This window comes from Legionella sheltonii, from assembly GCF_026191355.1.
Lineage (GTDB): Bacteria > Pseudomonadota > Gammaproteobacteria > Legionellales > Legionellaceae > Legionella > Legionella sheltonii.
This window is the reverse complement of the sequence record NZ_JAPHOQ010000007.1, coordinates 115,344-173,014: the sequence shown is the minus strand read 5'-3', so window position 1 is coordinate 173,014 and position 57,671 is coordinate 115,344. Positions and strand designations below refer to the sequence as shown.

Sequence of the window (57,671 nt, the reverse complement as noted above, 5' to 3'; positions counted from 1 at the left end):
CTAAAAAATGCAATAAAGTGGCTGAATACTGTTGAGAGGGTTAGATCTAGATCTAATTCTACCCACTCTTTCCCTGTTCATCTCTACATCATAATTAATTGTTATACTGTAAATGGGGATAAATTTTATTGGGATAAGCAATGTTTTTTAAGACTGATATTGAAACATTTGAACAGCTAGAAGCGGATTCGGTAGGGCATTTAAGAAAAAAAGTAAGCTCGATGAAAGGCATTAAAGCGTCCAAAAAATCGATTGCTTTAGCGATATTACGAATGCTTCCCTTCGCGAGTAAATTTATTGATTCTCTAGGGGGAGCCGGGAGTACGATTAATCATTTGGCCGAGGTAAAAGGGATTGTAAATCATGCTACAAGTGCAGCGGCTGAAGCTTTTCAAATTATTAAAATGCTGACGAGTATCACTGATTTTGTGGTGGTTCCAATTATTTATTTTGGTGCTTATATCACCAATCAAAAAGTACCTTTTACATTGTCGCGTAATGCGCGTTTTGTGTATGCGACAGTAATTTTGGGACTTACAATAACTGCGTTGGCTTTTCCTCCAGCAGCTCCTGTTATTGCTTTGGTTACCTCAATCGCTGCATTGGGCTTGAGTCTCATTACGCTAACCAAACTTTATTACAAACGTTATGAACTGGAAGATAAGTTGGTCAATATAAAAGAACAAATCGAGGTCCAAAAAAATCAGCTCAAGATTTTAATCGATTATTTAGAACAATTAGAGGCAGATGCCAAAAAAGCGAAGGAAGATGGAAAAAAAGAGGAATATAAGACCCTCGAATCAAAAATTGAAAGTGAACGAAGTACCATTAAAGAGCAATTTAATTCATTACAAGAATTACTAAACAATCAAGTGAGCTGCGAGCAAAAATTAGAAAAGTTGCGCACAACTGCTGTTTGGGATAAATCAGCCGGCGTCGCGTTTGCTTCACTAGCACTAATTGGCGCAATAGTCAGTTTAATCGCTCCCCCCGCAGGACTTGGAATACTTGCGGTAACCGCTTCTTTGGCGATTGCCTATACGGTTGCACGACTGACCTTTCCCTTGTTCAAGTCTCTTGCAAATAAAACAGTAAATTATTTTACTAGAAAATCTGAACCCACTAAAGAAGAGAACGAGGACCTAGGAGTGAAAGAGGCTCTGACCGAATCAGAATGTGATAGCTCGGCTAAAAGAGTTAAAAAGGATAGGGCTGAAATAGAAAAAATTGCAGAGCGATTAGAGCACACCGTAGCGAGTGAGCCAATCAGTCATCTAGGAACACAACCCGATCACTCTGCACATGCCCTTATTTCCGAAACGCTATTTAAACCGGTGTCTCAAAAGAATGAAGATGATGAAGAAAGAGATGGTATAGAAGAGCAAAATGATGAGGAGCATAATAATTTAATCCAGTGAGAGTACCCAGGAGGGACAAGAATACACACTATCCACTCATTTGAAGGTTCAAAATGACTATGCCTCCAGTGATCTTGATCCGCATGAACGAGAGCCATCCAATAAAGAGCCAGCCTGTTCCAAAAAAACCAACCTTCATACTGCCCATTAGGTGCAGTATGTCGGAGTTTACGGGCAAAAAATCCTTCTAAAAATGAACTTTTCAAGACGGATTAATAGGTGGGAGGTCATTTTTGTTTTCTTGTTTACTTGCATTATTTTTTTTCATTTGTTGGATACTGCGCCACAATTCATCCCCACGCCACAAGATTTTTTCTTTGCTTTTGTACAAAACTTGCGACAGAATTTGCACTTGTTTTTTAAAAGGCGCATCAGCAGTAAGACGTGTTAAGTCAGTCAAATTCAATATGGGGGCATCAGGCCAATGCATTCTGGCCCATGTTAATAAGGCATCACGTGCCTGTTGAGGATTTCCTTGCGCGCAGGCTTTATGAAGTTCGTTTAATGCTGTTTTGTATCGACCCTTTCCCGCATTTTTATTCCGTCTTTGCCAAGCCCATAGCGCTATAGTAAGTAGCCAGGCGAAAGCAAAAAGTGCAGCCACTACCCACGCCCAATTGAATGGTGCTGATGACGTGGACCCCTCCGTGTTTTGGGTAGGTTGGGTCATCGGTTGATTTTTGCTTACTGCAGGTTGATTGGTATTTGCTGCAGGGACGGGGGCGGGATTCGAGGGAGTAACTTCAAGTGTTTTTGCAGGCAAGGTGGCTAGTTCTTCTTTTCCTGTTTCTGTATTGAACCAAGGGAGTTTTAATTCTGGGATTGTTATTTTTCCTGCTTTATTGAATAAATAGGTAATCTTAATCTCAGTACGGCCAATCAGTTCTCCTTGCGTTACCCGATTTTTATCTTTACCTTTCTCCGGGTAAACACTAACCCCATCTGTTTCTGCAAAATTGGGCGTAGGTAAAAGTTGCGCAGGAACACCTACGCCCTCAATAATGACGTTACGAATTAATGTGTTGCCTTGATTGATGGTTGGAGCGGAATTTTCATAGTGTTCGAATAATTTAACTCCTTTCGCGGGTAACCATATTTTACCTGAAAATTCTTTGGGTATCGGTTGTACATCAAGACTAATCGTTTTGTCCGTAGCCTTAACTCGTTCGGGATTAAAATCATAGATCAAAGCGGTAAAAACTGGGGATTTAATTTTTAGAGGGCCACTTTTTTGAGGAAAAATCGCATAATTTTGTTCTTCGACAATAAAGGTCACTCCATTTTTTTGGATTTGAGAGCGTCTGTTTTCACCTAAAGGAACAATCAAGGCATTTTCTACTTGAGGGCCTTGATAGTCTGCATCTAAAAGATGTTTGGAATTGTATAAAGTAACTTTATAAATAATTTGTTGGTTTACATAAGGATTTTTCTTATCAACTTGTGTCGTTAAATAAAGATCTTGATTTCGCTGCGGGCTAACCGAAGTAGGTTTGTTTTGAGCGGTTCCTGCAGTGACATCAATTGTTAATGGTTTTGTATATTCATTGCCTATTTTAATCCCTGGGATTGTTAATTTACCTTGTTTTTGTGGTTTTAAGGTGACGGTCCATTCGCTGGATGATTGAGATTGCCCGTTGATAATGGAATAATTCATGCGGCGTTCGGTGCCAAGGATCATAAATTCTTTTTGTAAGGGAGTTAGATCAGGAATACCCCCATTTTGCAAATTATCTTGAGTCAGAATTAATCTGAATGAATCATCGATACTTATTTGAGAGGGCTCAACCTGCACTTGTACTTCAGCATAAACTAATGTACTGAATAAATAAAAAAAACCAATAATTATTAATTTTCTCATTGATACCATCCGCGTTCCCTTCGTAAATGATCACGTAAGAATTTTTCTCGCATTAACCCACCAGGATCATCTGGAATCAAACGTAACCACTGTTCTTTTGCTTGTTGTTTTTCTCGCTCTGCTTCAGACTGAGCTTCGCTGTTGCTTGGGTTATTCTTTTCTTTGTTTTGCTGATCTTTATTTTGTTGATCCTTGTTTTGTTGATCCTTGTTTTGTTGATCCTTGTTTTGTTGATCCTTGTTTTGTTGATCCTTGTTTTGTTGATCCTTGTTTTGTTGATCCTTGTTTTGTTGATCCTTGTTTTGTTGATCCTTGTTTTGTTGATCCTTGTTTTGCTGATCCTTGTTTTGCTGATCTTTGTTTTGTTGATCTTTGTTTTGCTGATCTTTGTTTTGCTGATCTTTGTTTTGCTGATCTTTGTTTTGCTGATCCTTGTTTTGCTGATCCTTGTTTTGCTGATCCTTGTTTTGCTGATCCTTGTTTTGCTGATTTTTGTTTTGTTGATCTTTGTTTTGCTGATCTTTGTTTTGTTGATCCTTATTTTGCTGATCTTGGTTTTGTTTCTTTTCTTTATCTTGCTTCAAAAGATCTTCAACTAGCTTACGGTTATAAAGGGCGTCTTGATCTGCTGAATTGAGTGCTAATGCCTTATCATAAGCTTTAATTGCATCTTCATATTGTCCCATATGCGCTAAAGCGTTACCTTGGTTATAGTAGCCTTGTTCATTTTTTAATGCTTGATACAACTCAGCAGCCTTTTGGTAATCGCCTGCTCGATATGCCGCAGCAGCAGCCCAATCATTGCGTGTAAAGGTTTCTTTAGCTTGTTTAAATTGACTTTTTGCCATTAAGTCTCGTCCTTGCTGATCCGCGGTAGACCATAAGTCCTGCCAACTAAAGGCATGGGTCGTTAAAGACATAAATGAGCAGCATAAAAGAATAAAGTAACGCATCATACAACGATCCTCTGTATCCACCCACGTCGAAATACAGGCAAAAGCAACAACAAAGCAGGAATTAAAAACCAGCGTCCTTCATCGCGCCAAAGGGGTATGTCATCGTCTTGGCTTAAAACAAATTCGTTATTATTACTCGAATTGAGCCATTGTTCTAAGTCATGGGAGTCTGGGGTATATGGTACCAATTGTCCTCCACCTGCATCAGCAAAACGTCCAAAAAGGGGATTCAGATTTTTATCTGCTTTAACGGGCATAATAGAAGAATAAATTCCCGATTCGGCTAATTTTTTTGCGAGAGCAATTGCCTCATCGGAGGGACTATCTGCAGTTAATACTAAAATTTGTCCTTGGTTATAACCCGCTTGTTTGATTAGTTTACTGGCTTCATTCAAGGCACTATCAAGATTCTGTCCGGTTACGGGCATGATATCTGGGGTTAGCGAAGAAAGTAAGGATGAAATAGTTTGCCCATCATCAGTCAGTGGTGAAACAACAAAAGGTTCACCGGTAAAAGCCACAAGACCGAATTGCCCTACCTCTTTGTGAGCAAACAAATCATGCAACTTAAATTTTGCTCGGCTTAAGCGGTTGGGGGATAAATCGTTAGCCATCATATTTTCTGACATATCTAAAACTAGGACTCGAGGTTGTATGGGCCTATAGGTTGCTACAGGCAGTTTATACCAAACAGGCCCGGCGATGCTCAAAATCATAAATAGAATACTTAAAAACAGACACAGCATAGAAATCATCCGTCGACCTTGGCCTTTCTTCTGCAGCAGATGACTCAGTAAATGGGAATCACAGACTTCTGACCAAGCATGTAACTTCGGTTTTTGCCGCCATAAAACGAAAATCAATCCTAATAAAGGCAAAATCATTAAAAGCCACCAAGGCCTTAAAAAATGAAAATCTGCACTCATGATTTTAATGCCCCCCGACTTGATACCACAGAGTTTACGCTCAAGTTCAGGCCTGCTTTGCTAATTAGCCAAGAGAAACAAAGTAATAATGCCATACCAACACACCATGGATAATATTCTTTTTGTGGTCGCACAGTCGCTTGTTCCTGACTTACGGTTTCCAACTCGTTAATTGTTTTATAAATAGAATGTAATGTTTCTGTATCTGTAGCGCGGAAATAACGCCCCCCAGTCATGTCAGACATTTTTTGTAAGGTCTCTTCATCCAAATCTGCGGAAGCATTTTGCATTATAAAATCACCCACTAAGGCTCTTGAATCTGCTTCAGAACCTAAGCCTATGGTGTAGATTTTAATTCCTTCTTCTTTAGCGAGTTCTGCTGCTTTTAGTGGGGCAAGTATGCCGGAATTATTTGCTCCGTCAGTCAATAAAATCAGAATTCTTCCTTTTTTGGGGACATCATCCAACCGTTTTACAGCAAGACCAACGGCATCGCCAATGGAGGTGGTTTTCCCTGCAAGGCCAGCGGTGGCATCTTCAAGACGTAAAAGAATGGTATGTCGGTCATAAGTAAGTGGTGTCTGCAAGTAAGCGCGCGTTCCGAAGAGGATCAGGCCAATTTTGTCTCCTGACCGATCGCGTACAAATTGCTCCGCAGCACTTTTTACTACGCTTAAACGACTTACAGGTCGTCCATAGAGGAGCATATCAGGAATTTCCATACTGCCAGATAAATCTAAAGCCAGCATGATGTTAAAACCTTCACGCGCAATGGGTTTGGGAGCACCAATCCAACGGGGGCCTGCTAAAGCAATAACCAATAATAACCACACCATAGCTGGAATTATCAGTGAATATTGTGCTGAAACAGAGCGTTTCTCTTTATCGGCGATGAGAACCATATCAGCAAAAAAAGGGACTTTCAACGCAGCCGGCAACTGTACTCTGGCTCTTGGTATTAAAAACCAAAAGAGTAAGGGTAAAGGTAACAAGATTAAAACCCAAGGATTGGCTAATTCGAACATGGCACTCTCCTTTGTTTAATCCAGAGTTGTGCGGTGGTGAACAAGGGGTTGAGATCCATGGTTTCCCCTGTTTTAAATGGAGCATCTAACAACATGTCTTTCACCAAATAAAAATCAAGTCCTTTGCTGGTTTCATTTAAAAATTTAAGCCATTCTTCCCCATGCAAACTGGCAACACGTTCCCTTGGATAATAGACAAGAGCGACTCGGCGTAACAATTCCGAAATATGAGCGCTGGCCAACGAGCTATTCTGTTCTTTTTCATAGTTTTTTAGATATTCATGTAACAAAAGCAAAGCGTGTTTCTTAGCCAATGCATGACGATGTCTTTTATAAGCACTATAAGCGAGTAGGATTGCTGTAAATAAAATGAGTCCCATCAGAATATACCATCCAGGAGCCAATGGCCACCAACCAATCGGAGTAGGAAGATGGATGTCTTTTAACTGTGCCAAGGGATCAGTGTTAGCCACGAGACCTCCTGGGAAACGTTTGACGTACCATCTGTGCTAAATTTACATCTGCTGTAACCTGTACATACTGAATGCACAAGCGCCGTAATTGATTTTGCAAATGATCTAGGCGCTGTTGGCAATATTGCTCATAAGCGGTGTTCACTGAATGTAAGCTGGTATCAAGTATTATTTCTTGCTGTCCATTCGTCATCGCATATTGCTGTGGTTTGGGTGGAGAAAGCTCCACTCGATCACAAATATGATAGGCTAGGATGTCATTATGATAGCGTAATCGATTTAAATGCTTTTCACATTCACTGTCCATCGAGTAAAAATCACTGATCAGAACCAGGATACTCCCTGGTCTCACCACGCGCCGTAAGCGTGCTAATGCATCACTAAGCAACCTGGGTTTGGCTTCTCTTTGTTCTTCGCTCTGATCAGTATATCGACTCAAAGAGGCTAACAAAGGCAATACACCCATATCACGACTGCGAGGAGTAAATTCACTGTGATCAGTGGCTGAGAAGAATACACCACCTACTCTATCGCCTTCCTTGATTACTGTCCAAGCAAGAAGCGCCGCTAATCGGGCAGCAATCACTGATTTAAACGCAATGCGAGTACCGAAAATCATTGAAGGATTAAAATCTGTGAGAATGACCACTGGCCTTTCACGCTCTTCTTGATAAATTTTGACATGTGGTCTACCGGTACGTGCAGTAACGCGCCACTCCATATGGCGTATTTCATCACCTGCCTGATAATTCCTAACTTCAGCAAAATCCATGCCACGACCACGTAATTTGGATAAATGATTGCCGGAGCGTATTGCTTTACCCTCCGGGTGATAATGAACGGATTGCACGTAACGCCTTAAATCAATTAACTCATTTAATTCTGCAATAACGCCATTAGCCATAAAAACCTCATATACCTCAAATGCTGTGTAAATGGGGGTTGAACCCACCAAATTCAAGGCTATTAATTTGTTGGGCCAGCCCAAGCATGGGGAGGAAGGAACTTAATGGTAGTGTCCTAAACCCCAAGCTACGGAACAGCAACTAAACGTAATAAAGAGTCAATAAAATCATTGCTGTTGATTCCTTCCGCCTCAGCTTCAAAACTTAACAAAATTCGATGTCGTAATACATCATGCGCAATAACATGAATGTCATCTGGAGTGACATAATCTCTACCAGAAAGCCAGGCATGAGCTTTGGAACAGCGGTCCAAAGCAATGGTGGCGCGCGGGCTGGCACCAAAACGCAACCAACGGCCTAGTTCTTCACTGTATATACCCGGATTACGTGTTGCGACCACTAATTGCACTAGATAGTTTTCCAATGCTTCGCTTGTATGCACATTAAGTACTTGTTTCCGTGCTTCGAATAATGTTTTTTGTGATAATTTCTCTGATGAGAGTGGTTTGGTGGCCATTGTAGCGCCTAGGGCTTCTTTGCGTGATAATGCCAATATATCGTGCTCTACTTTGGCATCAGGATAACTAATTTTTACGTACATCAAAAATCGGTCCAATTGGGCTTCAGGCAAAGGATATGTTCCTTCCTGCTCAATGGGGTTTTGGGTTGCCATAACTAAAAATAATTCAGGCAGTGGATAGGTCTTGCCTCCTATAGTAACTTGTCTTTCAGCCATTGCTTCAAGTAAGGCCGATTGTACTTTTGCTGGGGCACGGTTAATTTCATCTGCTAAAAGCAAATGATGGAATATAGGCCCTGGTTGAAATACAAAAGAACCATTTTGTGGATGATATACATCCGTACCGGTTAAATCGCCAGGTAACAAATCAGGTGTAAATTGGATGCGATGAAAATTGCCTTCAACCCCATCAGATAACTCTTTAACCGCCCGGGTTTTTGCCAATCCGGGGGCGCCTTCTACTAGTAAATGGCCATCAGCAAGTAAGGCAATGAGCAAACGTGAGATTAATTCATTTTGGCCTAAAATTTGCGAATTTAAGCGATGACTTAACTGTAATATTTGGTGCTGTACAGCATTTCCAGTTTTATTGTCTTCTACCTGCGCCATAATTTCTACCTTAAATATGAAAAACATCGAAGAATAAAATTAAGAGAACTTATCCTAACTTGAATTGTACGCGCTGCCAAGTGGGGAAGAACAACTGAGTTCTCGTCAGCCCGAGCATCTCCAGGGATGAGGAGGCTTTTGTCGGGGGGATGGCCGCGGCACTTAGGATGATGTCAGAAACCTGAGGCTACGTCTCGCTTTACCCAGGTCACGGTATTGATTATTGCTGGTAATCAGGATGAAGCTCTAGTGGCATCATCGTTTGTAGCTTTTGATACAGCGAAAGAATTTCTTCACAAAAAACATGGAGCTGTTGTTGATTTTCCCATAAATCGTAATCCGTTCCCTTAAGAAAAACCTGTTGCTTTGCTAGTGTCTTTAATAAAACAAGTTCTTGGCGAGAAAAACCCAAATGGCTATTTAATTCAACCAGCTCCATAAGTTTCTTGTGTTCTTTAACAGGACGGTGTTCATGCAAACAATAAGCTTTTAATGTCAGTTGAAACGCTTGGTACATCAGCGAAGTAACAGGGGTTAATACGGCAAGTGGATCGGCTTGTCGAAAGGTCCAATCGGTAATTTGTTGTAACAGATAATCTGCTGCATAGGCATGTTGTGTTGCAATATTGAGCATTTCCAGAGGGGATAAGTAACGTTTGTCCATAAAAAGCTGTTCCTGTTTAATTCGGTACCTATAGCTTGCGCAGTGATTTTAACTGCTTTTTTTAGGTTCAAGTATGTTAAAATAGGCCCTCATTATATCCATGAAATAAATTGATGCACGCTTTTCTTAATAGTTCTTTTAAATTGGGTTCTTTGACTCTAGGCAATCGATTAATTCAAGGTCCTTTGGCTGGTTATAGCTGTGCACCATTCAGAATCTTATTTAATCAATATGCGTCACCTGCATATTGTGTTACTGAAATGAGTTCTGCAACAGATATTCTGTATAAACACTCTGCAAACTCACGTTACATTTACCGAGCGCCCGAGGAACAGATTCTTGCTTATCAAATTGCAGGGACCGAGCCGCACATTCTGGCACAAGCTGCGCAACGGTTGCAGCTCCATGGCGCCGACATCATTGATATAAATTGTGGATGCCCTAAACCCAAAATACGTAAAAAGGGGGCGGGAAGTGCCTTGCTGGACGTTCCAGAGCAATTGGTTCAAATTATAAAAGAAGTTCGCGCTGCAATTACTATTCCTTTAACGATTAAAATTCGCATACAAGGCAATAAACAGGATCTTGTACTGGCGAAGCAAATTGAAGAAGCGGGAGCGGATGCCCTGATTGTGCATGGACGGCGTTGGATTGATGACTACGATGTGGCCTCTGATTTACAGCAAATCGCGCAAATCAAACAAGGTATTACTATTCCTGTGATTGCAAATGGCGATATTCACGATGTGACCAGTTTACAAAGAGCAATCGAAGTAAGTGGTTGTGATGCGTATATGATATCGCGCGCTGGAACTGGCAAGCCTTGGCTTTATCAGCAGTTACTGCAACAATCCCATGGGGTTGTGAACCTCGATGAAAAAATTAATTTATTTATGCATCACTTACAGGGTCTGGCTGCATTAGAAAATGAATATAAAGCAATTTTGCAAAGTAAATCTCTAGTACGTTACTATTTTGGGTTAATGTTTGATGCGTCATTGTTGCAACGTTTTTATCAATTGGACTCTCTAGAAAAAATACATCAATTTTTTGCTGTATTTACCACAGATCCAGTAATTATTTGATGGTCTCCAGAAAAATGCTTTTTGTTCATTGAATTTTTAGATGGAACATTTGAAGAAAACTTAGATTAGATCACTATAATCTTGTTGATAAACATACAGATGTTGTAATCGTTCGGCTACTTTTTGGGCTCCTTGCTGATCACCGTTTTCAAAACGAAGTTTAGCCAGATAATTGAGATAAAGCTCAATATAATCCGGAGGAATGGGATAATGAAGACCAGCCTCCAAAACTTGCTGAGCGGGCTGCAGTTCTTTTTCCTCTACTAAGAAGCGGGCAAAAGTAAGTCGAGCCAAACAAAAATGTGGATTATTTTTTAGCGCCTTAAGAAAATATTCTTTTGCCTCTCGGGGCTCATTAAACACTAAGCTTTGTAACAAAGCCATTTGAAAATAAGAACGGGCAAAGTAGGGATTCATCGCGATTGCATGATTAATGGCAGTTACCGCTTTTTCTGTCCAATAATGACGTAGGTGCTCTGATGTTGCATTCTGGATCAATTGGAGGTACGCATCGATTTGCAGACTTTGAATTTCCACAAAATGAAATGACTTTAAAGCCTGGTTGCTGTGATGAACTGCCTGACGAAATTGTTTTTCCTGAAGTGCCGTCTCCGTTTTCCCTATATAGTGTTCTAGGATTAAAAAACGGATAAAGTAACTGCTTAAAAGTAAAAGAAATATCATTAGACTGCTTTGTAGAATCCAAATACTTTTTCCAGCTGACAATAAATAAATTTGGACACAGCCTTCTTTCTTAAAGAAATAATAGAGATATCCTAAACAACATCCCATGAGGAGATTCATGGGAAATACGTAGAAGTTGAAATCAATAATACTATGGCAAATTAAAGCACCTAATGCGGCAAAACAAGCCATAGCTTGGATACAGGTTATGGGATTTTTATTTTGCTTTTTTAAGTAGCGGCTTAAATAAACAATGAAAGTTACCATCACACCCATTAGAATAACAACACCAGGAACTCCTGTTTCAATTAATAATTGTAAAAAGTCATTGTGCGCGTATTCGAGATTTGAGCCATCGCCGGGTAAACTAAATGCCGGATAGTACTGTTTAAAATTGAAAATACCTAAACCGTACCAAGGGGTTATTTGCCATAAGTGCCATGCACCTTGCCAAATAACGAGACGTGATTTCTCATGAGCAAGTAAATCCAGTCGATGATGTATGGCAGGTTGCGCCAAGAGATACAGAGTAATTAAAGCCAGAACCAGGACTGCGGATAATTGATAAATCGTTTTTATTTTTATCGCCTGACGAGACAAAGCAATTTCTAGTACAGTGAAGAAAATAAAACAAAGGATCACGCCGCGGCTTAATGCCGCGAATAAAGCAAAGGTGATCATGTAAATACTGATTAAAAGAAAAGCCTTATGAAGTATCTTGGGTACTTTGGATGAGTTTATGTCAATAAATTCAGGATGATTTAAGCTAAAGAATTTTCCCATCAATAATAGGTTAACCATCATTAAAAAGGCTGCGGCAGTATTTTTACTTGCAAAAAATCCAGTAGGCATTGCATTTCTAACCAAGAGTTGCATAAGAGCATACACCGCACAGATTAAACCCAATACCCAGAGTATCCTCAGCAAATTTTGCCATAACCATTCAGTAAGAGGTTTTTGAGCCATTAAAAAAAATCCAAAGATCCAGGCCGTACACTGGAAAATGCCGAAAAAAGCGGTATTCGGAACCCAGCCCAGCAGCGGCGGGATAGTTGTCCAGGCAAGCCAGATAGCCAGCAAAAATGTTAGGGTGGACGTTTGAATCGATTTTGAAGGCCAATGAAAAGAAATAGAACGGACTAGAACTACGAGCATCAAGCTGTAGCTGATCAGTAAAATCGAATAATCGCTTGTACCTTTAAACAAAAACGATGCGATCAGCAGGAGGAAAAATAGCGCTCCTACTATTTTATGAAGACGCGCCGTAATAACTCCCCCCCTGCCTATGTGCTGAGGCTTTTCTGTGAAAGCCATTTTGGATCTACCTTAATTGATGCCGCGGATAACCCGCGGCACATGATTGGATAAGGGTAGTACCCAGTGCAAAGGACTTTAACATCAAGAAAGCCATTTTGCTTTGATAAAAGGACCATCCAGAGAGAAATCATTCTGGGTTACAACTGTTGCAGGATTAGAGTTTCCTCCGGGAGGAAGAAGAAACATATCAAAATAATGTTGCCACATCCAACCGCCCATTAAGGTAAGTTGTCCGCTCATGCAGCTGCCCCATTGATAGCTTAAGCCTAATTGTGCTTCCAATTCGGGAACGATATGGGTGCCTTTGGCTTGCGCGCTAAAAGGAAAAACATTGGGTCCGCTTATATTTGCCCCTGATAATTTTGCTTTTCTTTCGCCAAGGAGTATTGCTGTAGCACTTTGAGCAAATACAGCGAAACCATGGTTCAGTTTATGAGCCATGTCTATCCCCACACGAGGGCCTGCACCTTGGAATTTCGTATGAGCTACTGATTCTTGAACCACAGTATTAGGAGGGAAGAAAATGACATTTTCAAAATCATATTCCGCACGTTTAATCTTGGAGTTGACATATTGTCCTCCGCCATAAAAACGGATGTCTGTATTTTCACCAAAGGAGCTGCTTTGTGCCAATTCAAGATTGACCGCATCAAAATAAGTGTCGAATCTCAAATGAGTAGTAATATCTGCTATAAATGGGTTTACCGCTGGGTTTTCATTGATGTTGGTAAGGATACTACTGGAATGATTTCCTCTAAAGTGCAACCAATTTAAATTAAGGTCATTTCCAGTGTTAAAATGATAGCCTCCTTCCAGCAAAAAACCCCAATCCCAAGAGGATTTAATGGTATTGAACGTTTGGGTAGTTGTGCCATCCGTTTGGAAATGATTTACAGTCAATGTAGGGTTGAGCAGGTCTGAATTAGTGTTTGGTTGTAAATATAAAGCGCTAATACCTATTTCCCATGCATTGCATGGACAGGGAACAGTTACATCATCAGTCTCGCAAGAGGGTTTTATTACCCCCATAGCCCCAGCATGTAGCAAACTGGTATTTAAGGCAATAAATAGAAAAGCTCCTATTTTTTTCATAAAGTCACGATCTCCTTGTGTTTTTTACCTATTATTTAATAAGTTTCTTCATTAAGCAATTAGATAATAATTTATTTAGCCTAGCAAGCTTCTTCCGCCATCCACTTTAAGTATCTGCCCGGTGATATAGGGATTTTCAGCCAAAGCTACAATGGCCTGGGCAATATATTCTGGATCACCATGTTTTTTTAATGGAGTTTTCGCAATAATTTCTTCTTTTCTTTCTGGAGTGAGCGTGTTGAAATTCTCAGGCCAGGCGGTTGCGCCTGGAGCAATGGCATTGACCCTGATTTCGGGAGCAAATTCGCGGGCCAAGCTTTTCGTTTGCATTTCCAAGGCAGCTTTGCTTTGACAATACACCGAGTAGCCTTTCAGTGGTTTTTCTGCATGGGTATCCGTTATGTTGATAATGGCTCCAGAATGTTTGGCCAGTAATGGACGCGCTGCAAGGCTCAGTAAAAAGGGTGCCTTAACATGGACATTAAAAAGAGCATCCCAATCCGTTTCAACAAATGCAGTAAATTCAGTACGGATGAAAACGGAGGCATTATTGACTAACAAATCCAAACGACCGGTCCAATCTTGTATGGAGGTAATGATCTCTTCTGCTGCACCCGATTCGGTTATTTCTCTTTGTAAAACAAAGGCGCTATTTGGTCGTTGCTCATTTAAACCTGCTGCAAGAGAATGAGCCTCTTGCAATGAATGATGGCAATGAATGATTGTTTTATATCCTGCTGCATGCAGGGTTTTGACTGTTGCGGCACCAATTCGACGTGCTCCACCAGTGACTAAAGCAACTTTTGCTTCTTGTTTGTTTGTCGGATTCAATGTATTTTCCCTATTTTTTAGATTATCCTGGGTTTTGTCTATTAAAAAGAAGCCCCTCCTCCTACTTGCTGGAAAGGGTCCGGGACGAGGCCCTCATCCGTCCTCACGGACACCTTCTCCCCCCAAGGGGAGAAGGGAATAATTTGCTAATGGCGGGGTTGCCCAGGTTTTTAGCTACAATTTTTTAAATGACTGACTATGAGTATATTACAAACTTTACATACCCTACTGGCTCAACGCCAGTCGATCCCCTTTGTGGAATTCATGCAGTGTGCATTGTACGCTCCTGGTGAAGGATATTACAGTTCTGGGTTACAAAAATTAGGGAAACAGGGTGATTTTATTACCGCTCCTGAGTTAACTCCTTTATTTGGTAAAACATTAGCGAATCAATGCCAACAGGTACTCATGACGCTTGAGTCTCCTGTTTTATTCGAATTTGGTGCAGGTTCAGGGGCTCTTTGTGTCGCGGTTTTAGAACAGTTGGAAGAGCAAAATTCTTTACCAGCAGCATATTACATTTTGGAAGTCAGTGCCAATTTACAGCATCGCCAACGCGAACTTATAGCACAAAAAATTCCTCATTTAGCCCATTTGGTTATCTGGCTTGATCGTTGGCCTAAAGTTCCTTTTAATGGGGTGGTGTTGGCTAATGAAGTTCTGGACGCGATGCCAGTACATCGTTTTATGAAAACCGAAGAGGGTATTATGGAAAGTTATGTTGCTTTGAATGAGCAGCAGCAATTAACGGAACGATTCGAACCCTGCCATAATCAACGCTTGCTGGATTATATAAAGAACAGATTATCCTTGCCTGATGCGCCTTATCTCTCTGAAGTGAATCTTTTTATTGATGATTGGATTCTGAATATTTATCAGATGTTAAAGCAAGGGGTGGTGTTTTTAATTGATTACGGATTTTCCCGCCATGAGTATTATCATCCAGATCGTAATCAAGGAACATTAATGTGTCATTACCAACATCACAGCCATCCGAATCCTTTATTGCATCCAGGAGAGCAAGACATTACGGCGCATGTGGATTTTACGCATGTAGCAGAGGCTGGACAACAAGTGGGTTTTCATATTGCGGGTTTTACCAATCAAGCCTCTTTTTTGCTGGCTAACGGTTTGCTAAGCTTATTAAATACTTTGGATAATGAATTGGATCAAGTACGAGCAAAACAAGCGATAAAACAGCTTACTCTTCCGAGTGAAATGGGGGAGTTATTTAAAGTAATCGCCTTAAGTAAGAATGTAGAAGTTTCCTTAAATGGATTTCTATTAAATGATAAACGAGTGAGTTTATGAAGATAAAAAGATACCTAACCACAGTGGAATTACAAAAAGAATCCATGAAATTTTCTGCTGGCCATACAACCATTTTCTCGGCAACTGAAAGAGAACCATTGCACGGTCATATGTATGGAGTTTATTTGGCACTCACCACTTGGGTTGAAGAAAATGGGATGACTTTTGACTATCGTTATTACAAAGAACGTATTCATAAATTATGTCGTTATTTAAATCAGACGTTTCTGATGCCGCAATTTTCTCCTTTTCTGGAGTATGCTGAAGATGAAGAATATTATTATTTTACGTTTAACCACAAAAAAATTCCTTTCCTCAAAGAAGATGTGACTTTATTGCCAGTAACGAATATTACCGTTGAAGAGTTATCACGTTGGTTTGTTAATGAATTGATTAAAGATAAGGAAGAGCTGGATCGACATCGTATTGAACATGTAGTGGTCAAGGTGTTTTCGGCTCCGGGACAATCAGCCAGTCACCAATGGCAAAGAGTGCATGAATAACACCGATCACGAACATTCTATTGGAAAAAATTCTGTGTCAGCTCAAGATACTTCTTTAGAGTGTGTCGATGAAGAGGGTTCCGGGAGCAAATCGCAGGAAAGGGTTACTGTTTATCAAGTGTGCATCCCACACACGCATCGAGATTGTTTTGATTATGTCGCAGAAGGTTTAAACCCATCTATTGGTGTTCGAGTCTGGGTTCCTTTTCGCAAACAAACTCGGTTAGGGGTGGTAATCGGTAAAATCAACTCTGCGTATGATGTGACTTCCATAAAAAACATTCATACGGTTATTGATGAACAACCTTTAATCGATGAAACCATGTTGACTTTATGCTCATGGATTGCCAATTATTATCAATCGCCTTTATCTGAAGTATTACCCCTGGCTTTACCTAAAAAATATCGATTAGGAGAACCTTGCCAATTGCCGACAGGGGATTTTTATCAACTGGTATTACCTGTCGATGAGGCCAAAAAGCGTATCCCTGCTCGTGCACATAAGCAATTGGAGCTTATCGAGTTCTTGAGTGGACAAAAGGAACCGGTGGCCAAACATCGTTTGACAGAGAAGGGATTTAATTCCACGCAACTGTGTAATTTACTTGCAGCTCAGGTTATTTCTTTATCCCAGCAGATCATTCTCCCAGAAAACGCAGAGGCCTCATTATCATCCCCTTTAACACTTAATCTCGAACAAGCTGTGGCTGTGGCGGCGATCACGGAAGCTTTACACCAATATCAATGCTTTTTATTGCAAGGGGTTACCGGGAGTGGCAAAACAGAAGTCTATTTGCAGGTAATCGCGCAAGTATTAGCGCAACAAAAACAAGTTTTAGTGCTCGTTCCTGAAATCGGGTTAACCCCGCAATTAGTCTCACGCTTTACGGCACGTTTTAAGCAACCAATTGCTGTAATTCATTCCAGTTTGAATGAAACGGAGCGGCAAGTTGCATGGCAATTAGCAAGGGAAAGCAAGGTGCAAATGGTGATTGGAACGCGGGCTGCACTGTTTACACCTATGCCCAATTTAGGACTCATTGTCATTGACGAAGAGCATGATGCATCATTGAAACAAATGGAAGGAGTACGTTATTCTGCCCGAGATGCGGCGCTAATGCGGGCGCATTTGGCCAACATCCCTATTATTTTAGGTTCTGCAACCCCTAGCCTTGAAAGCATGCATAATGTGAAGCAAAAGAAATACACCTTATTACGTCTGAATCATAAAGCGCTTTCAATTACCCCTTTGCATTATCAACTCATTGATTTACGTTCACAAACATTACAGCATGGTTTGGCAGCAACAACGTTGCACGTCATTAAAGAGCATTTACGCAAACAAAATCAGGTAATGGTATTCATCAACCGTCGTGGGTTTTCCCCAGTTTTGTTATGCCATCAATGTGGCTGGATGGCTGACTGTCGTGCTTGTGATAGCCATTTAACGCTGCATAAACAGTTAGGGCAGATGATCTGTCATCATTGTGGATTGACCCAAAAAACTCCGAGTCATTGCCAAAGCTGTCAAAGCATGGAATTGATTCCAGTTGGGGCTGGAACCCAACGTATCCATGAGTTTCTAAGCGCTTATTTTCCGAATACGGAAGTAGTGCGCATCGATCGTGATGCCGTGCGTAAAAAAAACGCTTTAAATGAACATCTAAACAAAATTCATCAAGGCGAGGCACAGTTAATCGTTGGCACCCAAATGTTAGCAAAAGGCCATCATTTTCCTCGTCTCTCTTTAGTGGTTATTCTGGATGCAGATGCGGGACTTTATAATCAGGATTTCCGAGCTCTAGAGCATTTAGGGCAGCTATTAATGCAAGTTTCAGGGCGTGCAGGGCGTGCAGACCACGACGGTCAGGTTTTGATTCAAACGCATTTACCCAATCACCCGTTACTTAATTTATTGATTCAGCAAGGATATGATAGTTTTGCGGATGCGTTATTAACTACCCGGCAACAAGCTCAACTTCCTCCTTTTCACTATTTGGCCATAATCAGGGCACAAGGAAAGGTCGCTGGAAGTGTATTAAAATTTTTACATGCAGCGAAAGAGCAAATGCTAGAACACTCCATCACGGTGATGGGGCCAGCACCTGCTCCAATGCCACGTAAAGCCAATCAATATCGGATGCAACTGTTACTTAAGTCCTCATCGCGAAAAAAATTAAAAAATGTTTTAACGCAATTACGAGAATGGCTTATGGGAAATAAATTAAGTAATGGTGTACGGTGGAATGTGGATGTGGATCCTATGGATTTATCTTGAAGGAGGTCGATAAGTGGTTGAGTCGAAAATTGAAGTACATAAAAAAGTTTTTTCCATCGCTTGGGGGGATATGGATGCACTGGGGCATGTAAACAATGCACGCTATTTTGATTATTTTCAGGAAGCCCGTATTGAATGGTTACGACAACTCAATATCAGTATGACTGAAAATACCGGGCCCGTAGTAATTCATGTCGCATGCACTTTTTTAAAACCGGTCATTTATCCGGCGACAGTGACGTTGTGTTCCAAAATACACAGTCTGGGAAATTCCAGCATGATGATGGACCACGATTTATACCAGGATGAGCTACTGATGGCCCAAGGCAGTTGTAAAATTGTTTGGGTGGATTATGTTCAAAATAAATCGGTGTCTTTACCGGATGAGATCCGCAGATTTTTTAAGTAGAGTAATTAAATAAGATGTAGGTTGGGCTTTAGCCCATAGCCGTCAAGCTAAGCAATCGGAGCTAAAAGCAATCTCCTGGAAAAGGGTTGGCAAGAAACTTAGTTTTCGTTTCTTTGACGGCAAAGAGAGCAAGGTCCTCAAAGAAATCAGCAATAAATAATTTTAAGCGATAGAGAGAAGAGAACGCCTTGGTCAGTAAAGCGGATTTGAAGAGGAGCAAGGCACAAGATTTATAAAAAGAAATGTCTTTTGCAAGATGAATTCTGACAGGATTACATAATAAGAAAAACAGCATCATTGTAATAAATTTGCTATATATTTCAGTGAGTAATCGAGTAGATTTATGAGTGCGGAAGTGATTTATTTTCATTAAAGATTTGCTTAACTTAAAGAATAACTCTATTTGCCATCGCAAGGCATATGTTTGATGTATATCCTCATCCGTTATTTGTGTTTTTAAGGTATTGGTAATGTAAATAGACCAATCTTGCAGAGCGAGAGCTTCTTTACTAGGCTTCATGCCTCGACGTCGCAATCCTTCTTTGAGCTTATGTCGCCGTTGTTCGGCGATTTGAGAAGGGAGTCGTGTTGCAACAATTCGCACGGGGATTTTGTCTTTTGCTCCTAAAAGTACGGGTTGTGAAAAGAGAGCTCCTGCATTAGAAAGTGTTTTTAGTAAATCAATCGGCTGATGATCGGTTTGAAACAAAGTGGTTTTAGTGCGAAAGCGAGTGACAAAAAAAGCACCTCCATCTATAATTTTCTGAAAGGAACTCAGTTTAAAATATCCTAAATCCATTAAATAAAGTGCATCTTTTTCTACTTCCCTAAAATAATGATCAAAGCCTTGGTCATTATGACATCCGTCGGTTAAAGTCAATGCTTTGATTTGTCCTTCAAGATAGTCAAACATGACTTGAATTTTTAGTGCAGCATCAGAGGCAGCTCCTCCACTTCCCTTAAATAATGTATTGAAAATACTCGGTAAAGAAATCGTACTGCTGTCCACAATATTGATATGGCTAAATCCTTTTAATCCTTTAATGGCAGACATTTTTTCGGCCTTGAAATGGTTTAAGCAAGCATTTGAAAGTGCTGCTAACCACTTCACCGTTGCCTCGTTAAAACGCTCGTGAATACCCTGTTTCGTGATAGATATTTTTTCTTTCCTAAGTAAACTACTCAACTGCTCCAAACTAAAGTGTGGATTAAGGTTCCCTACAATCAACGCTTTTATAAATGATGAAGCGGTTACTTTTGATTGACGTTTGGTAAATCCATATTCCTTACCAAGTGTTCGCGCTTCTTTAGTTAAAAAATTAAAGATTTTTTGTGGCAAATTTGATATTTTGTTTAACAGCATAGAGTCCCTTTTTCTTTTTATTTCCCGGCTAGGAAAAAATTTAAAAGGGTACTCTATCTTTTTTTCTAATTAATTCAACCGCTTAACACCAAAAATCTACTTCTTAGCTTGACGGCTATGGCCTTCGCAGCCCAGCCTAAGCTCGCTCGCTAATTGATTTACCTGAATATCTTAAAGGTTTAACTTTGATTAATTCAATTGTTTTCATAATGTAGATAACTAAATCAAGCTCAGAATTATATAGCTCCTCTTGTAAAATAAAAAATCATAAAGAATTTAAGAAATAACAGCAGTACATTTAATAATCTATTAATGTGCTTGTTCTATAATCTAATTAAATCTATTTCTTAACTTGAGAAAAAGTGATGTTTACTGATGCTGAAAAACGAGATTTTTTAGTTAGGTTATCCCAAGTTTTTGCCGATCCTGAAAAGATAAGTCTATCTGTTTTTGATAGAGCACTTGCTTGGGTAGCCACACCAAGTGGAAAAAAGGTTTTATCCCTATATGAACTGGACGCATACGGAGTATTTAAACCCGATGGCTCAATAAATCAAACCGTAGCCGATAAATTCGGGATTGAATTTGATAAACAGCGAATTGCAACGAGGTTGGATGGTTATGGATCACTCAAGCATCTCACGATGAGAGAAAAAATTATTTTTGAATCAGCAATCTCTACTGTCATCATTGATCTCTCTTCTTTAAGTTATATGAAATTAATGTCAGTTCAAGATGGAATAGACTCTTTAGCCGGCAAAAATGATGAGCGTTCAAAAAAGAGAAAATTGCAGCTAGAGGCTGAACTAGAACTAATACGTTCGCATCAACCTGATAAAGGGTTAGATAAAGAAGTCTTTGCCGATTTTTGGCCGCCTAGGGACATTAAATTAAAAAACCCATTAAGTATGGAGCTTTCAGGTCCAGCGCAACAAATGATTGGAGGAGGGTATTACCGTTTTAAAGACACTAATGTGTCTATCTCTCCAGGACCTCACTCGAGTCGTGCTACTACGCCTGAATCTGCTCCAGAACACTACGATCCTAAAAGAGATATCGCTGTATTTTTAGACAACTTACGCTTAAATAAAGTAGCCCATGTATTTGCTATGGGTAGGACGTTCCCCTATTTTCCCCAAGATGGCTTTGAGGACAGAAAAATATTAGAAGATCGAGTTTTAGAAGAAGATTTTATTAATTATTTTATTCCTGATGAGAATGGCAAGGTCAAACTTCCTGATCTTCCTGAACTGATGGACCTCCAAGTCAATTCACATCCAATTAAAAAAGTTGGAAGATTTATAACTTATGAAATCAGCATTAATGGGAGTCAACCCATCCAAGTTCACCACTTTCCAATTCGTGATAAACAACCTTTAGAATTTACTTCAGAAGAATTAGCTTATGTTCAAGAAATAGGTAAAACCACTCCTCCGGAACAAAATATCCATACTCATTGTCGCGGAGGAAAAGGGCGTAGCGCTCAAGTTGCTTATCTTTTAGCATCTTTAAACCCGAAATACAGTCAGCTTACTCATCAAGAAAGACTGGCCCAAATGCGTTCTGAAAAAACCCCTCAATCTATAAGAGAATTTGTAGAAACCCCTATTCAAGAACAATATGTCGAAGACACTGGTTATCTCTTTCAAGATCAAATTGATTTTGAAGCAATAGATAATGGAGATATTGGCCCCTACGTTATTTATGGAACCCTATTAAAACAAGAAATTGATCAAACGATAAAGCTAATTGGCCTCCCTCAGGATAAAAATCTAATGAGAGGAGAATATAAGGCGCTTCATGAATTAATGGAGAGATACCAAGAATTAAGCGCCACTCCCAGGGAGCAATTGCCGCAGTGGATTGAAAAAGTAAGTCGTAATCCACTTTTATCTGAAAAAACAAAAGCTTCATTTGAAGAAATAAAAAATACTACCGATTATTTAGTTCGTGAATTTAAGGAAAATGCTGCCACCAATAAAAGTTGGGATGACTTGCAGTTATACATTCGCTTGCAAACTAATGATGACAATTATGTTGAACTCATAGCCAAAATATATGATGAGAAAGACAACCTATTAATGGAGGTGGCCTCAAGGGAAAAAGCGTTGCAAATCACTTCAGAAGACGCTCAAAAAGAACGGGAGAAGATAGAAAAATCCACTTTTTCTTTTATAACCCATATTCAAGAGGCCTACTTAAAAAATTCAGAGAATTTATCATTGCCCAATAAAGCACAATTACGTATTGATGTGAGCAATACTATTTCAGAAAAGCTGGATGCAATGATGAATGCCTTTAGTTCTGATGTCCCGCTCACCAAAGAACAATTTGAGAAATTAGAAAAAGAATATCATCAGTACAAACCTTTGATTGGTCTACTTGAAAAATCCAGTGATAAAAAAGATCAAGACCAACAATCAATGATTACTGAATTTAATAAATACAGCAATCTGGCAGAGCAAATATTCTTTTTAGGCTATGATCGATTTGCCTTAGAGCCTTCTCAAATCGCTTTAAAAATGGAGGGTCTATATCAACAGTTAGGGGAATATAGGGCCGCTAATGAACTCGATCCGACTAAGTGGAAGGACTTAAACGCTCAATTTACAGCCCTTAAAACTATACTGGAATTTACCAAAGCTCCCGAGGATCCCCACCCTCAAATTCAAACCAGGTTAGAGAAACTTTTCCAAGGCAAAAGAGAAAATACCTATATACCTTCGATTCAATTAATTATAATTAGTGAAGTTAAAAAGGTTGAACCCAAAAAAGAACAAGAATTGTCAGCCTTTGTAGAAGCTCTAGGCTCTGCTGTATTAGAAAAACTTCCGCCTGAGTATCTTGGTGAGGATCAAGATGGAGTTCATAAGCAGATATTTAACCAATTACTAGGAGATATCGGTGACCTAGCTACGTCTTATCGCGTAGTCTCTGGAGATGGGGTTATTCGTTTAGATGAGAAACCTCAGAAACCTAGCAGTCCCAGCCCACAAGAGTATGAAAAAGCACGAAAAGAAGTCGTTGAACTCATTTCAAAAGCCACTTCTGGTCTTGAACTTATTTCAAAAGCCACTTCTGGTCTTGAACTGACAACCGATTTAAAAATAAGGCTCGAAAATTTACAAAAAGACTATAACCGTCTTGAGCGTAATATCCAATTAAGGACTCCAGAGTTTGTTGAATTACAAAAACAATTTGATGAGCTGATTGCAGAATACAAAAAAGTAAAACCTAATCAAGATGATGAAGTTCTCAATTCTATGATTTCTGAGTTTAATCTTAAATTAAAGGGTCTTGTAGATTTCAATGCGGAGTACTTAAAATCGAAGCAGATAACGGAAGAACAACATAAGTTATCTATAGAAAATGCTCTAAGAATCAAAGAATTGAGTGATGCTTCTCAATCAGTGGCCCATCGAGAAACTCAAGAAGAAATTGACCATTTTGAATCAATAGTTGAACCTAAAAAGCAAAGGGGTAAATATCCTGAGCGTCCAAAACTTATCGTCTTCGATGTTGACGAAACGCTCCTTGATTTAGAAAAGAATAAACTTAAACGGGCAGAAGCACTGATACCTATTTTAAAGTATGCCCAAAAAAATAATATAAAAGTTGCAATTGCTACCAATCGGACCCCAGGTTTGGATAAAGACGAAGGTTCAACAGAGAAAGGGACATCGGTCGCCCAATTAAAAGAAATGATTCTAAAAGAAACTGGAATAGATATTCCATCCATGCTTACATTTCTGGATACTCCAACATTACGAAATGAGAAATCCTTAACCCTTAGTTATTTTGATGAAAAAATAAATAAATTAAAACAGCAAAAAGAGGAATTATCCAAACAACTCGTTCAAGCACCTCATCAGCCAGAAGCAATTAAGCAAGAAACGCGAGAAAAAATAGACAAGATACAATCTGAAATCGACTCACTTGAAAAGCGAGCCCATCGATTGGCATCTGGGAAATTCAATCATTTGGATTCTATCCGAAGGCATTATCATGATCTGGAAAAACCTCAAGGTTATGAGGAAATACAAAACAAAATATTTGCTGATTTTAAATCAACTGAACAAAGAAAAGCTTTAGCAATTGATGAGTCCGAACCGAAGAAAGAAGCATGGACGGCTTTGTTAGCTTTAGCAGAGAAGTTAAGGGAAAACATAGGCTCACCAAAACCATCAATAGAAACAACTTTAAAAGCTATTATTTTGGATTCTGATAAGCCAGAGCGTTTAACAAAGGGATATGGATTCGAAGCACAATTCAATGAACAGTTAAAACACATTAAAGATAAGGAGATTTTTAAGGAGGAAAAAAGAAAACTTCAGGAACAGTGGAATACAGAAAATAAAGTGAAACTGATTCATGACAATAAAGATTATTTTAATATAGCGCAAATCGACTCATTTTATGAAAGCCGGCTCGCTGCGCATAAACTATCTCTGGAGCGGAAGGAAACCTTAAGAGAGGAGGATGTTGTATTCTTAGATGATAATGAAAATATTATTCAACAAACGCGTAATCAAAGCAATTATCGCACTGTAAAAGTAAGTCCGGATAAAGAGGATTCTTTCCGATACTTAGTCGATTTTAACTATGAGTTAGGCGCTTATAATGGAGTTATTGCTTACTTAAATGGGGATAAGGAAAGAGCTCCTGCCGATTATGGTGTTGGCAAGAGAAATGCTTTTGCATCCTATTTACCCATCATTCCTAATTTTAAAGCTCATGAATTTACACATTCTCCAATTGTCATCGACGTAAAAATGTCAGTGATACTTGCTAAATTGCCCGAATTGAGTAAAAAAGAAGACGTGCAAAAACGCTATAAAGAGCAATTCCTATTGGCAGGACTTGAACGCTACCCCGAGATGTCCCCAGAAATTAAAAAAGATTTTGTACAATCCTACTATCGTGATGCGCATAAATCTTTAGAAGCTATCAACAGTAAACTTCGTGAATTAGTCACTACCCCCCCTGCAAATAAAGCTAGTTTTCGTGAAGAACTTACTAAGTTAAAAGCTCAAGCCGATAAAATCATAGCTATGGATGAGAAGTTTGCACGATCCATTTCACCTACTTTCTTGGCTCCTGAAGCGCAGATCTCAAGAACCATGATAGTTAGCAGTATTTTTTCCGGGAATTTCAGTGACTTGACAGTAGATCAAAATAAAGTGAAGTTGAAGGAAAAGCATGAGGAATTAAAATCAGCCCAGTATACCGTTTCCATAAAACATAAACCGGATATTTATCAGTTCAATATTGATCCAGACTTGCAAGAATTAGACCTTTTTGACAAGGAGTTTGTCGAAAAACAATATGAATTAACCATCTCCCAACAAATGCAATCTATGCGATCCAGCATACTCGCTTATGCTCCATTTATGGAAAAAGATGATGAATGGTCTATTTTGTCGGACCAAGTCATGAAAGATGAAATTTCTATTTCTCCGGTTCAACTTTTAAAAGTTCTTCAAGACGACTTTAAATCTTTAGATTTCAATGACCTAAGCGGAAAAAAATTTATCGAAGTACGTGAACAGTTGCTTGCCGCACAGGAAGTTTGTAAGGGTTTAGAATCAGTTCTCCCCCATCAAAAAGTTGTTGATAATTTAAAAGGAGAACCTGAACAATCTTATGAACTACAACTTTCTGAATTATCTAAACAAATAGCATCACGTATAAACCAAATCGAAAATTCGAATCAATATAATGCCATGCTCTTTTTGGATAAGGCGGAAGAATATATTCGAAATAAGAATTGGAATGTGGGATTGCAATGGACGAAACATACCATTACCGTTGATGGTAAAACTAAGAAAATACCGGCAACGGTCGCAGAACAATTAGAAATTATCCGTCAAGCGCGTCAAACTGGAGACTTTGTAGCTGCTAAAGCAGCATTTCTGGAAAAAGGGAATAAAAAGGAAATTTCTTTTAACTCGTCAAAATCAGCTCAAAATTATTATTCTCTATTCAAGAAGGAACTGAAAAGCGTAGAATTAGAAAAGGACTTGGAACAAGAGTTTAGTAGTCAAAAAATTAAATAAAATGCCATAGGCCTTTGTAGTTATTAATTGATACAAAGGCCGCTTTGCGAGTATAAGATTTGCATAGGCCGGGCTTTGCAGCCCAGCCCGCGATACGCTCAATGAAAGAACCTCAAAAAATATGCGTAATCATTCTTAATGAATTTTTTAAAATTAAGTGAGTCTGACCTCAAGCATGTGTTGTTCGGCTATTGCTGCAGATTCTATACGCTCAATTTCGGCTGAGCCAATTGAAGCACTTTTAAAGAAGCCAAAGCACGTTAAAGCACCTGCCGTAACCCCGCATCCTCCGCTGACATAAAGCAGGTGAGCTGCAGCAGTAGAGCCTGTTGCAATACCTGTTAGCAAGGCAAAAGGTCCTGTCCATGCGCCAGCGGCACACCCAATGGCAAAACCGATTGTAAATACTAAAAGACTGGTAATAACCGCGGTAACAATACCATCAAACGCATCTTTAAGGGTTACCGGCTGATCATTCAAAATTCTTTTGCATTCCTCTATGCACATCTTGATAAGCTCCTCTTTATCTCCTCGTGCACTCCTCAGATAAGTGATTAAGAGGTCTATTTGTCCGCCAAGTTGAATAAATTGCTCATCCGATAAATTAAATTTTTCGGCAGCAGTAATAAAATCATCTATGGCTTGATAGAGAAGTGAGTTAGGATTTAATTTATTTCTGGCTTGTTGTAAAGGATAAGAGGAACCGGGGCCCAGGGCCTTCATTCGTTGTGAGAGCTTGGCTAAACTCTCCCCTTTATCTTGAGCTGAAAAGACAATACATTCTGCAAAACCTTTTGTGTTTTCAGGAAGTTCGTCACCTATTTTTTGAAAAATAGAGGAGAGGCGTTGGTCGTCAGCACACTCATCGTGTTTTGTACCCACTAAAATAAGGGGAGCCTTTGGATTGAGTTTTCTAAATTGTGTAATTTTTTCTTTTATCTCTTGGATATCATAGTCTTCGGATACATCAACACAAAAGAGTGCTATTTTTGCATCTGATATAAGTTGAGCATTTGTTCCTCCATTGTTTAAACGATTTTTTGAAAGATTTTTAGTTTTCCATATATCCCATTCTTTTGATTTGAAAGCACCAATATCAAGGTTTGATTTTGACGATATGTCAACAGTTTTACCAGTCAGCAATTGGCAAAGTGTAATTTGATCGGAGTTCTTATTACCAAAAACAACTACTTCAACAGCCATAATTTTAATCTCTTAAAAGAAACAGATTGGGCGATTGTAATGCATTTGAAAAAAATAGGATATAAATCAATGGGGTAAAAATTCGATTAGTTTGCCATTTTCTTTTGCAATTTCCGATCGTAGGCTGGATATGTTTCATCAATCAAGTGACGAGCATGTATAGAACAAGCACAATTGATGTGTGTGTTCGACCAAATTTTTCAAAAATTTCAATCAAGCACTATTCGACTTGCTGCAGAAGGCTATTTATAAAGTGCTATAATTACCTGTGTGAGGTTAATTATGTACATAGATCCGATCGATGACGATGTTATTTCCTATAAATACGCACCTTTCTATGCGGAGTGCGATTCAAGAAACGTGGTAAATATTGAACCAGGCCAAGCTCATGGAATTTTCACCTCCGGCATGACGGAATGTGTTTCGTTTGCTTTTTTTATTAAAGAAAATAACGAAGTTAAGCGTCTGTCTATGATTCATTTCCCAGGAGGTATTTCGAGTGCTAGTTTAGAATCCAAAGTGGGAAAAGAGGTCATTATGGCAATGGTGGCTCATGCGCCTGAGGGGGCTGAAATTGACGCGGTAATAGGATTCAGCAGGTCACACTATCCAAACGGCTTGTATGATGATATGGAAATTTTAGATGTCCTTAATCAACAACTTACCGAGTTAGGATTTCAACTGACTAATCTGCATCTTTGTGAGGGAGGTGGTCGAAATTTAGACGAGTCAGGTTTTAGTTTCGGGATAAATTTTAATGGTAAATATGGAGAATTTATAAATTGCCATGGTCTCATTGCTAAAGGGAACTTAAATTCAAAAGAGGCTTGTGTCAATTACAGCGATTCCCCCACCAATCTACCGCAACTGCGCTATTTGCTGCATTTGGCGCGTTTACGCGGTGATAAGCTACGATGGGATGAATTACAAAAGGATATTCAAACCCTGGAGAAAATCCATTTCGATAAAGACTTTTCTCAAGTGAAGGATATGCCATTTAAATTGGCACAGCAGGATATTCCATTTAATAATCCTGCCCAATTAAAAGATATGATGCTAAGAGCGCGCGAAGGAGAAAACAAGGAATTATGGAAACAAATAAAAACCGCCATAGTGCAAGAAATTGAGCAATGCGATGATAAATATGAGTCACTAGTGAAATATAAATCAATTTTAAAACTGCATCTTGAGAAAAATTCTGCAAATCAATACAAGGGAAGCTTTCTTAGTAGAACTTTTCAGCAAGGAGAGCCTACTCATTGGCGACAAGTCAAAAAATATGACGCAGCAGCTCAAACTGTTGCAGGAGCACAAGTATCGACATCAATCGATTCTGAGTCTCCTGACCCAGAATCATCGAATCCTCGAAAAGGGTTTTGACTAACACTATGGGCAACAAGCGAATTCTAACAACTCAATAATCTGAGCCATCTAAATGGCTTTTGCTTCATCGGGTTGCATCACCTCCTTAAACGTCATCCATAACTTTTTTTCGAAATCATAAAGTTTACATTGTTTAAAAATACTCAGCACGACACTCAATTTAAAACGATACTCGTGAAAATAGATTCCATATTTTTCTTTTAAAGCATGATGTGCCTGAGGCAGATTATAAAACGGAATACGCGGATCCAAATGATGAGGAACATGGACCATGATATTGTGCAGTAGGAGCCTTGATATTTTGGAGCAATGGATAATGGTACTGCAATATAAAGCACCGATAGAATGAGACCACTCGTTTTTCACATCAAAAAAAGGAATATTAGGATGGGTATGATGTAAATAGACGATAATGGCAATAAAATAATTAAAAACAATAAACGGTACGAGAATGGAAAGTACTATCCCCATTACCCCTCCGGCAAAAAAATAGGACAAAATTGACACGATAAGTGCGTATAAGAGCACCATTATTTTTCCCTTTTTATAATACCCTCGTTCTTTTTTGTTTTTCCCAGGGTTGAAACACAGCATTTGTTCCCACCAAATCCTGCGTAAATAATGAAAAGCGCTGGTAAAGAAACAACGTTCAATTCGATACATGCCCCGTTGCATTAGGGAGAGTGCTCGATATTCTTCGGAGGTTAAAGGGCGCCATATCCAATCAATAGGAGAAAAAGAAGCAAACCCATGATGGACTTTATTATGGCCAAAACTCCACATCCGATACACGTTCAAAGAGGGGAGCATTGCTATGGTTCCCAGGACTTCAGCGACGGTACTGTTTTTAAAAAGTGCCCCATGTGCCGCATCATGGGCCCAAACAAAAAGCATCGCCGTAGAGAGTCCTGAAATTAAACTTCCGACCAGCTGCAGTTTCAAATTAAACGATGAAAAAATAAGGCTTAATCCAAATAGGAAAAGAAATAAGTCCAAAAAATACCAAAAAAATGTTTTAACGTAAGAGCGCTTATAACATGCTGGCGGAATCACTGTTCGTGCAACAGATGATTTTATTAACTTCACATCCTTCCATGAATTTTTGGGGTTCAAGCTCATAAATACTCCTTAAGAAGGATTAAAACATACAGAATACTTTCTTATGAATAAGATTTATTTTTGAGCATATTGTAAATGTTTTTTTGCAGAATACCTTGATTTAGATCATGGAATGATTATTAAATTTTCCAATCGGGTAAAAGCATAGGGCACAGAAACCGAAGCGAACTAACTCACTATCCCGGCAATTAACTTGAGCTGGTCTAATTGCAAAAATTGAACTTTCTTCTGTTCGATGGCGATCATTTTATTTTTTTTAAACTGGGAAAATAAGCGGCTAACTGTTTCTGCTGTTAATCCCAGGTAGTTTCCAATATCCTGACGAGACATGGGTAAAACCAATTCCATATGCTGTTCACATCCATGTAGCCGTTTAAATAAGTCGATAAGAAAAGCGGCTAAACGTTGCTCTGCAGTGACAAAATTTAAGTAAGAACCCACGGTTAATTTTTGACTGATTAAATACAAAATATGTTTTTGCAGACTGGAATTAGAATTCAATAAATCAATAAAATGATTATAGGGAATTTCGCACACGACAGTCTCAGCAAGGGCAACCGCAGAGAAAAGATAAGTTCCAGAGGCAATCGCTTCAAATCCTAGAATTTCTCCCGCAAAATAAAACCCCCGGATTAATTCATTTCCTTCACTATCCACTTCAAAAGTTTTTAAATTTCCTGATTTGATTGCATAAAGGCTATGGAATGTATTTTGAGGAAAATACAATGCCTGCTTCTTTTTAAGAACATGATGCTGTTTTACAGCCGAACTAATTTGATTTATCCAGTGAGGGCTGCCTTCTTCGATAGTACAAAAAGGGAAAAATCCGCAGTTGGAACAGGGGTGAGTTTTATTAACTTTGTCGCTCATCAGAGATTACGGAGTGCTAAATCACATAGTTTATCTTGTTTTGAGACTTTTTTGTATTTTTCCATGACCTAGATCAAGGTATTTGAGGGGATAACCTAGATACAATGCGGCAAAGTGAATAAAAAAATCACAATTATAAATGTACCATGTGATTGATAGCGTGGATTCGATGAAAACAAGTGCGAGAACACAATGAATAAATTAACTAAAGCTTTAATTTCTGGAACGATCCTCTCGTTAGCTACCCCCGCAATGGCCGATTCACCATGGCTCGTTCGATTACGCGCAATCGATGTATTGCCGAGTGCCTCAAGCTCAACCATTAGTCTTATTGGCGGGGAAGTCACACAAATTAGCAATCAAGTGATGCCTGAGCTTGATTTGAGTTATTTCTTTACCCAACAGATTGCCCTTGAACTGATTTTGGCTACTACACGTCATAGTGTTGAGGCGACGCATACCGCGCTTGGTAGTGTGGATTTAGGCAAGGTCAGTGTATTACCTCCAACGCTTACGGCACAATATCATTGGGATTTTAATTCCCTCCTTAAGCCTTATGTGGGCGCAGGTATTAACTACACTTATTTTTATAATGTGAACAGCGGTCCAGTAGCAACCGACATCGAGTATGGTTCAAGTGTAGGTCCCGCATTACAAGCAGGTGTTGATGTCGCAATTAATGATAATTGGTACCTCAATGCCGATGTAAAAAAAATCTGGATTAAATCCAACGTGACCGTTGATACACCTATCGCTCAATTAGAAACCAAAGTACATATTGATCCTTGGGTATTTGGTTTAGGCGTAGGCTATCGATGGAGTTAGTAGCGTTTAACTTTGGCATTTTTTAATAAGTATGATGATCAAGCCGATTACACGTGATATTTCTTTGACTTTAGTGATCAAACTCCTCCTTCTCTTTGTGTTGTGGTGGGTTTGTATTCGCACAATACATCCCCGGCTTGAAGAAAGTGATATGTGGCTACTCGGCCCAAAAGAGCAAACGCTCTCTCAGCAAGTAATTAAGAGGTGATTAAATGATTCCTGCAACTGATGTAGTTGATTTGTCTCGATTACAGTTCGCTTTAACTGCATTATACCATTTTTTATTTGTCCCTTTGACCCTTGGATTTTCTGTATTATTGGCAATTATGGAAACCGTGTATGTCATGACCGGTAAAGAGATTTGGCGTCAAATGGTTAAATATTGGGGCGTTTTATTTGGCATAAATTTTGTTTTAGGTGTTGCTACCGGTTTAACCATGGAATTTGAGTTTGGAACGAACTGGTCCTATTATTCGCGCTATGTTGGGGATGTATTTGGAGCTCCATTAGCCATAGAAGGACTCATGGCCTTCTTTCTGGAAGCAACTTTTGTAGGATTATTTTTCTTTGGTTGGGAGCGCTTATCCAAATTCCAACACTTGGTTTGTACCTGGTTACTCGCTTTAGGTACTAATTTATCGGCGTTGTGGATTTTAATCGCAAACGGCTGGATGCAAAATCCTGTGGGTGCTTATTTTGATTATCAAACCATGCGCATGGAGGTGAGCAGCTTTTTTGATATTTTATTTAATCCAGTGGCACAAGCAAAATTCGTCCATACCATTAGCGCTGGGTATGTTACCGGTTCGATCTTCGTTTTATCCATCAGTGCTTATTTCCTGTTAAGAAATCGCAACAAGGATTTCGCAAAACGATCAATGACTGTTGCTGTATCATTTGGTTTAGCCTCGGCGTTATCGGTTGTTGTCCTTGGTGATGAGAGCGGCTATCTTGCCAATGACGATCAGAAAATGAAAGTCGCTGCTATGGAATCGATGTGGGAAACCGAGAAGACTCCTGCCAGCTTAACTCTTTTGGGTATTCCCGATGAGCAAACAAAAACTACAAAATATGCTATTAAAATTCCATATGCTTTGGGAATTATTGCGACCCGCTCATTTAACACTCCTTTGTTAGGGATTAATGAGCTCATTGAGGAGGGTAAGGAGCGAATTAAAGACGGCCTGTTAGCCTATAATGCATTAAGCGTCTTACAACGTGATCCTGATAACAACCAGGCGAAAGAGCACTTACAAAACCATGTTAAAAACTTAGGTTATGCCCTTTTGCTGAAAAAATATACAGCAAATCCCTCTGAGGCAACTGAAGAGCAAATTAATCAAGCCGCCCATGACTTGAAACCGAAGGTAGCCCCCCTCTTTTTTTCATTCCGGGTGATGGTTGCCTGTGGCTTTTATTTCATCCTTTTGTTTGCTGTAGGTTTTTACCTTTCTGCTAAAAATAAACTGCATGCTACACCATGGTACCATCGGATGGCATTTTATTCCTTGCCATTGCCTTGGATCGCGGCTGAATTGGGCTGGGTAGTTGCTGAGTATGGGCGACAGCCCTGGGTTGTTCAAGGGGTGTTGCCGACTTTTATGGGCGCCTCCTCTTTATCAATCGCGCAAGTGCTGACTTCGTTAACTGGGTTTGTATTATTTTATACCGTGCTGGCAATCGTAGAGCTGTACCTCATGGTTAAGTACATTCGATTGGGCCCAGAGGAGATGCTTACCCATTAGAACATCGGTATCTTTTTCTTTATCGATTAGGGGTCGAGATGATTAAAGTGAATCACCCACCTTCATTATGGAGTGTACAATGATTTTAGATTATGAAACCTTAAGAGTAATTTGGTGGCTATTACTAGGCGTTTTATTAATTGGTTTTGCGATTATGGATGGCTTTGATCTGGGGGTTGCCATGTGGTTACCCTGGTTTGCCAAGACAGACACCGAACGTCGTATTTTAATTAATACGGTGGGACCTACTTGGGAGGGTAATCAGGTATGGTTTATTCTGGGCGGCGGGGCAATTTTTGCGGCGTGGCCAGATCTCTACGCGCTCTCATTTTCCGGGTTTTATTTAGCGATGCTGGTTGTGTTGCTGTCATTAATTTTAAGACCTGTAGGATTTAAATACCGGTCTAAACTGGAAAATGCGCTCTGGAGATCCATCTGGGACTGGCTGCTTTTTATCGGCGGATTTGTGCCTGCACTCATTTTTGGAGTGGCTGTAGGCAATGTGTTACAAGGTGTTCCCTTTTATTACGATGACAGTCTAAGAGTGATTTATACAGGAACGTTTTTTCAGCTACTTAATCCCTATGCCTTGTGCAGTGGTGTACTTTCAGTGCTAATGCTTGCGATGCAGGGTGCTTTTTTTCTCCAGATAAAAACAGAAGGTGTATTGCAACGAAAAGCAAGAACAGGGGCGCGTTATGCCGCTTTCTTAATGACGCTGTTATTTATCTTGATGGGCTTTTGGACTCATTTCATAGATGGCTATGTTTTAAACCAGCCGATGCTCCATGATGGCCCATCCAATCCTTTACACAAAGAGGTAGGCAGGCAAATTGGCGCTTGGTTCATTAACTATAGGGATATGCCGATTTCGCAATGGGTTCCGCTTTTAAGTATTCTTTGTGCCTGGTTGGCTATCTTTCTAGCGAATAAGCCATTGATTGCATTTATTTTGAGTAGCTTGAGCGTTGGCTCATTAATAGCCACAGTAGGCATCAGTATGTTTCCATTCATTCTGCCTTCTTCCTCTCATCCCCAATACAGTTTGATGGTCTGGGATAGTTCATCGAGTCAAACGACTTTATTTATTATGCTCATTGCGACGGTAATTTTTCTTCCTATTGTTCTTGCATACACCGGATGGGTTTATCGTGTTCTTCGTGGAAAGGTTAATGAAAAAACAATTAAAGAACAAATGTCTTCATATTAACACTAAGGAGAAAAAAATGTGGTATTTCTCTTGGATTCTTGGAACTGGACTCGCTTGTTCATTTGCCATATTAAACGCCATGTGGCTGGAACTACGGGATGCCGATAAAAAAAAGTAAGAATCCAAAATTAGCTCGGGTAGTAAGGGAAAGGGCAGGGTAATAAAATGCATATAAAAAAAGATATTGCCATCATCGGTGCTGGTCCAACGGGTTTAAGCCTTGCAGCTTCCCTTGCCCATACTTCTTTGAAAATAGTCTTATTAGATAAGTTACCCGTCGAGTCCTTGCAAAACCCGGATTATGATGGCCGAGAAATTGCCCTAACCGTTCCGACTATCAATAGTCTAAAAAAACTTAATGCATGGGACAAAATTAATTCGGAATTTATTTTTCCAATAAAACAAGCAAAAGTCCTCAGTGGAGGCGAATCTTATGCATTAAATTTTAACGATGCGGGCACTCTTTTAGGGTATTTGGTTTCAAATCATTTAATTAGGAAAGCATTGTATGAGGCAGTCTGTTCTTATTCGAATATTGAAGTAATGCCGGATACTGCCGTTGATGCCATTCAAGAGCACCAGAGCACACGCTCAGTCCATTTATCCAATCAGTCAGTTATTGAGGCCACTCTTGTCATCGCAGCTGATAATCGCTTCTCCGAGTCTCGTAGAAAAGTAGGGATTGCATCTAATACCCGTGATTTCTCTAAGGTGATGATTCTTTGCAAAATAGAACATGAACGAGAACATCATCATTGTGCTTATGAGTATTTTAATACCGACAAAGTCGTTGCTTTTTTACCCATGTCTCCCCATGCATCATCACTGGTGCTGACGGTTTCGCCCGACAAGGCCAACTATATAAAAAGGCTTAATGAGCAACAATTTATTTCAAATCTTGCCAATCAGTTTGAGCAACAGTTTGGCAAGATAAAAGCAGTTGGCCAGCGTTTTTTTTATCCATTAGTCGGTGTTTATTCCCAACGGTTTATCGAAAAACGCTTTGCATTAATCGGTGATGCCGCCGTGGGAATGCATCCTGTGACAGCCCATGGCTTTAATTTGGGATTGAAGGGCGCAGAATCATTGGCAAAGGAAATCTGCTGGGCAGTGGCACAAAATAAAGATATTGGGTCGAAAGAAATCTTGGAGCGTTATCAGGCCGAGCATAGGCAAGCGACTAAGCTAATGTATCATGGCACGAATTGGATAGTCAGTTTATTCACCAACGATACGCTTTTTGCCCAGCTGCTCAGTCAGTGTACCTTAAGACTCGCAAATCAGGATTTATTGCCTTTTAAAGGGATTATTATGGATTATTTAGCCGGCAGGGCAAGCCCTATTACTTCGCTTATTGAAAAGGTTGGTTCATGTTTTTAAATAATGTATCTGAGCACTTAATATTAAATTACGAAGGGCAATTTCCACGGTATACGAGCTACCCAACTGCCCCTCATTTTTCTACGGGAATTAACGCGGCAACTTATTCGCAGTGGCTTGGTGAGATCCCAGAGCAGGACACTTTGTCCTTATATATTCATATTCCATTCTGCCAACAATTGTGTTGGTATTGCGGATGCGCTACGAAAATTAATAACAGACAAAACTCTATTGAAGAGTATATTAAAGTATTGACGCAAGAAATTGCATTGGTTGCAAAACGACTATCTCCCCAGAACCCCTATGTCACTCATATTCATTTTGGTGGCGGCTCACCAACGATCTTACCCCCGCAGTTATTTTTGCATTTAATGAACACGCTTCGTGAGGCCTTTAATATAGCTCCTGATGCAGAAATCGCTATAGAAGTCGACCCTCGTACCGTCAATGAAGAAAAAATAAACGCTTATGCCATCGCCCTCGTGAACCGAATCAGTATTGGTGCCCAAGATTTTAATTCCGAGGTGCAGCTCGCGATCAATCGCGTGCAGCCATTCGAATTGGTTCAATCATCCATCAATCTTTTTAAACAGTACGGCATGAACAATATAAACGTTGATTTGATTTATGGATTACCCAAACAAACCAAATCAAGTATTCAAAATAATATCGAAGCTGTTTCTTCATTAGATCCAGACCGGATTGCTTTTTTTGCCTATGCCCATGTCCATTGGATGAAAAAGCACATGCAACTCATTCAGGAAAAGGATCTCCCCAATGCCGCGGAGCGCATAGAACAGTTTGCTTTGGCTTCCGAACTGTTAAAACAAAAAGGATATTTTGCTGTTGGGTTAGATCATTTTGCTAAACCGACAGACTCTATGGTACGCGCGTTAAATGCAAAAACGCTCAACCGAAATTTTCAAGGATACAGTGTTGACAGTGCTTCGCATTTGATTGGGCTAGGGACCTCATCCATCACTCAGCTCGGCAATCGATACGTGCAAAATACCTCGGAGTTAAGGCAATATAAAACCGATATTTTAAATCAGGTCTTACCCATTGTGCGCGGAATCGAAATTACAGGAGAAGATCAATTAAGGAAATCGATTATTAACGATATTATGTGTTATCTGGAAGTCGATCTCAAAAAAAGATGTACTGAGTTTAATTATCCGCCGGATTATTTTGCTAGTGAGCTTCGCTCGCTAGATAATTTAGTCAAAGATGGACTGGTGCAAATTAACGATTATGTTATTCAAATCCACCCCAAAGCAAGACAGATTACCCGAGTGGTAAGCAGCTATTTTGATCGCTTTTTTATAAGCGATACGCGAAAACATTCAAGAATCACTTAAGAACCAAGATTCAATCGATGTTTTTGCGAGGTTTAATGATTTATTCTAATCCATTCATTTCGAGTTAATGCATCAAAATCGGACGCTGGGTTTTGTAACTCAGCCTTGGCTCGCTATTGCGACAAAAGATTGGTTCTGCGAACTAAATCCTGTTTCTGGCATACTTGCTCTCAACGAGTAATGTGACTTGCCAATACAATGATGCTCCGATGGCTTTGTACAACAAACTCATAACAATTAGCTATGCAATTTTTGCCGGCTCGGTGGAGGTTGGTCCTCTAAGTGTTGCGAATCATGTTGAGATAACTCACTTTCTTTACGGACATAAGATCTATCATAAAATACTCGGGATGAAGACGGAAAAAAGGTCACCTTAGATTGTTCCATAGCTAGAACAGCAACCTGATTAGATGAGTCTTTAATTTTGGTGAGCATAAACTGCGCATCAGCGTAACGATCCAACTCCTTTGATTTGCTTAAGTGAACTAATGCATACTCGATGTTACTTTGCATTTCGTTCATTACACGTTGTTTTAATGATTTACTTATTTCTCCTTGGTTATTAACTTGAACTATAGAATCGTGTAATTTTTTTAGATTATCAAATAATAAGTCCAGCAATACACCATCCCGAATGATTTTTTTATAATCATCATTTGATTTAAAAATATCTTCTAGCTCTTCATATAGATCAATTAACCACTCTGCTAATGCCGCCGTAGGGAGATGTGTTTGTTGTATATGATGACAAAAATAATAAACACTGAGGTTGTTAGTATAATGTTTACGATAATTAAATGCTTTGAGCTGGTCTTTTATTTCAGGGAGGTATTCTTTAATTTCGGCCATATTTTTAATGTAGTTATCGATAAACTCACTAACATTTCCCATGGGCTTTTTACAATTGGAATCAAGTACAACTCCTATTCCCGCTAGTCTTGGGAAGTGCTCTATCAATTCTTCTGAACTGAGCTTTAAACAATTAATTTCTCGGATAAGCTGGCGAAACTCAGCTTCAAGCATTAAATATTCAATAAAAGTTTCAATAGATATGCATAATTGATGTAAAGTATTTGGTGCTAAGGGGAGTTCCCACTTATCTTCAAAAATATCCTTTAGTCCAATTTGGATAAATCTTTGTCGTGAACTATCATTCATCGGATCGATTTGACAAAGCATATGAAATTTGTCGAGAGCAGTCCCTATAAGAGTAAAATAGTTGGTTATTTCAGGGTGTTTTTGTTTTAATTGATTGTTTAGCGAATGCAATTGATGAAGTTCTTTCATAAGAACAAAATCGTTTGGCTCAGGATATTTATGCTGCTGATACAGGAGTTCATAGAGAGTTATTAATTCATCTTTCTTGGCAAGGGATAATTGGTTCCACCAGTTTATTAAGCTGGCTTTCTCTAAAGCAGAATACCACTGTTGCTGAAGTCCAACCTTGGCAAAGGTATAAGGAGATGCAAATTCGCGCAGCAGTTGATAGAGCTCTTCCTCTGTTTTAACATTTTTCCTTAATATTATTTCGGCAAGCTTAGGCTGAATGCTGATAATTTCGGCATAATCAAGCCAATTCCCACCAAGGAGAACTTCAGTATCCGTGCGAAAATTTAACTGTCCTAGCTCCACCTCAACTCTATCGGTATAAAAAATTTGTGGAAACTCGTGCTGAAAATAAGGAACATCCCATACCGTTCCTTCTTTCACCTTGATATCTGTTTGTTAATCTAGGTCTGGTAATCTGGAACAAAATTCAGGAAAAATAAGAGCTATTCCGAATTGGTTTATTAACTCCTGCTCTCACAGAATGGCTTATCCACAAGTCCATAGGCCAGTAGAGCCTTCATCGTCTCGGATAGGCCTGTGGACCCTGTGGGTAAGCCATGACACACCGAACTATGTTTTAGAAACCGTACTAGGGTGTCCGAAATACACTTGAGCTGGTGTTAAATATCCAAAAGACTGATGGAGTCTTCGGTTGTTATAATATTCAAAATACTCAGCTAATTCCAGCTCTATCTCTTCGATTGTTTCGAAATCATACCGATAGAGTTTTTCTTGCTTAACACTGCGCCATAAACGTTCTATGAAAATATTATCGAGGTATCGGCCGCGCCCATCCATACTGATAGAGATTTTGTGGGCCTTCAAGGTATTGATCCAATCATTAGACGTGAACTGAGCACCCTGATCGGTATTAAAAATATCACACCGCCCCTGTAATAACGCGTTTTTTAGCGCCTCTACACAAAATTCTGCTTCTAATGTTGGGGACACCGCCCATTGAAGCACATACCGACTATACCAGTCCATGATGGCAACCAAGTAAACATGGCCTCCCTTCATACGCACGTAGGTAATATCAGCAGCCCAGACCTGATTAGGCTTAGTGATATCGATGTCACGTAATAGATAGGGGTACACGGTGTGCTCTTTATTGGGAACGCTTGTATTTGGCTTTGGGTAGACGGTTTCTAATCCCATAGCCTCCATGAGTCTCTTGATGCGTCGTTTACCAACAGGATAGCCAACTTCAAGGGACAACCATTGTGCGCGCTTCACTTTACCTTCACATGGATACTGGAGATAATGCTCGTCTAACAGCGCCATGAGCCGCTCGTCCTCTGCTGATATAGGAGACGCTTTGTAATAATAACTGGAAATACTCAATCCGAGTAGCATGCATTGTTCTCGGATTGATATTTCAGCGTTGCTATCAATCAGCTTACGCTTTTCATCCAAGCTCAGTGGCAGTCTTTTTTTTTAACCATGATAATTGGGCTTGAAGTCGACCAATTTCCTCATACAAAGCACCAACAAGCTCGGCTTGCTCTTTTTTATCCTTATCATGAGAATTGGAAAAAGCATCTGAAATAGCCTGCAATGCTGTTTGCTTCCATGCTTTAATTTGGGTAGGATGCACACCGTATTCGCTGGTCAGTTGAGCCTGAGTCAATTTTCCTTCAATTGCCGCAACTGCTATCTTTGATTTTTTTGATGCCGTGTAATAGTTTCTTTTTTTGCTCATTCTATTCTCCTCTGTTACTTAGAAGAATAGCTCTTAAAAATTACCTTTTTTCGTCCAAAAAACCGCGCCTATATCATGTTCCCCGTCATGGGTTAGTCCGTTTGTTCCTCCGGTTAAATGAATAATCTCAGCAATTTCAGAATGTAAAAAAATAAAATGAATGTATTTCCCTCCATAAGCCAGTATTGTTGCCAACCCCATTCCTTTGCTGTATTCAAAGGTGCTCAAATAACCTGAATCTATATATCCATTCAGATCATGAGACAATAAATTCATATGAATAGCTGGACTTACATTATATTTTTCAAAATGTTTTGGAGAGATAGCGGTTAAATTATCTGTTCTAATAAATAACTTACGAGGAGGAGGACGATGAGTTTCTTTTTCAAATTGACTAAACACAACTGCACCTTATCGTTAAACGACATTATTATAATCGTTTAATTAATTTTGGTCAATTTGATTTAAAATAGAACCTAATGTTTAAATTAATGCGGTCTTACCCTAGTCGAAGAGTTTATTCTAAAGTGAGGCTTTGACACTGCATTTATAATTTCAATACAATCTAATGCATAGGGCGTGTTGACAATTCATCCCCACCGCCTACGTGCCGCGACCTGTTCGCGGCAACCAGCCGATCTTAATCAGTGGCAAATTTCTTCATAAAGATCATGCCATTCTGTATTTAGGTTCTCAATCAAATGTAACTTCCACTGCCTGGGCCAATTTTTGAATCGCTTTTCACGTCGAGCAGCTTCTATATAGGTTTCATGAACCTCATAATAAACCAATATATGTACATTGTACTTAGCTGTAAATCCCGGAATCAGGCTGTTTTTATGTTCCCAGACTCGTTTAATTAAATCTGATGTTGAACCAGCGTATAGTGTACCATTTCGCTTGCTTGCCATAATATAGACATAAAATGACTTCATTTTGCTTCCTTGTTTTGATCAGAGTGTTGGACTCAATGCGATGATATCACCTAAATTTCACTGATTACATTGGTAGCCAAATATAGGAACAAGCCATTGCGAGCATCATCAACTTGTTCTTTGAGGACCAACGATTGAATTGTTGATAGGCAGAATTCCAAAATCCAAACTCTTTAGGTAGGTCTCGTCAAGGGCAGCCTACACGCATGCGATATAACATTGCCTCAACCATCATACGAAGATTAGGTTTGTCATATATCTGATGCTGTAGCATTATCTCCTTTAGCTTAGACCATAGCTCATCACTGAGCATCAGTCTAGCCATTGCAAACTCATTTTATACTTGATATTGAAATCGATATATTATGAGTTTGCTCTTATTCATCAATCGATTAGAGCAATGAATTAAGTTCATCTTTAACTTGACCATTTCCTGGATGCCGCGAACAAGTCGCGGCACGTAGCCGGTGGGGATAAATTGTCAACACGCCCTAGTATTTGTTTAATTTGTTTCATATGAGTGGCAAGGGGTTATCTTATTGGCAGCAAGCTTGGGATAATGCAGGATTCCTTAAAGATTATCAAAATGCTGATTATTTGTTGCAACGTTATGCACGATTATCGTTTACTTCTTATGGGAGGGAGGTAGCCAATTTTTATTTTGGTGAATCAAGAAGTATTTTTGCCCCAACTATTAACTCTAAAAACAGTCGATCTAGTCCGAAAGGACAACGAATGAGTCGTGTTATTGAGGATTTACAAAGTATCCTTAATGGTCGTCCTATTTATAAAGATGGTGATTTGCATCACATACTTCGAGTGTTTGCTGAAAAGACGGGTCAAGATTACACGACATCTTTTACTCTTGTAGAAAAACCATTCTTTTTTGAACATTTTAGGTTCTGGGAATTTTTCTTTTCTTTTTTGAAGCAATGTTTTGGGAGAGAACACATTGAAGAAAAAGAAAATAGTTGCTCTCAGAAAAATTAAAAATCATTCTAGCTGAGTCTTGATAAACCCTAAAACAGTAAAAATTATAATAAGAGTTTTAAATTTAAAAGGTCTGTTCTGCCATTTTGCGTACAGAATTATAGAAATAAACTATACCCAATCAGGAATAAGATTTGTACTGCGGTTACGATGAGTCCGTTTTGTATCATTGCTTTGATATTCTCGCTCCCAGCAAAACCCATTGCGGCAAACATATTCGCACCAGGATAGGCATAATTAGTAACACGGGTGGCGAAAATCATGGCTAAAGCGAATGTGATCATGGGTAATTGCATCTGAAGCACACTGGGGAAAAAAAGCTGATGCAGCATTTTAATGGTTGCTTCAGCAGCGCCAGGCATGCCAAAAGCCCCAGTGAAACCAATTAACATCGTTAATACTGGTTTTCCACCTAAATGAATTAATGGGGTTAATAGTTCGGTTAAGGCACTAAATCCTCCCGCCTGATGAATCAAAATCATAAAAGGATCAAATAAAATAAACAAAAAGAAGAGATGCAGGCTTTTTTGCATTCCAGTAATTAACAATTTAAAAGTTTGATTTAAGCTTAATTTGCTTGTCAATCCAGTAATAAGTGCCAGAAATAACATGACAAAAATAACGTAGGGAGTTTTTGCTTGAGTCAATAATCCATACACGACACACAGTATAAAGGAGATCAAAAAAAGCGAAGTGGTGCGCTTTTGTCGTTTATTGGGGGCAAAGGGTTCTGAGGTATCCTCTTCTTCGCACGATTCATTCGCATACTGTCGTTGCAATCGATTCGCCATAACCCAAGTAGTAATTAAAGTAATCATGGCAATGGGAAGCGATGCATAAATAAGTACAGACGCATAGTTGAGCCCGGTAATACCCAGTAAAGCCACTACTGGAGGGGCAAAAGGCCCAATAATTAACGCTTCTTCAGCCGAAGCCTGCATTAATACAGCCAAACTGGGGCGTGATAATCCAACTGAACCTGCAATAGGACGTAAACTGGGGGCCAAAATAGCTAATCCTCCTGCCAAGGTGCCAAGTAAGCCGACAATGATAAAAGAGGAAAGCACAATGCCAATTTTAGCCCGTCGCTGAGTATTGATTCCAATCCCATAAACAATTTGGTGCACCAAAGTATGACTGACCTGAGTATGCGTTAAGATCTCGCCTAGGCCATGGCCTAGCATGATAATAAAACCAACTAACGCCATGAATGATCCTAACGCACCCGCCAGAGAATTCCCGATAGCAATTGGGTTGCTCAGATTCCACAAATAGCCCAATCCCACACAGAGTGCCGTTGCGATTAAAGGATTAACATTGCGAAATAACATCACAACATAAAGGACAATAATGGATAAACTGGCCAACTGAATGGAATAAGACATTAACGGATCACTCCAATCTTATTTAATCCTTGGGTAATCCCTTCAATTCCCAAACCTGGTTTATCTGACAAAATAATTTTATTACCAAGGCGCTGTGCCCCGCCTGCAATATAATTGTCACGAATCAAATAAATGGGATCAAGGTCTGCATAGGAGATATCCGGTTTACTTAAAGCAAAACTGGTTATCGCTGCAACGCCAATAGGGGATTCCAGCATACATCCGACCATTATTTTCATTTGTGCCGTTTTTGCAATAGAGTAAATCGCTTGGGCATTCTCAATACCTCCGGATTTCATCAACTTAATGTTGATGCCATCACAGGCATTCATTTTTGCAATATTCAGTGTATCTTCGGGGGAAAAACAGGCCTCGTCGGCAATAATAAGACAATCAACCTGTTCGCTAAGGGCCTTTAAGTGCACGAGATCCTGGGCATTAATTGGTTGTTCTATCAAAGGGATATTCAAATGTTGCTGTTTCAATGAGTCAATAACCTTGATGGCCTCTTCATAAGACCATCCCTGATTGGCATCGACAAGTAATGTGATCGAGTCGCCTACAGCCTGGCGAATCGCATGAGCGCGTCGGATGTCTTCAAGTGGATTTAATCCTAATTTTATTTTTATAGTTTGGTGCCCTTGATTGACCAGGTTGATTGCATCATGCACCATCCCGTCAACCTCTTTAACGCTTATAGTAATACATGAGTTCATGCTGTTCGTATTCCCCCCCAGCAATTTATAAAGGGGTAAGCCGCAATATTGAGCAAACAAATCATGCAAGGCAATGTCAATGGCCGCCTTTGCAGAAGTATTACCTGGGATGGCCTGTTGATTCATTTGAAGTAATAAATTCAATTCAGAAATACTTCGTCCAATTAACTGCGGACCCAGAATGGATTTAATTGCACTAATAATTGATTCCGTACTGTCTCCAGTGATGGCTGGAGTTGACGCAGCTGAACCATAACCCAGATTGCCCTTATCGGTTTTAATGATTACCACCACATCCTCAACACATTCGGTACGTCTTACGGCTGTGATAAATGGGCGTGTTAATGGAATAGTCAATTGCGCAATCTGAATCTCCGTAATGTTCATCAAAGCACCTTTTAAACGGATATTTTTTTATTGAAATGATGGAACAATATACCTCATTTTTTTAAATTCAACCAAATACGCTGGAGTTTGAGAGGGGGCAGCAAATGCCGGGGATCGCTTTGTATTGTGGTTGAGGAGTCAATGTTCTATCGTTAATAAGTTGTACACCTAATAAAACCAATTATCGAATGAGCGAGATGGGAAAATTAAAGAATAAAATTGTCTTAATTACTGGCAGCACCAAATCAATTGGTCTTGCAATTGCTGAGCTATTTTGTAAGAAAGGTGCCACAGTCATTGTTACCGGCAGACTCGCAACCGTGGAGGGAGAGAAATTTGCCCAATCAATAGGGGCAAGCGATTATCTAACCCTGGATGTTTGTTCTGAACAAAATTGGCAAGAGGTTGCAACTTTTATTGGAAAAAAATATCAAAGGCTTGATGTTTTAGTGAATAATGCCGGTATCGATTCTGCTCCCAAATCGGATAAATCCCAAGATATAGAAAATTGCTCTCTTGAGGATTGGCGAATGGTGCATACGGTTAACTTGGACGGAACATTTCTTGGATGTAAAACGCTGATGCCACTTTTGAAAAAAAGCGTCAATGCCTCAATTATCAATATGGGTTCTCGGTCGGGGCTGGTAGGAATTCCTTCTCATGTTGCCTACGCTTCGAGTAAGGCTGCCATTTTGAATCTTACAAGAACGGTAGCCATGCATTGTGCCAAAATGGAGTACACGATTCGCTGCAATGTCATTGTGCCTGCTGCCATTTTGACTGAAATGTGGGACTCTGAATTTGGCCAGGATGAAGAACGCTCTCGGCGGATTGAGGAATACACCAATACCATTCCATTAAAGCGTATGGGAAAAGCAAGTGAAGTCGCCAAACTTGCTGTTTTTTTAGCGTCTGATGATTCTTTGTTTATCACCGGTTCCCAATATAATATTGATGGTGGCATTATGGCTGGTAGTGGTTCGTATGGGTCAAATAAAAACAGTGCACAGAATCGGTTTTTTGGCTTGCCCATTACAGCAGATAAGGCAGAGGATGAAGCGCCTCGCGCAAACCCTGCTCATTTACCGAGCAGTGCGGGAATCAGCCGCCTTTAGGTGAGGTCCTTGGATTTTGGATTAGCAATATTGAAGCATAAGTCATAATAAAAATGTTTTAAATTCAGAATCCTAGGATTGTTTTTGTATGTTTCCGATTATCTCTAATGCGCTTTCCTTTTTGAAATTATACTCAATATGATTTAATATTGTGCGCAGAAAGGCTAATTTATAGCTTCTCTGCAAAAATAATTGTATTACATGGAGAGAGTGTATTATGTTTTCACGAATGATTTCATCAGGTTTGTCGTCAATTAGTTCTATATTTTCAGAAACCAAGCAGGAAGAAAAATCGAAATTTCAATATGAACTGAATGATGAGGAACAGAAACAGCTAAGACATTCAGAAGATAAACCTAAAATTGTTGCGCTTTATGCGGAACATGATGGGGCAGTGAACGCCGATCTGGCAATTCAGCACTTTGAAAAAGATGGATTAGACGTTGTCAGAGTTTCTCCAGAAGAGGGATTAAGTCATCCTACTTTTTCAAGTAATTCTATTGACGGTATTTATTTGCCTGGTGGTTCGGATATTCCTGTTCAGGATGAAAGTGATCCGCGTAAAAGGTTTGAAGGCCAACTAACCCAACTCGCACGCGCTAAAGATATTCCTCTTATTGGTATCTGTCGCGGTGAACAAGCTATTGGGCATCATAATCGTTTGGCGGTGGAGGATTTGCCCGACTATGAGCAGCATTATGGCGGCGCGAATAACGGAAGTACTCCGGATGCAAATAATACAGTTGTTGTAGAAAAAGGAAGTCAATTGTTTGCCGCATTACAAAATGAATTTAAGGAAAAAAATAATGGGCCCCTGGAGTATCCTGTCACATGCCTTCATCATCAACATATACCCGAAAGTCCAAGTCATACTGACATACAAGTCACAGGACGCAATAAATTTGATAATACAATAGAGAGCATTGAGATAAAAACGGGAAAATATTTTTCATTTGGTGTACAACATCATCCCGAAGTGCTAATAAGTTCTTGTGAGGATAAAAGAAAAGAAAAAATTACCCAGGTAGAAAAAGAAGCTGAAGAAGCCCGATTTACTGCGAATTTTTTCGAGCCAGATACGGCGCTTATTGCAGAGCTCCAGTATGCTCAAAAACTAAGAGAAGCACATGAGCAATCAAGAGATGAACGAGCTGCCAGGGCAGAGATGGGTTTTTTTACAAAACAAGTTAAAAAACGCTTTCTTGAACACAAGTCACAACAAAAAGAAACACAGCCTTGTGATGTAGATACCACGCAGCATTCTCCTGTATTTGAGCTCTGGGGCTAAAGTCATTCTAACCCCCTACCTCTTATGCCAGGGAAGGCAAAGAGCGGATAGAGAATAGTACCGCCCGATTCGTCATTAATTTTGATTAAATTTCAGTTACTTAATAAAAGCTCGTCGTCTATTGGTTTTTCCATCTTCAGGTACCGCCTAAAGAGTGCCTATCTTGTTTTGACCCCATGCAAAGAACAAGCCTATATAAAATTTATAAGCTTATAATAAAAATTATATGTACTAATAATGGCTGGTTAAGCCAATAAGAATACAATTTGGATATTCAATGACTCTGATTCGCTCATTGTCTAAATTTAAATTGAGGTACACTATAATGTTTCAAAAATTTTCTGAATTTTTATCGGGTTTCAGGACTCTTAACAATGCACAAAGCACTAGAGAGCAGAAGTCAAAATTTGAATTCGCTTTGGATAGGGATGAAAAAGAACAATTAAAGCAAGCGGACGAAAAGCCAAAAATTGTCGCCCTTTATGATCAATCAGGCGGAACTAGCTATTGTGACCTGACGATTGAGTATTTTAAAACGAAAGAGCTTGACGTGATTCCGGTTACACCCGAGGAAGGGTTAAGTCATCCCGTTTTTAGCGGTAAAATCAATGGTATCTATTTACCCGGGGGTCCCAATGTTCCAGTAGATGATCCCAGTGATCCGCGTAAAAGGCTTGAAGGGGAACTTACAGAACTAGCCCAAAAAAGGGATATTCCTCTTTTAGGCATATGTCGGGGACAACAAACAGTCGCACATCATCATGGATATACTGTCACAGACCTCCCAGGATATGATAGGCATTATGAGCATTCCTATGAAATATATGAGAAAACTCAAGATCCTAACCTCAATAACAGAGTGGTCGTTGAAGAGGGAAGTCAGTTATATAATGCGTTACACTATAAGCTGAAGCCCAAGGATAGAAGTAGTATAGAATATAACGTCACTTGTCTGCATCATCAACATGTAGAAGAAACTCAGGACAATCCCAGTCTTTTTGTAACAGGACGTGGTAAATTTGATAGATCAGTTGAAAGTCTTGAAAAAAGAACCGGGAAATATTATACCGTGGGCTTACAACATCATCCTGAATCGGTAATCACCCTATGTAAAGAGGCAAGACAAGAAAAAGTTAAAGAGTTAGAAAAAGAAGCTGAAGAAGCCCGATTTACTTCGAATTTTTTCGAGCCAGATGCGGCGATTATTGCAGAGCACCAATATACTCAAAAACTCAGAGAAGTGCGTTTAAAATCAAAAGATGAAAAAGCAGCAAGAGCGGAGCTGGGCTTTTTTTCAAAACAAGTGAAACATCACTATCTTGATGATGCTCCCAAAAAAGAACAAGCACAAGAACCCAGTCATTATTTTCCTTGTGCTTTCTAATGTTCAATTAATAGTTTATTTCCTGCACCAAGGAAGGTGGCCGGGGATCTTGGTCTCTATGGAATTTCCTTTCGTTGTTCCATCTTCGGGTATCGCCTAGAGAGAGCCTTTCTTGTTTTGAGCCCATGCAAAGAACAAGCCTAAATAAAATTTATAAGCATATAATAAAAGTTATATGTACTAATAATAGTTAGTTAAGCCAGTAAGAGTACAATTTAGATATTCAATGATCCTATTTAGCTCATTGTCTAAATTTAAATTGAGGTACGCTATCATGTTTCAAAAATTTTCTGAATTTTTATCGGGTTTCAGGTCTGTTAACAATGCACGAAGTATCAGCGAAGAAAAGCCAAAATTTGAATACGCTTTAGACAAGGAAAAAAAAGAGCAATTAAAGCAAGCGGACGAAAAGCCAAAAGTTATTGCACTTTATGATAAATCAGGCGGTACTAGCTATTGTGACCTTACGATTGACTACTTGCAAAGGAAAGGGCTTGAAGTGGTTCCGGTTACACCCGAGGAAGGGTTAAATCATCCCGTTTTTAGCGGTAAAATCAATGGTATCTACTTACCCGGGGGACCCAATGTTCCAGTACATGATCCCAGTGATCCGCGTATGAGACTGGAAGGTGAACTTACGGAATTAGCCCAAAAAAGGGATATTCCTCTTTTAGGCATATGTCGGGGACAACAAACAGTCGGGCATCATCATGGTTATAAAATAGCAGATATTCCTGAAGATGAGCAGGAGCACCAACCCCACTATGAGCATTTTGATACCGTGTTTAAAGAAACCCAAGATGCTACCTATAATAGTAGAGTTGTGGTTGGAGAAGGAAGTCAATTGTATAATGCATTACATTATAAGCTGAGGCATAGGGATAGAAGTAGTATAGAATATAACGTCACGTGCCTGCATCATCAACATGTGGAAGAGAGCCAGGACAATGCTAGTCTGCTCATATCAGGACGTGGTAAATTCGATAGATTAGTAGAAAGTGTTGAAAAAAGGACCGGGAAATATTATACCGTGGGCTTGCAACATCATCCTGAAGCAGTTATCAGTGCGTGTGAGGATGCACGACAAGAAAAAATCAGAGAGATAAAAGAACAAGCATTTCAAGCTCAACTTGATGTAAATCATTTTTCAGATCCTGATATTGCATACTTTGTGGAACTTAAATATGCGCAACGACTGAAAGACGCTGCTCAATTAAAATCAAAAGATGAAAAAGCAGCAAGAGGGGAGCTGGGCTTTTTTTCAAAACAAGTGAAACATCACTATCTTGATGATGCTCCCAAAAAAGAACAAGCAGAAGAACCCAATGATTATTTTCCTTGGTTTTCTAATGTCTAATTTTAGTTTATTTCCTTCACCAAGGAAGGTGGCAGGGGATTTTTGTCTCAATAGAGCTGCCTCGATGCAGCCAAATCTAACTCTTAAAGCTAAAGAATCTGCTTACCGTACTCGCAGATTTTAATTCGTGAACCAACACTACTTTGTCTAAACATCCACTTGTCTCCCAATTTCCACAACGGCATCCGGAGAAAGCTGAAAATATTCACTTTCATGTAATGCATTACGCTGCATAAAGGCGTAAAGCTTACCCACCCATGTTGGCAATCTATTTTTTCCCTTCTCACGGGAGATAATTCGTGCATGTCCCACATAGTAGATAATGTTATTAAGAACGAGATCATTTTTGCTCATGACTTGTCTCATCACTCTGGGTACGTTAGGACGCTCCATAAATCCATAGGAAGCAACAATTCGCCAGACATTAGGATAAATTTTCTTTAAGGTGATTCGTTCCGTGCTTTTTACCCAAGGAATTGACTTGGTGTCTATCTTTAAAATAAAAACTTTTTTCTGCAAAGCACGATTTTGTCTGACATGCCAGATCAATGCCGAAGGCGCATCGTCGGATGTCCGTGTTAGGAAAACAGCGGTTCCTGGCACGCGGGCAATTTGTTCTTCTGCGATATGCTTCATAAAGGTTTTGATAGGAACTACTGCTTCACCCAGCCGTTGTGACACAGCTTTTGTTCCTGAATGCCAAATGAGCATAATCCCATATACAAAAATAGCGAAAATAACCGGCACATAGCCACCTTCCAAGAATTTTGACAAATTAGCAGCGAAAAATGCGCTATCAATGATCAAAAAGATACCGATAATTATTCCTGTTCTCAGAAGACTCCAATTCCATACTTCACGAAAAGCGATGAACAACAGCGCGGATGTGGCAAGCATTGTTGCGGATACCGCTACGCCATAAGCTGACGCCAGATTATCTGACTTTTTAAACCCTATTATCAGACCAACGGTTGCGATCATAAGTAACCAGTTTGCAACGCCAATATAGATCTGTCCATATCCTTCAGAGGAGGTCTGGGTGATACGTAATCTTGGCAGCCATCCCAACTGAATCGCTTGACGAGTCATAGAAAATGTCCCGCTAATGATCGATTGACTGGCAATAATGGTGGCAATCGTTGCTAATATAACAAGGGGTATCATCGCGATCTGAAAGATCCCCACGAAATTACCAAACACGGTTAAGCTCCTGTTCTATAATCTCTTGTAAGGTTCTAGGGTCAGGGGCTAAGGAACAGAGCTGATTATGCTCAATCATAAGCTTACCCAGGGTAAAATAAGAGAATATTTTCTTATCTTTGACCGTATTGGCTTGGAAGTATTGTTGTTTATTTTGACTATGTGCAATTACTCCAATAACCCAATAAGTAATTTGCACAATAGCAGCAAGAAGCATTTTTACTCCCCATCTATCTACTGAATGAGTACGCACATAACGTCCTGCTAGTCCGAATTGATGACTTTTAACATCTCTAAACGATTCTTCTATTTGCATTCTTTTAAAATAGAGATTGATAATATCAGTAGGCCCTACATCCAATGGTAAATTAGTAGCCAAAATCCATGGCTCTTTATTAGCTTGACTATAACTTCCATTAGACAGTGTCGAGGTGGTTTTTCCTCGTGATGTCTTTACCTTTCTTCCCTTAGGCTTACGATAGGTTGTAACCACCCTACAAGGTCTTGTATGCTCTTTGGTTAATAGAGCATGCTCATAATGTGTCGTTTTAGATTTAATATCAGGGATTAGTTCTTTAATGAGTTTCCATCCCAGTTCTTCGGATAATTGTACCGATTTAACTCCTCTTACACGACTTAGCCAATACCAGCCCAGCGCTTCTATTTCTTTAAACCATTCTTCATAAAAACCGGCATCCATGATTACGATTACTCGACGATTTTTGGGCAAACAAAGACTCAACTCTTTTAAAAAGTCCTTAGCTCGTCCTTTTGTTTCGGTATCTCTATACACTTCTCGATAAAGAGGAAGACTTCTACCTTTTAACGCTATTTCTGCACTGAGCATTTGAATTTCTCGGTCGTCTTTTAAGCAGCAAATATCTACAATCAAAGGTAAGGTTGTATCTTGCGAGATGTAAGTAAAAACAAAGCTTGATAACCCTTGATAAATGGAAAAAAGTTCATTATGCAGTGCCTTATTGCCTTCCAGCCTATCAACTTTCTTTATCTTATTTTTTAATTTTGCATCTCCAGGCAAGTTCCTCCCTAATTCACTTAATGAAAGGTTTTGGCTATGTCTTAAGCCTGATGCTACATCCATTACTGCATTCAATCGTGATATATGAATTTCAGGACATGATTCTGTAAGCGAATTATAAAGATAGGTTTCTACAGCTAACATTTTAATTTCCATGAGTCTTAATGACGCTCATTTGATCATGAGACGCTCTTTATTTCAACTCATAATTCGTGGGGATAGATCAGATCGCGATGGGAGGACATAGGCGATAGAAAATATTATCGGATAATGGCACTCCTTCTAACACCAATGCTGCTTGCCCCGCATAATTAAGCACAAGACTTGGAAATACAAGTCCCAACCATGCAAGACGGATTGGTGTCGCCCCAAAATGTCCCATGTCTGCATAGAGAGCTTCCGCTCCGGTAACACATAAAAATACGCCACCTAACACGAGAAATCCTTTGAGGCCATGAGAAAGTAGATAGTCAAGACTGTAAGAGGGATTAAGCGCTTTCAGTACGGAAGGATGCTGAATAATACCCCATAATCCTAAAATACCAAGAGTGAGGAACCATGCTCCCATCACCGGCCCAAAGATTTTCCCAATTTTAGCTGTTCCTTTGAACTGGATGGCGAACAGCGCAATGAGAATGGCAATCGATAATGGAAGAACATATGGAGTAAAGGACGGTGTAATTATATTTAAACCTTCTAGTGCGGATAGGACAGAGATTGCTGGAGTAATGGCACCATCCCCATAGATAAGTGCTGCCCCAAATAATCCCACTGCAATAATGAGGGGTCTGGTACGAAGCTTTACACCCAGCAATGACATTAATGCTAAAATGCCTCCTTCGCCATCGTTATCAATACGCATGGCAAAATAGACATATTTAATTGTGGTCACCATGATCAGTGTCCATACTATAAGCGAAAGAGAGCCCAGGATTGCATTGGTGTCGAGCGTACCCCCCATCAGGGTTAACACGGTTTTGAAGGTATAAAGCGGACTTGTGCCAATATCGCCAAAAACAATACCCAAGGCTGAAAAGCTCAATAAGGCTAAACTGGAATTTGAAACGGATTTTCTCATCATTTATGATTTATCCTAAAAGCGTTCCTATCCTGCATCAATTCGAATATTAACAAACTGCCAGGGGTCACTTTGATCCATATATTTATTATCTGCATGGCTCCTGTCCTTTAGAGGAGTCCAATCGGTATAATAACCATCGACTTTGCCAAGATAAGGGAGGGCTATATTCAAAATATATTCATGGTCCATATCTTCAGGTTCTATAATTCCATGTTCTGGATTTTTAATAGCCCAAATCACCCCCGATAAAACTCCAGCTGCAACTTGTAAGCTTGTCGCACTATTATGGCTAACTATTTTTCTCGCTTCATGTATGGACAGATGAGAGCCATACCAATAAGCTCCATTTTTATTTCCCATTAATAAAACCCCGAGTTCATCCGTACCATCAACAATTTCTTTTAACATAATTCGTTTCTCTTTTTGAGGTACATATTTTCTTTGCACGAGCTCTTTTAAAGACAAAATAGCATCAGGACAGGGCTGATAAGCATAATGAACAGTTGGCCTGTAATATACTGTACTCTCTTTTTTTAAAGTTAAATATTCGGCGATAGATAAAGATTCAGCGTGAGTAATTAAAAAACCATTAATAGGGCCGGAGTTAGGAGTCCAAGTACGTACTTGAGTCTCTGCTCCTGGCTGACTAAGATATATGCCACACTTTGAGCCAAAGTGGTGATGATTGGCATCATAAGGCCAATGACGTTCATGGCTTCCCCAGCCTAGTTCAGCAGGTCTAAGCGCTTCCGAAATTAAGCCATCGACTGACCAGGTATTTATAAATTCATCCGTTTTTTTTGTTTGAGAGGAAATTTGCGTATCATGTTCCGAAATGTGAATCGTTTTTATCTCAAGGTCATGGGCCAATTGAGCCCATTCCACTGATTTTTGGGGGCGATCGCCACTCCACTTATTATCTTTTGCCAAATTCCATAAGGCTTGTTTCAGAAAGTGAGATACCAATCCAGGATTCGCTCCATGGGTTAAAACAGCGGTGGGTCCTTGCTTTTTATGCTGTAAGGTCGCATCACGTAAAGCATAATTAGAGAGTAGAGGATTATTTTCGTTATGCCTTTCTTCCCAAGGTTCAGCGGCAGCATCCAAATAGAGTATTTTATTTGCTTGGCAATATTGGATTAAATCAATAGTGGATACTCCGACGGATAAATTTAACAAAAAATCACCAGGCTTGAGGATAGAGGATAAAAGTTCTCGGTAATTATGTTCTTTAACCGCACGTTCATCGAATGTGACGCGATAATGGTTGGCCACATCGGTACCAAAAGTATGTTTTGATAGAATGTGAATTTGAGATGGGTCTAGTTTAATACATTGAAATAAAAGCGGTAATACGGCTTGACCAATACTTCCGAAGCCAAGAATTAGAATTTTATTATTAAATACTATTTGAGTTGCTGATTTATCCATAATTCCCCCAAATAGAGTTATCTATTTTTAGTTATTAGAGGTACAAATTTCAAAGAATTTCATTCAGCTACGTTATTGTAATTTTAAGTATAGCTCACAAAGATCATCTCATTCTAAATTTTACTTGAATACGAATAGCGGCTGAAATAATCCCTTGAGTGAAATCGTAATTTGTCGCAGCTTCTTATTTATTTATAAATACAAGGAGTTAATTTACAGTCTTCGCCTATCTGTAATATATTTGATGAAGCGCTTTTACGACCGAACCAAATCAAGTGGCAATGAACTTATCGCACTCCATAAAAGGGATTCAATAGATGAAAAATTATGAAATGTATATTGATGGACAATTTACTTCAGCAAAAAGCGGAGCTACTCGCGATATTATTGATCCCGGTAATGGCCAATTGATTGCAACAGTTCCAGAAAGTGGCAAAGAAGATGTTGTGCTCGCAATCAAAGTGGCACGTAAGGCCTTCGATGAAGGTGGATGGAAAAATACGTCAGCGCTTGATCGAAGCAAACTTTTATTCAAGGTTGCCGATTTGATCCGTGCCAATGCAAAAATGTTAGCCGAGCTGGAAACACGAAACTGCGGCAAGCCTTTGGCCGAAGCAGAGTATGATGTAACCGATGCAGCCAATTGTTTTGAATTTTACGCGGGACTCGCAACTAAAATTCATGGCGAAACCATGTCGGTTCCTGCGAATTCTTTTAGTTATGTGGTACGGGAGCCCATCGGGGTGTGTGGGCAAATTATTCCCTGGAATTTCCCACTACTCATGGCCGCTTGGAAGCTTGCTCCAGCACTAGCAGCAGGAAATACCGTAATATTAAAACCATCAGAGCTGACACCAATCACTGCGCTTGAGTTATTTAAGCTGATTGATCAATGTGGATTTCCAGCTGGCGTTGTGAATCTCATTACTGGTCCAGGTGCGGGAGTAGGTGAAGAATTAGCAATCAATTCGATGGTGGATAAATTGGCATTCACCGGCGGGACAGTAACCGGCAAAAAAATAATGCAAGCTGCTACCGGAAATTTGAAGCGAATAACATTAGAACTTGGAGGAAAAAATCCCAATATCGTATTTGCAGACTGCAATCTTGAGATGGCAATTGATGGGGCTCTTTTTGGGGCTTTCGCTAATCAAGGCGAGGTATGCTCTGCTGGTTCCCGCTTGATTGTTGAGCGTTCCATTCACAAAAAAATCGTAGATGGGATGTTGAAAAAAATTCCCAATATTAAGTTGGGGCATGGTTTAGATGGTGGAGTAAAAATGGGGCCACTGGTTTCCAGTGCTCACCGCGAAAAAGTAGAACAGTATATCAAGATAGGAATTGATGAAGGCGCAAAATTGATTTGTGGCGGCAAGCGTCCTACTGGTGAAGCTTTTGCAAAAGGAAATTTTCTTGAGCCAACTATTTTTGATGAGGTGACGCCCGCCATGCGCATCGCTCGAGAGGAAATTTTTGGTCCAGTACTTGCCGTCATCCCCTTTGATACAGAAGAGGAAGCCATTCAAATTGCAAACGATACGGAGTATGGTTTAGCAGCAGCCGTGTGGACTAAGGATCTTACTCGTGCTCATCGCGTGACTTCTCAAATTCGTGCTGGCATTCTTTGGGTCAATCACTACCATCCAACCCACAATGAAATGCCTTGGGGTGGATACAAACAAAGTGGAGCAGGTCGCGAGTTAGGTCTATATGGAATTGAAAGTTATCTTGAAGTCAAGCAGGTGAATATTAATCTAGAGGATGCGCCAATTGGGTGGTACTAATGAATCAAATTAATATTAAAACACAAATACCAGGACCAAAATCTCAAATGTTGATGGAGCAACGTCATAAACATGTTGCGCGAGGTCCATTTCACGCGACTCCCATCTTTGTGGAACGAGCAAAAGGCTCGTTTGTAGAAGATGTAGATGGAAATGTATTTTTGGATTTCTCATCTGGAATTGGTGTGGTGAATACAGGACACTGTCCCGATACGGTAGTCAATGCACTCAAGGCCCAGGCTGATAAATTCATGCACACGAGTTTCAATATTCTTCCTTATGAAGGCTATATTAAGGTGTGTGAAAAATTAAACTATCATGCTCCGGGGAATTTTGAAAAAAAATCTATCCTGCTGAATTCAGGTGCTGAAGCGGTAGAAAATGCGATTAAAGTAGCGCGTGCCTATACTGGAAAACAAGCGGTGATTTGTTTTGATCATGCGTATCATGGCCGTACCTACATGGCGATGGCACTTACCGCAAAGAATAAACCCTACAAGCATGGATTTGGTCCATTTCTTTCAGAAATTCATCGGGCACCCATTCCTTATGAGTATCGTTGGCAGGGAGCAAATTGTGTCGAAGAGTGTTTTCATGATTTTTCTGAGCTCGTTAATTTTCGAGTGGGTGTTGAAAATGTTGCGGCAGTGATTTTAGAGCCCGTGCTGGGTGAGGGAGGATTTATACAATTTCCAGCCTCTTTTTTAGAAAAACTTCGAGAGTTTTGCACGGCGAACAACATGGTGTTGATTGCCGATGAAATTCAATCGGGTTTCGGACGTACTGGCAATCTATTTGCAATGAAGACCATGGGAGTTGATCCTGACCTTACTGTCTCAGCAAAAGGGCTTGGGGGTGGAACAGTGCTCGCTGCGGTAACCGGCAAAGCGGAAATGATGGATGCTGCAATGGTGGGTGGGTTGGGAGGAACTTTTGGAGGAAACCCACTGAGTTGTGCGGCGGCTCTAGAAGTATTCAAAATCTTTGAAGAAGGAGCGCTTTTGAAAAATGTCACGCATCTTTCAAAAGTACTTCATACCAAGCTTTCTGGATTTAAAGAAAAATATAAAATAGTAGGTGATTTTCGTGGTTTGGGTGTTATGCAAGCCATTGAACTTGTGGAAGATAAAACCACTAAAGAACCAAATAAAGTAGCAGCAGACCGATTAACA

Annotated in this window: 48 protein-coding genes and 2 pseudogenes (1 of these 50 only partly in view); 24 read left to right on the top strand and 26 right to left on the bottom strand. The window is 39.6% G+C overall.

Going from position 1 to position 57,671, the window contains the following annotated elements; genetic code table 11:
- Positions 1 to 140: 140 nt before the first annotated feature.
- Complete coding sequence (locus tag OQJ26_RS09475) at positions 141 to 1,418, top strand: AAA family ATPase (RefSeq protein ID WP_265703604.1); 1,278 nt, start codon at positions 141 to 143, stop codon at positions 1,416 to 1,418.
- A 202-nt stretch (positions 1,419 to 1,620) separates the two neighbouring features.
- Here the strand turns inward: OQJ26_RS09475 and OQJ26_RS09470 are convergent, their stop codons facing one another.
- A complete protein-coding gene (locus tag OQJ26_RS09470) occupies positions 1,621 to 3,276 on the bottom strand; it encodes a protein BatD (RefSeq protein ID WP_265703603.1) in 1,656 nt (551 codons plus the stop codon).
- Positions 3,277 to 3,373: 97 nt separating this feature from the next.
- On the opposite strand from OQJ26_RS09470, the gene OQJ26_RS19460 reads away from it, so the two are divergent.
- Positions 3,374 to 3,913 (top strand): Cys-every-fifth RiPP peptide CefA, encoded by a 540-nt coding sequence (locus tag OQJ26_RS19460; RefSeq protein ID WP_416209955.1) that lies wholly within the window; start codon positions 3,374 to 3,376, stop codon positions 3,911 to 3,913.
- Positions 3,914 to 4,228: 315 nt separating this feature from the next.
- Here OQJ26_RS19460 and OQJ26_RS09460 read toward each other — a convergent pair whose 3' ends face one another.
- From OQJ26_RS09460 to OQJ26_RS09435, 6 genes are all read right to left on the bottom strand, one after another.
- Positions 4,229 to 5,158, bottom strand: coding sequence for a vWA domain-containing protein (locus OQJ26_RS09460; protein ID WP_265703601.1), 930 nt, complete (start codon positions 5,156 to 5,158; stop codon positions 4,229 to 4,231).
- Complete coding sequence (locus OQJ26_RS09455) at positions 5,155 to 6,183, bottom strand: vWA domain-containing protein (RefSeq protein WP_265703600.1); 1,029 nt, start codon at positions 6,181 to 6,183, stop codon at positions 5,155 to 5,157. The genes OQJ26_RS09460 and OQJ26_RS09455 overlap by 4 nt, the downstream gene beginning before the upstream one ends.
- Positions 6,171 to 6,656 carry a DUF4381 domain-containing protein gene (locus OQJ26_RS09450; protein WP_265703599.1) on the bottom strand — a complete coding sequence of 162 codons (486 nt, stop codon included), beginning with the start codon at positions 6,654 to 6,656 and terminating at the stop codon, positions 6,171 to 6,173. Before OQJ26_RS09450 ends, OQJ26_RS09455 begins: the two co-directional genes overlap by 13 nt.
- Positions 6,649 to 7,560: a DUF58 domain-containing protein gene (locus OQJ26_RS09445; RefSeq protein WP_265703598.1), complete on the bottom strand. Its 912-nt coding sequence runs from the start codon at positions 7,558 to 7,560 to the stop codon at positions 6,649 to 6,651. Before OQJ26_RS09445 ends, OQJ26_RS09450 begins: the two co-directional genes overlap by 8 nt.
- A 128-nt stretch (positions 7,561 to 7,688) precedes the next feature.
- Complete coding sequence (locus OQJ26_RS09440) at positions 7,689 to 8,690, bottom strand: AAA family ATPase (RefSeq protein ID WP_265703597.1); 1,002 nt, start codon at positions 8,688 to 8,690, stop codon at positions 7,689 to 7,691.
- Positions 8,691 to 8,910: 220 nt separating this feature from the next.
- Entirely contained in the window at positions 8,911 to 9,354 is a 444-nt protein-coding gene (locus OQJ26_RS09435) for a hypothetical protein (RefSeq protein WP_028382441.1), read from the bottom strand.
- Positions 9,355 to 9,467: 113 nt separating this feature from the next.
- On the opposite strand from OQJ26_RS09435, the gene OQJ26_RS09430 reads away from it, so the two are divergent.
- Positions 9,468 to 10,439: a tRNA dihydrouridine synthase gene (locus OQJ26_RS09430; RefSeq protein WP_265703596.1), complete on the top strand. Its 972-nt coding sequence runs from the start codon at positions 9,468 to 9,470 to the stop codon at positions 10,437 to 10,439.
- A 60-nt stretch (positions 10,440 to 10,499) separates the two neighbouring features.
- On the opposite strand, the gene OQJ26_RS09425 is transcribed toward OQJ26_RS09430, so the two are convergent.
- The 3 genes from OQJ26_RS09425 to OQJ26_RS09415 all read right to left on the bottom strand — a co-directional run bounded on the left by OQJ26_RS09425 (position 10,500) and on the right by OQJ26_RS09415 (position 14,363).
- Positions 10,500 to 12,437: an O-antigen ligase family protein gene (locus tag OQJ26_RS09425; RefSeq protein ID WP_265703595.1), complete on the bottom strand. Its 1,938-nt coding sequence runs from the start codon at positions 12,435 to 12,437 to the stop codon at positions 10,500 to 10,502.
- An 84-nt stretch (positions 12,438 to 12,521) separates the two neighbouring features.
- Positions 12,522 to 13,532 (bottom strand): Lpg1974 family pore-forming outer membrane protein, encoded by a 1,011-nt coding sequence (locus tag OQJ26_RS09420; protein ID WP_265703594.1) that lies wholly within the window; start codon positions 13,530 to 13,532, stop codon positions 12,522 to 12,524.
- Positions 13,533 to 13,607: 75 nt separating this feature from the next.
- On the bottom strand, positions 13,608 to 14,363 hold the full coding sequence (locus tag OQJ26_RS09415) for a pteridine reductase (protein WP_265703593.1): 756 nt from the start codon (positions 14,361 to 14,363) through the stop codon (positions 13,608 to 13,610).
- A gap of 198 nt (positions 14,364 to 14,561) precedes the next feature.
- On the opposite strand from OQJ26_RS09415, the gene OQJ26_RS09410 reads away from it, so the two are divergent.
- The 4 genes from OQJ26_RS09410 to OQJ26_RS09395 are packed head-to-tail and all read left to right on the top strand — an operon-like array spanning position 14,562 to position 18,864.
- Positions 14,562 to 15,674, top strand: a complete 1,113-nt coding sequence (locus tag OQJ26_RS09410) for a class I SAM-dependent methyltransferase (protein WP_265703592.1) — start codon at positions 14,562 to 14,564, stop codon at positions 15,672 to 15,674.
- Complete coding sequence (locus OQJ26_RS09405; RefSeq protein WP_265703591.1) at positions 15,671 to 16,177, top strand: 6-pyruvoyl trahydropterin synthase family protein; 507 nt, start codon at positions 15,671 to 15,673, stop codon at positions 16,175 to 16,177. The genes OQJ26_RS09410 and OQJ26_RS09405 overlap by 4 nt, the downstream gene beginning before the upstream one ends.
- On the top strand, positions 16,170 to 18,455 hold the full coding sequence (locus OQJ26_RS09400) for a primosomal protein N' (protein WP_265703590.1): 2,286 nt from the start codon (positions 16,170 to 16,172) through the stop codon (positions 18,453 to 18,455). The genes OQJ26_RS09405 and OQJ26_RS09400 overlap by 8 nt, the downstream gene beginning before the upstream one ends.
- Before the next feature lie 13 nt (positions 18,456 to 18,468).
- Positions 18,469 to 18,864 carry an acyl-CoA thioesterase gene (locus OQJ26_RS09395; RefSeq protein WP_265703589.1) on the top strand — a complete coding sequence of 132 codons (396 nt, stop codon included), beginning with the start codon at positions 18,469 to 18,471 and terminating at the stop codon, positions 18,862 to 18,864.
- Between the two features lie 61 nt (positions 18,865 to 18,925).
- On the opposite strand, the gene OQJ26_RS09390 is transcribed toward OQJ26_RS09395, so the two are convergent.
- A complete protein-coding gene (locus tag OQJ26_RS09390) occupies positions 18,926 to 20,227 on the bottom strand; it encodes an IS4 family transposase (protein WP_265701860.1) in 1,302 nt (433 codons plus the stop codon).
- Positions 20,228 to 20,592: 365 nt separating this feature from the next.
- Between OQJ26_RS09390 and OQJ26_RS09385 the strand changes: the two genes are divergently transcribed.
- Entirely contained in the window at positions 20,593 to 26,283 is a 5,691-nt protein-coding gene (locus OQJ26_RS09385; RefSeq protein WP_265703656.1) for a hypothetical protein, read from the top strand.
- A gap of 153 nt (positions 26,284 to 26,436) precedes the next feature.
- On the opposite strand, the gene OQJ26_RS09380 is transcribed toward OQJ26_RS09385, so the two are convergent.
- A complete protein-coding gene (locus OQJ26_RS09380) occupies positions 26,437 to 27,486 on the bottom strand; it encodes a hypothetical protein (protein ID WP_265703588.1) in 1,050 nt (349 codons plus the stop codon).
- A gap of 118 nt (positions 27,487 to 27,604) precedes the next feature.
- Between OQJ26_RS09380 and OQJ26_RS19455 the strand changes: the two are divergent.
- Positions 27,605 to 27,732: pseudogene (locus OQJ26_RS19455) on the top strand (Y-family DNA polymerase); the annotation flags it as partial.
- 36 nt (positions 27,733 to 27,768) lie between these two features.
- On the top strand, positions 27,769 to 28,866 hold the full coding sequence (locus tag OQJ26_RS09375) for a hypothetical protein (RefSeq protein ID WP_265703587.1): 1,098 nt from the start codon (positions 27,769 to 27,771) through the stop codon (positions 28,864 to 28,866).
- A 51-nt stretch (positions 28,867 to 28,917) separates the two neighbouring features.
- Here OQJ26_RS09375 and OQJ26_RS09370 read toward each other — a convergent pair whose 3' ends face one another.
- Both OQJ26_RS09370 and OQJ26_RS09365 read right to left on the bottom strand, forming a co-directional pair.
- Positions 28,918 to 29,988 carry a fatty acid desaturase gene (locus OQJ26_RS09370; protein ID WP_265703586.1) on the bottom strand — a complete coding sequence of 357 codons (1,071 nt, stop codon included), beginning with the start codon at positions 29,986 to 29,988 and terminating at the stop codon, positions 28,918 to 28,920.
- Between the two features lie 168 nt (positions 29,989 to 30,156).
- Positions 30,157 to 30,858: a helix-turn-helix domain-containing protein gene (locus OQJ26_RS09365; RefSeq protein WP_265703585.1), complete on the bottom strand. Its 702-nt coding sequence runs from the start codon at positions 30,856 to 30,858 to the stop codon at positions 30,157 to 30,159.
- Between the two features lie 192 nt (positions 30,859 to 31,050).
- Between OQJ26_RS09365 and OQJ26_RS09360 the strand changes: the two genes are divergently transcribed.
- The 7 genes from OQJ26_RS09360 to hemN all read left to right on the top strand — a co-directional run bounded on the left by OQJ26_RS09360 (position 31,051) and on the right by hemN (position 37,376).
- Entirely contained in the window at positions 31,051 to 31,683 is a 633-nt protein-coding gene (locus OQJ26_RS09360; RefSeq protein ID WP_265703584.1) for an OmpW/AlkL family protein, read from the top strand.
- A gap of 31 nt (positions 31,684 to 31,714) precedes the next feature.
- The gene (cydP, locus tag OQJ26_RS19450; RefSeq protein ID WP_416209954.1) at positions 31,715 to 31,891 is read left to right on the top strand and encodes a cytochrome oxidase putative small subunit CydP; all 177 of its coding nucleotides are present in this window, start codon (positions 31,715 to 31,717) and stop codon (positions 31,889 to 31,891) included.
- A 4-nt stretch (positions 31,892 to 31,895) separates the two neighbouring features.
- The gene (locus OQJ26_RS09355) at positions 31,896 to 33,428 is read left to right on the top strand and encodes a cytochrome ubiquinol oxidase subunit I (RefSeq protein ID WP_265703583.1); all 1,533 of its coding nucleotides are present in this window, start codon (positions 31,896 to 31,898) and stop codon (positions 33,426 to 33,428) included.
- A 79-nt stretch (positions 33,429 to 33,507) separates the two neighbouring features.
- Positions 33,508 to 34,638 carry a cytochrome d ubiquinol oxidase subunit II gene (gene cydB, locus OQJ26_RS09350; RefSeq protein ID WP_265703582.1) on the top strand — a complete coding sequence of 377 codons (1,131 nt, stop codon included), beginning with the start codon at positions 33,508 to 33,510 and terminating at the stop codon, positions 34,636 to 34,638.
- Positions 34,639 to 34,654: 16 nt separating this feature from the next.
- Positions 34,655 to 34,756 carry a cytochrome bd-I oxidase subunit CydX gene (cydX, locus tag OQJ26_RS09345; RefSeq protein ID WP_265703581.1) on the top strand — a complete coding sequence of 34 codons (102 nt, stop codon included), beginning with the start codon at positions 34,655 to 34,657 and terminating at the stop codon, positions 34,754 to 34,756.
- Positions 34,757 to 34,803: 47 nt separating this feature from the next.
- On the top strand, positions 34,804 to 36,018 hold the full coding sequence (gene ubiM / locus OQJ26_RS09340) for a 5-demethoxyubiquinol-8 5-hydroxylase UbiM (protein ID WP_265703580.1): 1,215 nt from the start codon (positions 34,804 to 34,806) through the stop codon (positions 36,016 to 36,018).
- Complete coding sequence (gene hemN / locus OQJ26_RS09335) at positions 36,009 to 37,376, top strand: oxygen-independent coproporphyrinogen III oxidase (protein ID WP_265703579.1); 1,368 nt, start codon at positions 36,009 to 36,011, stop codon at positions 37,374 to 37,376. The genes ubiM and hemN overlap by 10 nt, the downstream gene beginning before the upstream one ends.
- 237 nt (positions 37,377 to 37,613) lie before the next feature.
- Here hemN and OQJ26_RS09330 read toward each other — a convergent pair whose 3' ends face one another.
- The 6 genes and pseudogenes from OQJ26_RS09330 to OQJ26_RS09305 all read right to left on the bottom strand — a co-directional run.
- The gene (locus OQJ26_RS09330; protein WP_265703578.1) at positions 37,614 to 39,086 is read right to left on the bottom strand and encodes a hypothetical protein; all 1,473 of its coding nucleotides are present in this window, start codon (positions 39,084 to 39,086) and stop codon (positions 37,614 to 37,616) included.
- Positions 39,087 to 39,275: 189 nt separating this feature from the next.
- The gene (locus OQJ26_RS09325) at positions 39,276 to 40,121 is read right to left on the bottom strand and encodes an IS3 family transposase (RefSeq protein WP_082650874.1); all 846 of its coding nucleotides are present in this window, start codon (positions 40,119 to 40,121) and stop codon (positions 39,276 to 39,278) included.
- A complete protein-coding gene (locus OQJ26_RS09320) occupies positions 40,114 to 40,407 on the bottom strand; it encodes a hypothetical protein (RefSeq protein WP_065235619.1) in 294 nt (97 codons plus the stop codon). Before OQJ26_RS09320 ends, OQJ26_RS09325 begins: the two co-directional genes overlap by 8 nt.
- Positions 40,408 to 40,440: 33 nt before the next feature.
- Complete coding sequence (locus OQJ26_RS09315; RefSeq protein WP_265703577.1) at positions 40,441 to 40,809, bottom strand: hypothetical protein; 369 nt, start codon at positions 40,807 to 40,809, stop codon at positions 40,441 to 40,443.
- Between the two features lie 242 nt (positions 40,810 to 41,051).
- Positions 41,052 to 41,342, bottom strand: coding sequence for a GIY-YIG nuclease family protein (locus tag OQJ26_RS09310; protein WP_265701966.1), 291 nt, complete (start codon positions 41,340 to 41,342; stop codon positions 41,052 to 41,054).
- A 100-nt stretch (positions 41,343 to 41,442) separates the two neighbouring features.
- A pseudogene (locus OQJ26_RS09305) lies at positions 41,443 to 41,667 on the bottom strand (transposase); the annotation flags it as partial.
- Between the two features lie 191 nt (positions 41,668 to 41,858).
- Between OQJ26_RS09305 and OQJ26_RS09300 the strand changes: the two are divergent.
- Positions 41,859 to 42,332, top strand: a complete 474-nt coding sequence (locus OQJ26_RS09300; protein WP_265703576.1) for a hypothetical protein — start codon at positions 41,859 to 41,861, stop codon at positions 42,330 to 42,332.
- Between the two features lie 98 nt (positions 42,333 to 42,430).
- Here the strand turns inward: OQJ26_RS09300 and OQJ26_RS09295 are convergent, their stop codons facing one another.
- Both OQJ26_RS09295 and OQJ26_RS09290 read right to left on the bottom strand, forming a co-directional pair.
- On the bottom strand, positions 42,431 to 43,717 hold the full coding sequence (locus OQJ26_RS09295; RefSeq protein ID WP_265703575.1) for a GntT/GntP/DsdX family permease: 1,287 nt from the start codon (positions 43,715 to 43,717) through the stop codon (positions 42,431 to 42,433).
- Entirely contained in the window at positions 43,717 to 44,820 is a 1,104-nt protein-coding gene (locus OQJ26_RS09290; protein WP_265703574.1) for a dipeptide epimerase, read from the bottom strand. The genes OQJ26_RS09295 and OQJ26_RS09290 overlap by 1 nt, the downstream gene beginning before the upstream one ends.
- 197 nt (positions 44,821 to 45,017) lie before the next feature.
- On the opposite strand from OQJ26_RS09290, the gene OQJ26_RS09285 reads away from it, so the two are divergent.
- The 4 genes from OQJ26_RS09285 (at position 45,018) to OQJ26_RS09270 (ending at position 49,964) form a co-directional block, all read left to right on the top strand.
- Entirely contained in the window at positions 45,018 to 45,935 is a 918-nt protein-coding gene (locus OQJ26_RS09285) for an SDR family NAD(P)-dependent oxidoreductase (RefSeq protein WP_265703573.1), read from the top strand.
- A gap of 217 nt (positions 45,936 to 46,152) precedes the next feature.
- Positions 46,153 to 47,223: a gamma-glutamyl-gamma-aminobutyrate hydrolase family protein gene (locus OQJ26_RS09280; protein ID WP_265703572.1), complete on the top strand. Its 1,071-nt coding sequence runs from the start codon at positions 46,153 to 46,155 to the stop codon at positions 47,221 to 47,223.
- 325 nt (positions 47,224 to 47,548) lie between these two features.
- Positions 47,549 to 48,607 (top strand): gamma-glutamyl-gamma-aminobutyrate hydrolase family protein, encoded by a 1,059-nt coding sequence (locus OQJ26_RS09275; protein ID WP_265703571.1) that lies wholly within the window; start codon positions 47,549 to 47,551, stop codon positions 48,605 to 48,607.
- 274 nt (positions 48,608 to 48,881) lie between these two features.
- Entirely contained in the window at positions 48,882 to 49,964 is a 1,083-nt protein-coding gene (locus OQJ26_RS09270; RefSeq protein ID WP_265703570.1) for a gamma-glutamyl-gamma-aminobutyrate hydrolase family protein, read from the top strand.
- A gap of 147 nt (positions 49,965 to 50,111) precedes the next feature.
- Here the strand turns inward: OQJ26_RS09270 and OQJ26_RS09265 are convergent, their stop codons facing one another.
- From OQJ26_RS09265 to OQJ26_RS09250, 4 genes are all read right to left on the bottom strand, one after another.
- Positions 50,112 to 51,164, bottom strand: a complete 1,053-nt coding sequence (locus OQJ26_RS09265; RefSeq protein ID WP_265703569.1) for a KUP/HAK/KT family potassium transporter — start codon at positions 51,162 to 51,164, stop codon at positions 50,112 to 50,114.
- Positions 51,154 to 52,359, bottom strand: a complete 1,206-nt coding sequence (locus OQJ26_RS09260; RefSeq protein WP_265702028.1) for an IS4 family transposase — start codon at positions 52,357 to 52,359, stop codon at positions 51,154 to 51,156. The genes OQJ26_RS09265 and OQJ26_RS09260 overlap by 11 nt, the downstream gene beginning before the upstream one ends.
- Before the next feature lie 67 nt (positions 52,360 to 52,426).
- Complete coding sequence (locus OQJ26_RS09255) at positions 52,427 to 53,284, bottom strand: KUP/HAK/KT family potassium transporter (RefSeq protein ID WP_265703568.1); 858 nt, start codon at positions 53,282 to 53,284, stop codon at positions 52,427 to 52,429.
- A 24-nt stretch (positions 53,285 to 53,308) separates the two neighbouring features.
- Entirely contained in the window at positions 53,309 to 54,715 is a 1,407-nt protein-coding gene (locus OQJ26_RS09250) for a saccharopine dehydrogenase C-terminal domain-containing protein (protein WP_265703567.1), read from the bottom strand.
- Positions 54,716 to 55,032: 317 nt separating this feature from the next.
- On the opposite strand from OQJ26_RS09250, the gene OQJ26_RS09245 reads away from it, so the two are divergent.
- Together OQJ26_RS09245 and gabT are read left to right on the top strand one after the other, a co-directional pair.
- The gene (locus tag OQJ26_RS09245) at positions 55,033 to 56,499 is read left to right on the top strand and encodes an aldehyde dehydrogenase family protein (protein WP_265703566.1); all 1,467 of its coding nucleotides are present in this window, start codon (positions 55,033 to 55,035) and stop codon (positions 56,497 to 56,499) included.
- Positions 56,499 to 57,671, top strand: the 5' portion of a protein-coding gene (gene gabT, locus OQJ26_RS09240) for a 4-aminobutyrate--2-oxoglutarate transaminase (protein WP_265703565.1). It continues 144 nt past the right edge of the window; 1,173 of the gene's 1,317 nt are visible here — the first part of the coding sequence; the start codon lies at positions 56,499 to 56,501; its stop codon lies beyond the right edge, outside the window. The genes OQJ26_RS09245 and gabT overlap by 1 nt, the downstream gene beginning before the upstream one ends.

What these genes read in the sequence shown, in the direction of transcription:
- OQJ26_RS09270 (WP_265703570.1), top strand. Translation starts at nt 48,882, where the DNA reads ATGTTTCAAAAATTTTCTGAATTTTTATCGGGTTTCAGGTCTGTTAAC.
- OQJ26_RS09390 (WP_265701860.1), bottom strand. Translation starts at nt 20,227, where the DNA reads ATGCTGTTAAACAAAATATCAAATTTGCCACAAAAAATCTTTAATTTT.
- OQJ26_RS09380 (WP_265703588.1), bottom strand. Translation starts at nt 27,486, where the DNA reads ATGGCTGTTGAAGTAGTTGTTTTTGGTAATAAGAACTCCGATCAAATT.
- OQJ26_RS09310 (WP_265701966.1), bottom strand. Translation starts at nt 41,342, where the DNA reads ATGAAGTCATTTTATGTCTATATTATGGCAAGCAAGCGAAATGGTACA.
- OQJ26_RS09260 (WP_265702028.1), bottom strand. Translation starts at nt 52,359, where the DNA reads ATGGAAATTAAAATGTTAGCTGTAGAAACCTATCTTTATAATTCGCTT.
- OQJ26_RS09355 (WP_265703583.1), top strand. Translation starts at nt 31,896, where the DNA reads ATGATTCCTGCAACTGATGTAGTTGATTTGTCTCGATTACAGTTCGCT.
- hemN (WP_265703579.1), top strand. Translation starts at nt 36,009, where the DNA reads ATGTTTTTAAATAATGTATCTGAGCACTTAATATTAAATTACGAAGGG.
- OQJ26_RS09320 (WP_065235619.1), bottom strand. Translation starts at nt 40,407, where the DNA reads ATGAGCAAAAAAAGAAACTATTACACGGCATCAAAAAAATCAAAGATA.
- OQJ26_RS09375 (WP_265703587.1), top strand. Translation starts at nt 27,769, where the DNA reads ATGTACATAGATCCGATCGATGACGATGTTATTTCCTATAAATACGCA.
- OQJ26_RS09255 (WP_265703568.1), bottom strand. Translation starts at nt 53,284, where the DNA reads ATGATGAGAAAATCCGTTTCAAATTCCAGTTTAGCCTTATTGAGCTTT.
- OQJ26_RS09285 (WP_265703573.1), top strand. Translation starts at nt 45,018, where the DNA reads ATGGGAAAATTAAAGAATAAAATTGTCTTAATTACTGGCAGCACCAAA.
- OQJ26_RS09460 (WP_265703601.1), bottom strand. Translation starts at nt 5,158, where the DNA reads ATGAGTGCAGATTTTCATTTTTTAAGGCCTTGGTGGCTTTTAATGATT.
- OQJ26_RS09245 (WP_265703566.1), top strand. Translation starts at nt 55,033, where the DNA reads ATGAAAAATTATGAAATGTATATTGATGGACAATTTACTTCAGCAAAA.
- cydB (WP_265703582.1), top strand. Translation starts at nt 33,508, where the DNA reads ATGATTTTAGATTATGAAACCTTAAGAGTAATTTGGTGGCTATTACTA.
- OQJ26_RS09440 (WP_265703597.1), bottom strand. Translation starts at nt 8,690, where the DNA reads ATGGCGCAGGTAGAAGACAATAAAACTGGAAATGCTGTACAGCACCAA.
- OQJ26_RS09445 (WP_265703598.1), bottom strand. Translation starts at nt 7,560, where the DNA reads ATGGCTAATGGCGTTATTGCAGAATTAAATGAGTTAATTGATTTAAGG.
- OQJ26_RS09420 (WP_265703594.1), bottom strand. Translation starts at nt 13,532, where the DNA reads ATGAAAAAAATAGGAGCTTTTCTATTTATTGCCTTAAATACCAGTTTG.
- OQJ26_RS09400 (WP_265703590.1), top strand. Translation starts at nt 16,170, where the DNA reads ATGAATAACACCGATCACGAACATTCTATTGGAAAAAATTCTGTGTCA.
- OQJ26_RS09280 (WP_265703572.1), top strand. Translation starts at nt 46,153, where the DNA reads ATGTTTTCACGAATGATTTCATCAGGTTTGTCGTCAATTAGTTCTATA.
- OQJ26_RS09425 (WP_265703595.1), bottom strand. Translation starts at nt 12,437, where the DNA reads ATGGCTTTCACAGAAAAGCCTCAGCACATAGGCAGGGGGGGAGTTATT.
- ubiM (WP_265703580.1), top strand. Translation starts at nt 34,804, where the DNA reads ATGCATATAAAAAAAGATATTGCCATCATCGGTGCTGGTCCAACGGGT.
- OQJ26_RS09360 (WP_265703584.1), top strand. Translation starts at nt 31,051, where the DNA reads ATGAATAAATTAACTAAAGCTTTAATTTCTGGAACGATCCTCTCGTTA.
- OQJ26_RS09365 (WP_265703585.1), bottom strand. Translation starts at nt 30,858, where the DNA reads ATGAGCGACAAAGTTAATAAAACTCACCCCTGTTCCAACTGCGGATTT.
- OQJ26_RS09430 (WP_265703596.1), top strand. Translation starts at nt 9,468, where the DNA reads ATGCACGCTTTTCTTAATAGTTCTTTTAAATTGGGTTCTTTGACTCTA.
- OQJ26_RS09405 (WP_265703591.1), top strand. Translation starts at nt 15,671, where the DNA reads ATGAAGATAAAAAGATACCTAACCACAGTGGAATTACAAAAAGAATCC.
- OQJ26_RS09290 (WP_265703574.1), bottom strand. Translation starts at nt 44,820, where the DNA reads ATGAACATTACGGAGATTCAGATTGCGCAATTGACTATTCCATTAACA.
- OQJ26_RS09275 (WP_265703571.1), top strand. Translation starts at nt 47,549, where the DNA reads ATGTTTCAAAAATTTTCTGAATTTTTATCGGGTTTCAGGACTCTTAAC.
- OQJ26_RS09470 (WP_265703603.1), bottom strand. Translation starts at nt 3,276, where the DNA reads ATGAGAAAATTAATAATTATTGGTTTTTTTTATTTATTCAGTACATTA.
- OQJ26_RS09455 (WP_265703600.1), bottom strand. Translation starts at nt 6,183, where the DNA reads ATGTTCGAATTAGCCAATCCTTGGGTTTTAATCTTGTTACCTTTACCC.
- OQJ26_RS09300 (WP_265703576.1), top strand. Translation starts at nt 41,859, where the DNA reads ATGAGTGGCAAGGGGTTATCTTATTGGCAGCAAGCTTGGGATAATGCA.
- OQJ26_RS09385 (WP_265703656.1), top strand. Translation starts at nt 20,593, where the DNA reads ATGTTTACTGATGCTGAAAAACGAGATTTTTTAGTTAGGTTATCCCAA.
- OQJ26_RS09370 (WP_265703586.1), bottom strand. Translation starts at nt 29,988, where the DNA reads ATGAGCTTGAACCCCAAAAATTCATGGAAGGATGTGAAGTTAATAAAA.
- OQJ26_RS09250 (WP_265703567.1), bottom strand. Translation starts at nt 54,715, where the DNA reads ATGGATAAATCAGCAACTCAAATAGTATTTAATAATAAAATTCTAATT.
- OQJ26_RS09475 (WP_265703604.1), top strand. Translation starts at nt 141, where the DNA reads ATGTTTTTTAAGACTGATATTGAAACATTTGAACAGCTAGAAGCGGAT.
- OQJ26_RS09410 (WP_265703592.1), top strand. Translation starts at nt 14,562, where the DNA reads ATGAGTATATTACAAACTTTACATACCCTACTGGCTCAACGCCAGTCG.
- OQJ26_RS09435 (WP_028382441.1), bottom strand. Translation starts at nt 9,354, where the DNA reads ATGGACAAACGTTACTTATCCCCTCTGGAAATGCTCAATATTGCAACA.
- cydP (WP_416209954.1), top strand. Translation starts at nt 31,715, where the DNA reads ATGATGATCAAGCCGATTACACGTGATATTTCTTTGACTTTAGTGATC.
- OQJ26_RS09295 (WP_265703575.1), bottom strand. Translation starts at nt 43,717, where the DNA reads ATGTCTTATTCCATTCAGTTGGCCAGTTTATCCATTATTGTCCTTTAT.
- cydX (WP_265703581.1), top strand. Translation starts at nt 34,655, where the DNA reads ATGTGGTATTTCTCTTGGATTCTTGGAACTGGACTCGCTTGTTCATTT.